The organism is Pseudomonas asplenii (genome assembly GCF_001293465.1).
In the GTDB taxonomy this organism is placed as follows: Bacteria; Pseudomonadota; Gammaproteobacteria; order Pseudomonadales; family Pseudomonadaceae; genus Aquipseudomonas; species Aquipseudomonas fuscovaginae_B.
In genome coordinates this window covers 1-57,671 of the sequence record NZ_JSYZ01000016.1, presented here as the reverse complement: position 1 = coordinate 57,671, position 57,671 = coordinate 1, and the positions used below count along the sequence as shown (strand labels likewise).

Annotated in this window: 52 protein-coding genes; 31 read left to right on the top strand and 21 right to left on the bottom strand. The window is 63.8% G+C overall.

The features are described 5' to 3' along the window. The first annotated feature begins 16 nt into the window (after nt 1-16). A complete protein-coding gene (locus PF66_RS20380; protein ID WP_054063668.1) occupies nt 17-484 on the top strand; it encodes a helix-turn-helix domain-containing protein in 468 nt (155 codons plus the stop codon). After that, entirely contained in the window at nt 481-1,056 is a 576-nt protein-coding gene (locus PF66_RS20375) for a PIN domain-containing protein (protein WP_054063667.1), read from the top strand. Before PF66_RS20380 ends, PF66_RS20375 begins: the two co-directional genes overlap by 4 nt. A 22-nt stretch (nt 1,057-1,078) precedes the next feature. Here PF66_RS20375 and PF66_RS20370 read toward each other — a convergent pair whose 3' ends face one another. Further along, nucleotides 1,079-1,537 (bottom strand): metallophosphoesterase family protein, encoded by a 459-nt coding sequence (locus PF66_RS20370; protein WP_054060866.1) that lies wholly within the window; start codon nt 1,535-1,537, stop codon nt 1,079-1,081. Nucleotides 1,538-1,724: 187 nt separating this feature from the next. Between PF66_RS20370 and PF66_RS20365 the strand changes: the two genes are divergently transcribed. From PF66_RS20365 to PF66_RS20335, 7 genes are all read left to right on the top strand, one after another. Further along, nucleotides 1,725-2,126, top strand: a complete 402-nt coding sequence (locus PF66_RS20365) for a hypothetical protein (RefSeq protein WP_152973064.1) — start codon at nt 1,725-1,727, stop codon at nt 2,124-2,126. 366 nt (nt 2,127-2,492) lie between these two features. Further along, nucleotides 2,493-3,791: an NAD(P)/FAD-dependent oxidoreductase gene (locus tag PF66_RS20360; RefSeq protein ID WP_054060868.1), complete on the top strand. Its 1,299-nt coding sequence runs from the start codon at nt 2,493-2,495 to the stop codon at nt 3,789-3,791. A 49-nt stretch (nt 3,792-3,840) separates the two neighbouring features. Continuing rightward, a complete protein-coding gene (locus tag PF66_RS20355) occupies nt 3,841-4,206 on the top strand; it encodes a cupin domain-containing protein (protein WP_054060869.1) in 366 nt (121 codons plus the stop codon). 51 nt (nt 4,207-4,257) lie between these two features. After that, nucleotides 4,258-4,917: a helix-turn-helix transcriptional regulator gene (locus PF66_RS20350; protein WP_054063666.1), complete on the top strand. Its 660-nt coding sequence runs from the start codon at nt 4,258-4,260 to the stop codon at nt 4,915-4,917. 85 nt (nt 4,918-5,002) lie between these two features. Then, complete coding sequence (locus tag PF66_RS20345) at nt 5,003-5,827, top strand: molybdenum cofactor biosynthesis F family protein (protein ID WP_054063665.1); 825 nt, start codon at nt 5,003-5,005, stop codon at nt 5,825-5,827. After that, a complete protein-coding gene (locus PF66_RS20340; RefSeq protein ID WP_054063664.1) occupies nt 5,820-6,620 on the top strand; it encodes an SDR family NAD(P)-dependent oxidoreductase in 801 nt (266 codons plus the stop codon). Before PF66_RS20345 ends, PF66_RS20340 begins: the two co-directional genes overlap by 8 nt. Continuing rightward, nucleotides 6,613-7,368 (top strand): SDR family oxidoreductase, encoded by a 756-nt coding sequence (locus PF66_RS20335; RefSeq protein ID WP_054057540.1) that lies wholly within the window; start codon nt 6,613-6,615, stop codon nt 7,366-7,368. The genes PF66_RS20340 and PF66_RS20335 overlap by 8 nt, the downstream gene beginning before the upstream one ends. A 58-nt stretch (nt 7,369-7,426) precedes the next feature. Here PF66_RS20335 and feaR read toward each other — a convergent pair whose 3' ends face one another. From feaR to PF66_RS20320, 3 genes are all read right to left on the bottom strand, one after another. Continuing rightward, entirely contained in the window at nt 7,427-8,389 is a 963-nt protein-coding gene (feaR, locus tag PF66_RS20330; protein WP_054057517.1) for a transcriptional regulator FeaR, read from the bottom strand. A gap of 122 nt (nt 8,390-8,511) precedes the next feature. After that, on the bottom strand, nt 8,512-9,093 hold the full coding sequence (locus PF66_RS20325) for a DUF3156 family protein (RefSeq protein ID WP_054063663.1): 582 nt from the start codon (nt 9,091-9,093) through the stop codon (nt 8,512-8,514). Then, nucleotides 9,074-10,573 carry an APC family permease gene (locus PF66_RS20320; RefSeq protein WP_054057519.1) on the bottom strand — a complete coding sequence of 500 codons (1,500 nt, stop codon included), beginning with the start codon at nt 10,571-10,573 and terminating at the stop codon, nt 9,074-9,076. The genes PF66_RS20325 and PF66_RS20320 overlap by 20 nt, the downstream gene beginning before the upstream one ends. Before the next feature lie 301 nt (nt 10,574-10,874). Between PF66_RS20320 and PF66_RS20315 the strand changes: the two genes are divergently transcribed. The 11 genes from PF66_RS20315 to PF66_RS20265 all read left to right on the top strand — a co-directional run bounded on the left by PF66_RS20315 (nt 10,875) and on the right by PF66_RS20265 (nt 22,734). Next, nucleotides 10,875-12,203: a hypothetical protein gene (locus PF66_RS20315; protein WP_054057520.1), complete on the top strand. Its 1,329-nt coding sequence runs from the start codon at nt 10,875-10,877 to the stop codon at nt 12,201-12,203. A gap of 139 nt (nt 12,204-12,342) precedes the next feature. Next, the gene (locus tag PF66_RS20310; RefSeq protein WP_054063662.1) at nt 12,343-13,830 is read left to right on the top strand and encodes an aldehyde dehydrogenase family protein; all 1,488 of its coding nucleotides are present in this window, start codon (nt 12,343-12,345) and stop codon (nt 13,828-13,830) included. A 224-nt stretch (nt 13,831-14,054) separates the two neighbouring features. Beyond that, entirely contained in the window at nt 14,055-15,125 is a 1,071-nt protein-coding gene (locus PF66_RS20305) for a catalase family peroxidase (protein ID WP_054063661.1), read from the top strand. 2 nt (nt 15,126-15,127) lie between these two features. Then, a complete protein-coding gene (locus PF66_RS20300) occupies nt 15,128-15,673 on the top strand; it encodes a cytochrome b (RefSeq protein WP_054063660.1) in 546 nt (181 codons plus the stop codon). 176 nt (nt 15,674-15,849) lie between these two features. Continuing rightward, complete coding sequence (locus PF66_RS20295) at nt 15,850-16,089, top strand: helix-turn-helix domain-containing protein (protein WP_054057524.1); 240 nt, start codon at nt 15,850-15,852, stop codon at nt 16,087-16,089. Between the two features lie 196 nt (nt 16,090-16,285). Continuing rightward, the gene (locus PF66_RS20290; protein WP_054063659.1) at nt 16,286-17,602 is read left to right on the top strand and encodes a lysine N(6)-hydroxylase/L-ornithine N(5)-oxygenase family protein; all 1,317 of its coding nucleotides are present in this window, start codon (nt 16,286-16,288) and stop codon (nt 17,600-17,602) included. Nucleotides 17,603-17,633: 31 nt separating this feature from the next. Next, complete coding sequence (locus PF66_RS20285; protein WP_054063658.1) at nt 17,634-18,836, top strand: MFS transporter; 1,203 nt, start codon at nt 17,634-17,636, stop codon at nt 18,834-18,836. A gap of 34 nt (nt 18,837-18,870) precedes the next feature. Next, a complete protein-coding gene (locus tag PF66_RS20280) occupies nt 18,871-19,650 on the top strand; it encodes a phytanoyl-CoA dioxygenase family protein (protein WP_054057527.1) in 780 nt (259 codons plus the stop codon). A 19-nt stretch (nt 19,651-19,669) separates the two neighbouring features. Further along, complete coding sequence (locus PF66_RS20275; protein WP_054057528.1) at nt 19,670-19,999, top strand: cupin domain-containing protein; 330 nt, start codon at nt 19,670-19,672, stop codon at nt 19,997-19,999. A 1-nt stretch (nt 20,000) separates the two neighbouring features. Then, the gene (locus PF66_RS20270) at nt 20,001-21,581 is read left to right on the top strand and encodes a class I tRNA ligase family protein (RefSeq protein ID WP_081005906.1); all 1,581 of its coding nucleotides are present in this window, start codon (nt 20,001-20,003) and stop codon (nt 21,579-21,581) included. A gap of 16 nt (nt 21,582-21,597) precedes the next feature. Then, a complete protein-coding gene (locus PF66_RS20265; RefSeq protein ID WP_054063657.1) occupies nt 21,598-22,734 on the top strand; it encodes a PLP-dependent aminotransferase family protein in 1,137 nt (378 codons plus the stop codon). Here PF66_RS20265 and PF66_RS20260 read toward each other — a convergent pair. After that, the gene (locus PF66_RS20260; RefSeq protein WP_054063656.1) at nt 22,700-24,145 is read right to left on the bottom strand and encodes a PLP-dependent aminotransferase family protein; all 1,446 of its coding nucleotides are present in this window, start codon (nt 24,143-24,145) and stop codon (nt 22,700-22,702) included. The two genes, PF66_RS20265 and PF66_RS20260, sit on opposite strands and share 35 nt — an antisense overlap. Nucleotides 24,146-24,328: 183 nt before the next feature. Here PF66_RS20260 and PF66_RS20255 point away from each other — a divergent pair, with 183 nt between their 5' ends. Both PF66_RS20255 and PF66_RS20250 read left to right on the top strand, forming a co-directional pair. After that, a complete protein-coding gene (locus PF66_RS20255; protein ID WP_152973063.1) occupies nt 24,329-24,937 on the top strand; it encodes a DUF7673 family protein in 609 nt (202 codons plus the stop codon). A gap of 78 nt (nt 24,938-25,015) precedes the next feature. After that, a complete protein-coding gene (locus PF66_RS20250; protein WP_054063655.1) occupies nt 25,016-29,791 on the top strand; it encodes a hypothetical protein in 4,776 nt (1,591 codons plus the stop codon). Nucleotides 29,792-29,903: 112 nt separating this feature from the next. On the opposite strand, the gene PF66_RS20245 is transcribed toward PF66_RS20250, so the two are convergent. The 13 genes from PF66_RS20245 to PF66_RS20185 form a co-directional block, all read right to left on the bottom strand. Continuing rightward, nucleotides 29,904-30,686 carry a cyclase family protein gene (locus tag PF66_RS20245; protein ID WP_054063654.1) on the bottom strand — a complete coding sequence of 261 codons (783 nt, stop codon included), beginning with the start codon at nt 30,684-30,686 and terminating at the stop codon, nt 29,904-29,906. Next, nucleotides 30,683-31,669 carry an NAD-dependent epimerase/dehydratase family protein gene (locus PF66_RS20240; RefSeq protein ID WP_054063653.1) on the bottom strand — a complete coding sequence of 329 codons (987 nt, stop codon included), beginning with the start codon at nt 31,667-31,669 and terminating at the stop codon, nt 30,683-30,685. The genes PF66_RS20245 and PF66_RS20240 overlap by 4 nt, the downstream gene beginning before the upstream one ends. Then, a complete protein-coding gene (locus PF66_RS20235; RefSeq protein WP_054063652.1) occupies nt 31,660-32,652 on the bottom strand; it encodes a fumarylacetoacetate hydrolase family protein in 993 nt (330 codons plus the stop codon). Before PF66_RS20235 ends, PF66_RS20240 begins: the two co-directional genes overlap by 10 nt. After that, on the bottom strand, nt 32,649-33,221 hold the full coding sequence (locus PF66_RS20230; protein WP_054057536.1) for a cupin domain-containing protein: 573 nt from the start codon (nt 33,219-33,221) through the stop codon (nt 32,649-32,651). The genes PF66_RS20235 and PF66_RS20230 overlap by 4 nt, the downstream gene beginning before the upstream one ends. Before the next feature lie 11 nt (nt 33,222-33,232). Beyond that, nucleotides 33,233-34,006 (bottom strand): SDR family NAD(P)-dependent oxidoreductase, encoded by a 774-nt coding sequence (locus tag PF66_RS20225; protein ID WP_054063651.1) that lies wholly within the window; start codon nt 34,004-34,006, stop codon nt 33,233-33,235. Then, nucleotides 34,003-35,193 carry an MFS transporter gene (locus tag PF66_RS20220; RefSeq protein WP_054063650.1) on the bottom strand — a complete coding sequence of 397 codons (1,191 nt, stop codon included), beginning with the start codon at nt 35,191-35,193 and terminating at the stop codon, nt 34,003-34,005. Before PF66_RS20220 ends, PF66_RS20225 begins: the two co-directional genes overlap by 4 nt. Further along, nucleotides 35,183-37,681 carry an efflux RND transporter permease subunit gene (locus PF66_RS20215; protein WP_054063649.1) on the bottom strand — a complete coding sequence of 833 codons (2,499 nt, stop codon included), beginning with the start codon at nt 37,679-37,681 and terminating at the stop codon, nt 35,183-35,185. Before PF66_RS20215 ends, PF66_RS20220 begins: the two co-directional genes overlap by 11 nt. 3 nt (nt 37,682-37,684) lie before the next feature. After that, on the bottom strand, nt 37,685-38,746 hold the full coding sequence (locus tag PF66_RS20210; protein ID WP_054063648.1) for a WD40/YVTN/BNR-like repeat-containing protein: 1,062 nt from the start codon (nt 38,744-38,746) through the stop codon (nt 37,685-37,687). A 55-nt stretch (nt 38,747-38,801) separates the two neighbouring features. After that, entirely contained in the window at nt 38,802-40,169 is a 1,368-nt protein-coding gene (locus tag PF66_RS20205; RefSeq protein ID WP_054061250.1) for a DUF1329 domain-containing protein, read from the bottom strand. Nucleotides 40,170-40,183: 14 nt separating this feature from the next. Then, on the bottom strand, nt 40,184-41,854 hold the full coding sequence (locus PF66_RS20200) for a DUF1302 domain-containing protein (protein WP_054061249.1): 1,671 nt from the start codon (nt 41,852-41,854) through the stop codon (nt 40,184-40,186). Nucleotides 41,855-41,941: 87 nt separating this feature from the next. Next, on the bottom strand, nt 41,942-43,066 hold the full coding sequence (locus PF66_RS20195; RefSeq protein ID WP_054063647.1) for an FAD-dependent oxidoreductase: 1,125 nt from the start codon (nt 43,064-43,066) through the stop codon (nt 41,942-41,944). 139 nt (nt 43,067-43,205) lie between these two features. After that, nucleotides 43,206-43,553 (bottom strand): Rieske (2Fe-2S) protein, encoded by a 348-nt coding sequence (locus PF66_RS20190; RefSeq protein ID WP_054063646.1) that lies wholly within the window; start codon nt 43,551-43,553, stop codon nt 43,206-43,208. 3 nt (nt 43,554-43,556) lie between these two features. Beyond that, nucleotides 43,557-44,498, bottom strand: a complete 942-nt coding sequence (locus tag PF66_RS20185) for a VOC family protein (protein ID WP_054063645.1) — start codon at nt 44,496-44,498, stop codon at nt 43,557-43,559. 277 nt (nt 44,499-44,775) lie between these two features. Between PF66_RS20185 and PF66_RS20180 the strand changes: the two genes are divergently transcribed. Both PF66_RS20180 and PF66_RS20175 read left to right on the top strand, forming a co-directional pair. After that, nucleotides 44,776-45,714 carry a LysR family transcriptional regulator gene (locus tag PF66_RS20180; RefSeq protein WP_054063644.1) on the top strand — a complete coding sequence of 313 codons (939 nt, stop codon included), beginning with the start codon at nt 44,776-44,778 and terminating at the stop codon, nt 45,712-45,714. Between the two features lie 183 nt (nt 45,715-45,897). Continuing rightward, nucleotides 45,898-47,055: an alpha/beta hydrolase family protein gene (locus tag PF66_RS20175; protein WP_054061244.1), complete on the top strand. Its 1,158-nt coding sequence runs from the start codon at nt 45,898-45,900 to the stop codon at nt 47,053-47,055. Here PF66_RS20175 and PF66_RS20170 read toward each other — a convergent pair. Further along, nucleotides 47,043-47,255: a hypothetical protein gene (locus PF66_RS20170; RefSeq protein ID WP_054063643.1), complete on the bottom strand. Its 213-nt coding sequence runs from the start codon at nt 47,253-47,255 to the stop codon at nt 47,043-47,045. The genes PF66_RS20175 and PF66_RS20170 overlap by 13 nt on opposite strands. A gap of 259 nt (nt 47,256-47,514) precedes the next feature. Here PF66_RS20170 and PF66_RS20165 point away from each other — a divergent pair, with 259 nt between their 5' ends. After that, complete coding sequence (locus PF66_RS20165) at nt 47,515-48,858, top strand: metal-dependent hydrolase family protein (RefSeq protein WP_054063642.1); 1,344 nt, start codon at nt 47,515-47,517, stop codon at nt 48,856-48,858. A 2-nt stretch (nt 48,859-48,860) separates the two neighbouring features. After that, a complete protein-coding gene (locus tag PF66_RS20160; protein WP_054063641.1) occupies nt 48,861-49,304 on the top strand; it encodes a GlcG/HbpS family heme-binding protein in 444 nt (147 codons plus the stop codon). On the opposite strand, the gene PF66_RS20155 is transcribed toward PF66_RS20160, so the two are convergent. Then, nucleotides 49,295-50,224, bottom strand: coding sequence for a LysR family transcriptional regulator (locus tag PF66_RS20155; RefSeq protein WP_054063640.1), 930 nt, complete (start codon nt 50,222-50,224; stop codon nt 49,295-49,297). The genes PF66_RS20160 and PF66_RS20155 overlap by 10 nt on opposite strands. A gap of 368 nt (nt 50,225-50,592) precedes the next feature. Between PF66_RS20155 and PF66_RS20150 the strand changes: the two genes are divergently transcribed. The 5 genes from PF66_RS20150 (at nt 50,593) to PF66_RS32170 (ending at nt 56,588) form a co-directional block, all read left to right on the top strand. Further along, nucleotides 50,593-51,783: an efflux RND transporter periplasmic adaptor subunit gene (locus PF66_RS20150; RefSeq protein WP_081009893.1), complete on the top strand. Its 1,191-nt coding sequence runs from the start codon at nt 50,593-50,595 to the stop codon at nt 51,781-51,783. Further along, nucleotides 51,780-53,768, top strand: coding sequence for an ABC transporter permease (locus tag PF66_RS20145; protein ID WP_054063639.1), 1,989 nt, complete (start codon nt 51,780-51,782; stop codon nt 53,766-53,768). The genes PF66_RS20150 and PF66_RS20145 overlap by 4 nt, the downstream gene beginning before the upstream one ends. Nucleotides 53,769-53,845: 77 nt before the next feature. Beyond that, nucleotides 53,846-54,700 (top strand): TauD/TfdA family dioxygenase, encoded by an 855-nt coding sequence (locus PF66_RS20140; protein WP_054063638.1) that lies wholly within the window; start codon nt 53,846-53,848, stop codon nt 54,698-54,700. A 9-nt stretch (nt 54,701-54,709) separates the two neighbouring features. Then, on the top strand, nt 54,710-55,726 hold the full coding sequence (locus PF66_RS20135) for a CmcI family methyltransferase (protein ID WP_081009892.1): 1,017 nt from the start codon (nt 54,710-54,712) through the stop codon (nt 55,724-55,726). A gap of 91 nt (nt 55,727-55,817) precedes the next feature. Then, on the top strand, nt 55,818-56,588 hold the full coding sequence (locus tag PF66_RS32170) for a cupin-like domain-containing protein (RefSeq protein WP_160320663.1): 771 nt from the start codon (nt 55,818-55,820) through the stop codon (nt 56,586-56,588). A 113-nt stretch (nt 56,589-56,701) separates the two neighbouring features. Here the strand turns inward: PF66_RS32170 and PF66_RS20125 are convergent. After that, nucleotides 56,702-57,671, bottom strand: a 970-nt coding sequence (locus PF66_RS20125) for an alpha/beta fold hydrolase (RefSeq protein WP_152973062.1), incomplete at its 5' end; no start/stop codon positions are given.

Here is a 57,671-nt window from a genome sequence, read left to right as displayed (position 1 = left end):
GATTTTGGAGACACCCATGACTACCGCAGACCTGAGCACCACGATGCTTCCTGATGAAAGGCAGATCGCTGCTGCCGTAGAGTCACGCCGCCAGCTCGCCGCGTTCCTATCGACCCAGCTGGATACCCAGCGCATCGAAATACTGGATGACAAGCAGCAGCCACACACCCTCCAGCTACCGGTCTCGGCCCTGCGTCTACTGGACGAGATCCTGAGTGAACTGGCGATGGGAAATGCCGTGAAGGTCGTTCCGATCCATGCGGAACTGACGACCCAGGAAGGCGCGGACTTGCTGAATGTCTCGCGGCCGCATCTGGTCAAGCTGCTGGATGAGCATGTCATTCCTCACACCAGGGTCGGCCGCCATCGCCGGGTGAAATTTGCCGATCTCATGGACTACAAGCAACGCAGAACCGCAGAGAGCCGCCAGGCAATGGATGAACTGGCGGCACAAGCCCAGGAACTGAAGATGGGGTATGAATGAGGCAATCAGCGTTTACCGCGGTGTATGACGCCAATGTCCTCTACCCGGCGCCATTGCGTGACCTACTCATGCACCTGGCGCTGACGGGTATGTACAGGGCTCGCTGGACAGCCCGGATTCATGAGGAATGGAAACGCAACCTTCTGCTCAATCGCCAGGACCTTGGCCAGACCCAGCTTGATCGAACATCCATGGCAATGGACAAGGCCATACCCGATGCGCTAGTGACTGGATACGAGCCTCTATGTGAAGGCCTCGTCCTCCCCGACCCGGATGATCGGCATGTCCTGGCAGCGGCCATCAGATGCAACGCCTCGGTCATCGTGACCTTCAATCTCAGGGACTTCCCGTCAGCCGTGCTCCAGCCGTTTGATATCGAGGCCGTGCATCCGGACGACTTCATCGCAGATCTCCTCGACCTTGACCGGGCCGCCGTACTCGAAGCCGTCCAGGCACAACGTGCGTCCCTGAAGAATCCCCCTTATACCGCGCAAAGGCTCCTGGAACGACTACGGGCCCAAGGTCTTGCCCAAAGCGTCAAGCTGCTTTCGGAGTACGAGCGACTGATCTGACCAGCAGGCTGCCCTCGCAAACTCACTCCAGCAACGACACCAACCGAGACTCGATCGACGCCCCCTGCACGTCCAGCAGCGCCAGCGTCACCGGCAGCTTGAAACGTCGCGGCCCGGCACTGCCCGGGTTCAGGTACAGGCATTCGCCGCGCCATTCGATCAGCGGCTTGTGCGAGTGGCCGGTGATCACGACCCTGATCGTCTCATCCAACAGGGCCGGCACATCGGCAAGGTCATGAACCAGCAAGGTCGGCCAGCCGTCCAGGTCCAGGCGCAGAACGTCAGGCAGATGCCCGGCCCAGGGCAGGTTCTGGTCGTTGTTGCCCCGCACGACGAACAGCGGCGCGATGGCGGACAGTCGTTCGAGCACCTCGGGTTTGCCGATGTCACCGGCGTGAATGATCCGCTCACAGCCCTGCAAGGCGGCAATGGCCTCGGGACGCAGCAGCCCATGGGTATCGGAAATCACGCCCACTTTCATATCAGCTCCCTACCCACGCCATTCGTCGTCCTTTTCCCAGATTATTCAAACTTAGCCTTCCTCGCCTTCTTCCAAACATCAGGGACGACACGATTGCCCCCACCCCCGTCGGCCAGGCCGCCTGCGCGAGAGGAATGACGACACGGGACGCCGGAAACACGATCCATTCTTGCACGAGGAAAATCCGATGAAATCATCCATCGCAAGACTTCTGACAGCAGCCGGCCTGGTCTGCGCCTTCAGCACGGCAGTCCTCGCCGCCGGTACCACCGGCACGGGAACGAACGGCACCATGGGCAACACCGGCAACGGTGCCTCCTCATCGACGCCGGGCTCGACCGGGTCAGGTTCAGCCCTGCCGCCAGGCTCCTATCCGGGCAGTTCGCAAAGCGGCAACGGCGGTAATGCCAGTGGCAGCAGCACCAACCCGGGCTCCGGCAACACCAGCGGTGGCGAAGGCGACGGCGGTGCGGGCAACGGCGGCAGCGGCGGGACCGGTTCTGGTTCCGGGGGCGCCTCTGGCGGAGCATCCGGTGGCGCGTCTGGCGGTGGTGCCGGTGGCGGCGCGGGCGGCGGTTCAGGGGGTTAAGGTCGTATCGCCCCTGTGCCGGGTGGCCGGTTGAAACACCGGTCACCCCTGACCCCGCAAAGAAGCGCCTCAGGTGCGCGCCATTGTCCGTCCCACCCCTTCCCCGCCTGTGTTTCGAAACACGCCCCGGCCACAGCACTTGCCCAAAGCCCTCCTTCAGCCATCATGTCTTGAGTTGACCCTCCATTTCCACCTGAGCGTGGGGCGGTCCCGGGACGGCCTTGCCCGCCCTGGCGCGCTGAATCAAAAAAACCGGCACAGAGAATCAAGACATCCGCCGCGCCAGGGCTCTTAATGGACGTCATCGACGACAGAGTCTCCCGGACTCCCTGCCTTGAGCTTTCCTTCACTTTTTCAGGCTGCGCCATGATCACTATCGAAACGCCCACCTACTACACGGCCACCAAGAAATACAACCTCAGTTTCCCAACCCTGGAACAGGATGTGGAAGCCGACGTTGTCGTTATCGGCGGCGGTTTCTCCGGCATCAACACGGCCCTGGAGCTCGCCGAAAAAGGCATCACCAACATCGTCGTGCTGGAAGCGCGCTACCTGGGCTTTGGCGGCACCGGGCGCAACGGTGGGCAGATCATGGCCGGGATCGGTCACGACCTGGAAAAGATCAAGAAAGACGTGGGCGAAGACGGCCTGCGGCGGATCTTCGAGATCAGCGACCTGGGCGCCGACATCATCAAGAACCGCATCGCCAAGTACGATATCGATGCCGACTTCTGCCACGGCTACGGCTACATGGGTTTCAATGCCCGCCAGGAAAAGACCCTGCGCGCCTGGGAGAAGGACTTCAAGTCGATCAACAGCCAGCACGAGATCCGCTTCCTGGCGGGCTCCGAGGTCAAGCAGATCATCGGCTCCGATGCCTACAGCAGCGCCCTGCTGCACATGGGCGGCGGTCACGTGCATTCGCTGAACCTGCTGCTCGGCGAGGCCAAGGCGCTGGTCGGCCATGGCGCGCGGATTTTCGAGAACAGCCCGGCCCTGGAAGTGCGCTACGGCGAGCAGATCACCGTGCGCACCGGACGCGGCTCGGTCAAGGCCAGCAAGCTGCTGTGGGCCTGCGACAGCTTCCTCAACAAGCTGGAACCGGAACTGCATCGCTCGACCATCAACACCTACGCCTTCCAGATGATGACCGAGCCGCTGTCGGAGGAACTGATCAACCGCATCAGCCCGATCCGCGGCGCCTACAGCGACATTCGCCCGGTGATCGACTACTACCGCGTCACCAACGAGAACCGCCTGCTGTTCGGCGCAGCCACCCCGCTGGTCGAGCATATCCCGCGCGACCTCAAGGCCTGGAACCGCAACCTGATGCTGAAGATCTTCCCCTACCTCAAGGACGTGAAGATCGACCTGGCCTGGGGCGGCCCGATGGCCTGCAGCCCGAACCTGTTCCCGCAGATCGGCACATTGCCGGGCCGGCGCAACGCCTTCTACGTCCAGGGCTACTCCGGTTTCGGCGTGACCCCGAGCCACATCATCTGCAAGGTGCTGGCCGAGGGCATGAGCGAAGGCTCGGCGCGCTACGACCTGGTCAGCTCGATCCCGCGCCCGACCATCATCGGCAAGGACGTGATTCGTCCACTGCTGCTGACCGGCGGCAAGTCCTGGCACCAACTCTCGGGCTACTGGAACGGGCGCCGCTGATGGCCAAGGCGCCCTTCCCTTTCATTTCCACTCATCAGGAGCAACTGCCATGACCCTTACCACCGTGAAGAAAGATGTCCAACTGTCCGAGCTCGATGCCTGGGGCACCGTCGCCGACCTCGGCTCGCAGATCCTCGAAGGCGAAGTGCGCGCCTTCGGCAAGATGACCTTCGGCGCCCCGACCGACCCGGTCAGCAGCGCCTACTTCGGCACCACCCAGGGCAAGTTCCGCATGGTCTATCCGTTCGCCGAACAGGCCACCGTGGTGACCGGCGAAGTGATCCTGACCGACGAGAACAGCGGCCAGAGCACCCGCTACAAGGCCGGTGACAGCTGGTTCGTGACCAAGGGCACCCCGGTGCTCTGGGAAGTGGTCAGCGAAAGCTTCGTCAAGCACTACTTCGCAGTCGCCTGACCAACCCGGCTGCCGGCCCCACCGGCAGCCCACCGACGAGGCCGGGCGCGCATGCACAGCATTCCCCTCCAGGAAATCGCCCAGCATTGCCTGGGCGCCTTCACGCAACTGGTCCCGGCCAGCCGCGCCGCCTTCTACCGCGTCGACCGCGACCTGCAGGCCCGTGATTTCCGCCTGCTGGGCATGACAGGCGAGATGCACCGCGACTACCTCGACCACTACCGTCAGTTCGATCCCCTGCAACCGCGCAACTGCCTGTCCAGCGGGCTGGCCGTGGTGCCTATCGGGCTGGCCATGACGCGCCAACCCAGACGCGACAACCAGCGCTATGCCGACTTTCTGCGGCGCCACGGTATCGTCGACGTGGTGGAGATCCTCGCCCATCGCGCCGGCCACCCCCAGGCCGCGATCTCGCTGCTGCGTACGGCCGACCTGGGGCCCTTCGACACCGAACAACTGGCTCGACTCCAGGCCCTGCAATCACTGCTGCAACTGGCGGTCGCCAACCTGCAGCCCTGCGAGGACCCGCTGCTCGACCTGACCCCCAGGGAGCGCCAGATCGCCCACCTGCTGCGCCAGGGCGCCAGCAACAAGCAACTGGCCCAGGAGCTGGAGGTCAGCCTGGCGACCATCAAGACCCACCTGATCAACCTGTTTCGAAAGACCGGTGCCAGCAGCCGCACCGAACTGGTGGTCCACCTCTTTTTCTAGCCCACCTCAACCATCCGGTTGATAGGCGGGCAAAGCCGCCAGCGGCATGATCCGGCAGGTCCATCCAAGCAACCGGAGCTTCATCATGACCGCAAACAATAAAGACTGGATCACCGTTGGCGCCCTGGCCGACGGCTTCGCCCCGCAAGCCTTCATCCTGCCGAATCTGGCCGACCTGCAAGGCAGGGCCTTCACCCTGCACTTCGCCAATGGCTGGCAGATCGAGCACCGCTTCGAGCGCGAAACCCTGTCCTGGAACGCCGCCGACGGTCACTCCAGCGGCACCGCGAACTATCGGGCAACCTCCGTACGCCCCGGCCTGTACCTGGTGGATTTCATCAAGCACGAAAGCGGCCAGGCCTGGTCGATCAGCCTGGTGCTCGACACCGACAACGCCGCCTTCACCGCCGTGATCGGCCGCATGCCGAGCGCCGAGCAGACGCGCGAAGGACTCTACAGCCGCGCCCTGGCCGGCAAGGACCTGACCACGGTCGAGGCCGAGTTCCTGCATGGCAGCCTCGACCGCCCCTGGCAAGAGGGCCACTGCCCCCACGCCCCGACCAACGAACTGAGCGGCCTGCGCAACCATTACCGCTACAGCCCGAGCGAAGTCTACGAACACATCTATCTCAACGACCGGTTCTACACCTGGCAGTGCCTGGAAGGCGTGGAAAAAGGCCTGTGCGATACCGATCGCTGCCATTACTACAAGATCGCCGATCAACTCTACCTGTTCGTCTGGCGCGAAAAGATCGTCCCGACCCTCGGCCTGGTCTTGATCGACCTGCAACAGCACCGCAGCGACGGCAAGATCTTCGGTTATGCCGGCGCCTCCTTCGACGAGCTGTCGAACTTCCCGGTCAGTTCCTACTGCCAGGTCCTGAACCGCACGGAGTACCCCGATGCCTGAACCACGGACCCTCGTCATCACCGGTGCCGGAACCGGCATCGGCGCGGCCTGTGCCCGGCTGTACGCCGCGCAGGGCGACAACCTGGTGCTGATCGGCCGGCGGCGCGAACCGCTGGAACAGGTCGCCAGGCAAACCGGTGGCCTGGTGCTGGTCGGCGATGCCGCCTGCCCGGATGCCTGGGACGACTTCATCGCCCGCATCCGCCAGCGCTATGCCCGCCTCGATGTGCTGCTGGCCTGTGCCGGCGGCCACGGCCTGGGCAGCGCCACCGAGACCACCCCGGAAGGCTGGCAGGCGGCGCTGCGCAGCAACCTCGACAGCGCCTTCTACAGCGCCCGGGCCTGCCTGCCCCTGCTACAGGAAACGGCTGGCAACATCGTCCTGATCGGCTCGATCGCCTCCCTGGCGGCGGGCCCGGAGGTGTGTGGCTACACCACGGCCAAACATGCCCTGCTCGGCCTCAACCGCTCGCTGGCCAGGGACTATGGGCCCCACGGCGTGCGGGTGAACGCCGTATGCCCGGGCTGGGTGCGTACGCCCATGGCCGACGAGGAAATGCAGCCGCTGATGGACCGGCACGGCGAAACCCTGCAGCAGGCCTATGCCCGGGTCTGCGCCGACGTACCGCTGCGCCGCCCGGCCAGTGCCGAGGAAATCGCCAGGGTCTGCCGTTTCCTCGCGTCCGACGACGCCTCGATCATCACCGGGGCGACGCTGGTCGCCGACGGCGGGTCGAGCATCGTCGACGTGCCGACCCTGGCTTTTGCCCACAAGGAGCCCGCCCATGCCTGAAGACCTGGATTTCAGCGGCCGCCATGTGCTGGTCACCGGCGGGGCCCAGGGCATCGGCCGGGCGATCGTCGAAGCCTTCGCCCTGCGTGGCGCCCACGTGGTGATCGCCGACCTGCGCCTGCCTCAGGCCCGGGAACTGGCCGACGAGTGGCAGGCCAGGGGCTGTCGGGTCGAAGCCTTGTACGTTGACCTGGCGAATGCCAGCGCAGTGTTCGAGCTGGTCGCAAAACTGGAGCAGTTGGACATCCTGGTGCACAACGCCGGGTACTTCCCGCTGACGCCGTTCGCCGAAATCACGCCGGCGATGCTCGAACGCACCCTGGCGGTCAACCTCTCGGCGCTGTTCTGGCTGACCCAGGCGGCGCTGCCGCTGTTCCGGCGCCAGGGCCGTGGCTGCGTACTGGTCACCTCCTCGGTCACCGGCCCGCGGGTGGCCTATCCGGGGCTGAGCCACTACGCGGCGTCCAAGGCCGGCGTCAATGGCTTCATCCGTAATGCGGCGCTGGAACTGGCTGCCGACAATGTCCGGGTCAACGGGGTCGAACCGGGCATGATCGCCACGCCGGCCATGGACAACCTGGGCGATGCACAACAGAGCGCGGCGATCGCCAGCCGGGTGCCGCTGGGGCGGCTGGGCCAGGCGGCGGACATTGCCGCGGCCATGCTGTTCCTGGCCTCGGACCTGGCGGGCTACATCACCGGGCAGACGCTGGTGGTCGATGGCGGGGCGACCTTGCCGGAGGTGTGATCAGGCGCTTGCAGAAACAGGAAAGGGGCCAACTGGCCCCTTTTTCATGCCCGCCCAGTCACGCCGCGCCCAACGCCTGCTGCAGATGGCTGGAACGGAAATCCTTGGGCGACAGCTCGAACTGCTTCTTGAACGAACGGCTGAAGTGCGCCGAATCGGTGAACCCCCACTTGTAGGCGATCGAGGTGATCGACTCACTGCGCAGCAACGGGTTGGTCAGGTCATCGGCACTGCGCTTGAGCCGCGCCCGCTGGATGTAGCGGCAGACGCTGTCGTCCTGTTCCTCGAACAGGCGGTACAGGTGCCGTACCGAAATGTTCAGGCGGTTGGCCAGGCCTGCGGGACTCAGGCCGGGCTGGCTCAGGGACTCGTCGATAACCTTCTGCACATAGCTGCGCAGGCTGCTGCCCTGCAGTGGCGTGGCCTCCTCCCCCGGGTCCTGGTCTTCCTCGAACGCCGAACCGAGCAACGACACGAAGGCCGACTGCAGGGCCTCGCCCTCAGCGGCCACGCCGGCGCCCACCGAGGTGTCCTTGCACAACTGGTCGACCAGCACGTGCAACATTCGTCCGCAGGCCTTGCTCGAGGAAATCTTGCCGAAGGTCCGCGACTGGCCGCCGAGCTGTCGGCACACCTCGTGGCGGGACAACGACAGCGAAACATGTTCGATCAGGCCGAACGGGCTGATCTCGATCGCCCCTGCCGAATCCATCAGCAGCAGGTCACCGGGCGCCAGGCGGATGCTCTGGCCGTACTGGGTGATCTGGCAATAGCCGCCACGCTGGCTGACCAGGAAGCAATCCTGCTCGTTGTCATGATCGGCATTGGGCCGATCACGCCTGATCAGCCCGGCATTGGTGCGCAAGGTCGCCAGCGGCAGCCCCCCTCGGGAAAACTCGGACACCTCGCCGATGAACAGCGCACGGTGGCAGGCCAGCTCCGTGTCGAAATGACCACAGGCGGCACGCAGGTCGCGGTTCCAGGTTTCCAGACCGTCTGGCACGGATTGATGGATGCTCATGGGGCTCTCCACAGTGGCTTCTTGTTTTTGTTGCGCAATAGTTAACATGTTATCTATATAGGCGCAACAAGTACGTGAGTGCCCCCTGTACAAGCACTAAAGGTGCCAGGTCGGTCTTTTTCTCACAGCGTTCGCAACAACCGTTGCAACCCGGCCAGGGCCGCGAACAGGCTGGCGCGCTGCTCGCGGCTCAGGGCGATGTACCGGCGAAAGGCCGGCATCCGGTTGACCACCTCGCTGCCGCCCATGTGTTCCAGGCGTACGCACCACTGCCCCTGCGCCAGGTCGATGCGCAGGCGCTTGAAGTCCAGCGGCATCAGCGCCTGGTACAGGGCACTGCCCGGCTGCAACCCGGCCTCGAGTGCGACCAGCAGCGAATGCTCGCCGGAGCGCTGCCGGCAGCGAACAGCCGTGCGCCGAATCGCCCCGCCATGGTGCAGGTCGAAACGGGCCGTGCCCTCACTCAAGGCGGGTACCCTGAGCACGAACTCGGTCATGACCAGGTGCATGAACAACTGCGACTCGGTGCGCTCGACCACTTCCAGTTGCAAGCCATCATCCAGCGTGATCTGCGCCGAGCTCGGCCCGCTCTGCGCGAAACCGGCCACCGCCAGATTGCGGCGCAGGTGCTCCAGGGTGACTCCCGGCCGGTAGCCGGTCGGCGCACGATTGGCGCCGAACAGCTCAGACAGCTTTTGCAGCATGGTCGGCGTAGCCGTTGTGCGGGTGCCCCGGTTCATGGGCGAACTCCTTGGCCAGCACGTCTTCGACCGACGCCGGCTTGAATGGATTGACGCGCTGTACCACCAGCGTCCAGAACAGCGCATAGGCCGCGGTACCCGCGAGCATCACGCCGAACGGGATGTAGATGTCCGCCGGGTTCATGCCCGGTGGCGTGATGAACCACATGCCCAGCAGGATCCCGGCGCTGGAGACGATCTGCGGCAGCGGGAACAGCGGCGAACGATAGGCCCGCGGCAGGTCGGGACGGCGGATGCGCAGGATCACCACCGACAGCGTCACCAGCAGGTAGGCGAAGCTCCAGGCACACACCGCGGCCAGCACCAGGTGCATGATGTTGTCGGTATTGCCGCCCAGGTACAGCGCGTGCAGGCAGGGAATCAGCATCGCCACCAGGATGCACAGCAGTGGCGTCTTGAAGCGCGGGTGCAGGTAGGTGAAGACCTTGGGCAAGGCACCGTCGACCGCCATGCCGTAGAGAATCCGTGGCACCCCGGCCATCAGCGTATTGATCGTCGCCGCGCCGGCGAACAGGAAGCCCAGCCCCAGCCACAGCGGGCCGACATGCCCCATCACCTGCTCGGCGAAACGTGGAATCGCCATCGGCGTATCCAGCAGGTGCACCCCGGCGGTGGCATCGAGCAGCACGTTTTCCACCTGGCGCTTCATGGCCGCGCCATAGATGAACATGCAGGTGGCGACGCCGAGCAAGCCGAGGATCATCGCCCGGGGCATGACCCTGGCCGAATTGCGCAGGTCCGGTGCCAGCGGCGTGACGAATTCGCAGCCGACGAACATGAACATCGCCATGCCCACCAGCGACAGCACCGTGACCGGGTCGGTGCCCACCAGCGATGCGCCGAACCAGCCGTCGAGCTGGACCGCCGGTGCGGCGATCAGGCCCAGCACACCGAACACCATCAGGGTGGTCCACATGCCGAAGGTCAGGATGATCTCGGCCTTGCCGAACACGCTGACGCCGAAGGCATTGAGAACACCGAAGACGATGACGAAGCCCACCCCCAGCAACCAGGAGCCGCCGGCCGACTCGGCCAGGGTGTTGAGGTGCTCGAAATTCACCAGCGCCATGACCCCGGACAGGATGGTTTCCGCGGTGCCGGCGAAGACATGGACGATCAGGTAGGCCGACAGGGTCCCGGTGATGGCGAAGAAACGGCCCATGCCGCAGTTGATGTAGTCGTAGACCGAACCGGTGGTCGGCAGCACCGAGGCGGCCTCGGCGAAGGTGGTCGCCTGGGCCAGCATCATCACCACGGCGATCAGGATCGCCACCGCGAAGGTACTGCCGCCAATGCCGAAGCCCATGGTCGCGGTGAGAATGACCGGGCTGGCCATGATCAGGCCGATGGTGCTGGCTAGCGCGGTGGGAAAACCGACCGTGCCACGTTTGAGGTGCTCGGTGAGTCTGTCGTTGATCGACATGGTGCAGATCCTCGAAGCGGATTGTTATTTTATGGATTTCGCGAACCGTTCGAGGAGTCGGCGATTACTCCTCCCTGCCTGTCCCTGAGCAAACGGCGCCGTGTACCCAGGCACTTTGCGCCCCGCCCACCGCGACCGTCTTGCCCCTGTCTGCCGGCGGTTTTGTTGCTGCCTGCCAGGGCTCGACGCCTGGCTGACAGGATCAATTATCTGGCACGCAGGTGAAAGACTTTGCCGTTCCCGGTCGTCCTAATGCGCACTCGTTCTACTGAGCTGTCCAACACGACCGGGGAAAACAATAATGGAGCAAACACTGAAAACGCGGGCGCTGTCCAAGGCCATCGGCCTGGGTATGACGCTGCTGTTCGTCAACTCGTCGGCCGGGGCCTTCGAGCTGTATGCCGATGGCGACACCAAGGTCACCGGCAACTTCCTGGCAGTCTACGGGATGTTCAACAGCCGCAAGAACTACGACGGTACCACCGGCGGTTCCAGCTGGCGTGAAGGGTTCATCAAGTACGGCCTGAGCATTGACCAGACCCTGGGCAACCTGGGCAGCGCCTATGGCACGGCCAACCTGGTCAGCTCCGCGACCTGGGGCGACGGCGACGCGGCCGGCCTGAGTGATGGCACCGAGCGCACGACGAAATTCGACGAGGCCTTCGCCGGCTGGCGCTCGGGCGACCTGTTCCCGGTGCTCGGCAAGGACGGCGTGGATGTGTCGTTCGGGCGCCAGATCATCACCCTCGGTGACGGTTTCATCATCAACGATGACGGCCTGAACTTCGGCAAGGGCCCGGCCGACGGCAAACTCAACCGCGGCGGCGCCTACTACCTGGCGGCGCGCCATGCGTTCGACCAGACGGCCGTCCTGCGCCTGGGCGGCAAGGACGGTGTGCATGGCAGCGTGATGTGGTTCAAGTCCGACAACCGCGCCCAAGCCAACACCGAGATGGCGGCCGGCACCCTGGAATACACCGCCGCTCCCGGCACCCTGGGGTTGACCTACCTCCATGGCATCAGTGTCGACGATCGTTATGCCAGCGCCTTCCAGAAGGAACGCGAAGGCATGGACATCTACAGCCTGCGCGGCGCCGGCAACGCCGGCATCGAACACGCGCACTTCGCCTTCGAATACGCCTGGCAGGACAAGGATGTCCGTACGGAAAAAGCCTGGTACACCGAAGCCGGCTACACCTTCGCCGACCTGCCCTGGTCGCCGGACCTGACCTACCGCTACAGCCGCTACTCCAGGAACTGGGACTCGATGTTCAACGGCCTCAGCCGGGGCTACGGCACCTGGTTCCAGGGCGAGGTGACCGGCAACTATGCCGGACCGTTCAACAGCAACACGGCGATCCAACATGTGGCGCTCAAGGTCAAGCCGGTGGAGCCGGTGACCGTCGGCGTGCTGTTCTTCGACTACAAGACCCTGCACAAGCAGGATGCCCTGAACCTGGACGGCCGCGAGCTGGACCTGTATGCCGAATGGGCGGTGAATGAACACCTGATCGTCACCCCGCTGCTGGGCCTGTACAAGCCGGACAAGGACGCCAGCAACGGCGGCAACCAGGTCGGTGGCAACGGCACCAACGTCTACAGCCAGGTCACTGTCGCCGTACCGTTCTGATCCCCCTTCCGGGAGCGGCTTGCACCGCTGCCCAGGCGCCCGGCAGCCACAGTCAAGCGGCCGGGCAGCCACAGTCAAGCCAACCCGGCGCTCCTTGAATACCCTCGGGCTTTTCCGCTGCCTCCCTCAGGAAAACCCCATGAGCGATATCGCGCTGCTGCCCCAAGTCGAAGCCTTTCTGCGTCGAAGCCCTGCCCTGTTCATCGACGGTGTTGCCGTCCCGAGCCACTCCAGCCGCACGCTGGAGGTGATCAACCCGGCCACCGACCAGGTGATTGCCCGGGTGGCCGATGCCGACCAGGCCGACATCGATGCCGCCGTGGACTCGGCCCGCCGCGGTTTCCGGCAGTGGTCGCAGACCGCCCCCGCGGTGCGCGGCCACGTGCTGCTGAAACTGGCCGACCTGCTGGAGCGCCACCGCGAGGAACTGGCCCAGATCGAAACCCTGCAGTCGGGCAAGATCATCCAGGTGGCGCGCGCCTTCGAAGTGGACCAGGCGGCCCACTTCCTGCGCTACTACGCGGGCTGGGCCAGCAAGATCAGCGGCCAGACCATCACCCCGTCGCTGCCCTCCTTCGCCGGCGAGCGCTACAGCGCCTTCACCCTGCGTGAGCCGGTCGGCGTGGTGGTGGGCATCGTGCCGTGGAATTTCTCGACCATGATCGCCATCTGGAAACTCGCCTCGGCACTGGTGACCGGTTGCAGCATCATCATCAAGCCCAGCGAGTTCACCCCGCTGACCATCCTGCGCATCGCCGAACTGGCGATCGAAGCCGGCCTGCCGGCGGGCGCGCTGAACGTGCTGAGCGGTGGCGGGCCGGTCGGCAAGGGCCTGATCGAACACCCCGGCACCGACAAGGTGTCGTTCACCGGCTCGGTACCGACCGGCATCGCGGTGGGCCAGACTGCCATGGGCGCCAACCTGACCCGCGCCACCCTGGAACTGGGCGGCAAGAACTCGGCCGGTTTCCTGCGCGACGTCGACCTGGACAAGGCGGTCGACGGCATCATCGAGGCCGGTTTCCTGCATTCCGGGCAGATCTGCGCCGCCGCCGAGCGCTTCTTCGTCCACCGCTCGCAGATCGAGCCGATCATGGACAAGCTGTCCCAGCGCCTGAGCCGGCTGAACATCGGCTCGCCCCTGGATGAGCGCACCGAGTTCGGCCCGGTCACCAACCGCCAGCACCTGCTCAAGCTCGAAGGGTTCTTCGCCAGGGCCCGGGCCGAAAACAACCACATCATCCACGGCGGCAAGCTGATCGAGCGGCCCGGCTGCTATGTCGAGCCGACCGTGATCCTCGCCAACAGCGTCAACGACACCCTGCTCAACGAGGAAACCTTCGGCCCGATCGCCACCTTCCTCCCCTATGACACCGAGCAAGAGCTGCTGGAGCTGATGAACAACACGCCCTACGGCCTCAGCGCCAGCCTCTGGACCCAGGACCTGGGCAAGGCCCTGCGCATGATACCGGCCATCAACGCCGGCACGGTGTGGGTGAACATGCACACCCTGCTCGACCCGGCGGTGCCGTTTGGCGGCAGCAAGGCTTCCGGCATCGGGCGCGAATTCGGCGATGCCTTCATCGAGGACTACACCGAGCTCAAGTCGGTGATGATTCGTTACTGAGGCACGGGGCGCGCGGCTTTGGAATGAACGTCAGGGGGCTCCCGAAACCGCGGAGCACCCTGGCATGTTCATGAAAACCTTCACGAAAATGTTAACTCTTGCGAGGCCCCGATCACGTAACAGCTCTATATCATCGTTCCCTGGAACGCTGGAACCGGCCCTGGATCGAACCCTTTATCCAGGCCGGCTCCGGTACATCCGCCCCAAGAGCAATGGAACGAGCGATGTCAAAACTGCAGATCAACTCGAAACGCACCTGGCTGGCGTCCGTCGCGATCATCGGAATTGCCGCGACGCTGACCGCCGCGTTCGCCTGGACCGCCGGCTGGATCGGCACACGCCCGACCAGCAAGGGCCTGGTCGGAACACCGCCCTCCTTTCCTCCCGGATTTCGCCGCGCCCATGGCAAGGGCATGTGCTTTGCCGGGACGTTCAGCAGCAGCCGGGAAGCGCACACCCTGTCGACAGCGCGGGCGTTCAGCCAATCGCCAGTGCCCGTCATCGGCCGCTTCTCGATCGGTGCGGGCAACCCGCACGCCGCCGACAATTCGACCGGCACGGTCAGCATGGCGCTGCTGCTGACCACCGACGACCAGCAGCAATGGCGCATGGCGCTGAACAACCAGCCGTACTTCGCCACACGCGACGCCGAAGGGTTCAGCGCCCTGCTCAAGGCGACCGCCGCCGACCCGGCGACCGGCCAGCCAAACCCGCAGCGCCTGGCGGCGTTTCTGAAACAGTACCCGGAGGCGGAGAAATTCCTCGCCTGGCGAGCAAAGGCCCCGGCGCCCGGCAGTTTTGCAGGGGTGGAATTCTTCGGCATCAATGCCTTCGAGCTGGTCGACGCCCAGGGGCAACGGCAGGCGGTTCGCTGGTCGATGCGTTCACGCCTGCCCTTCCAGCCGCTGCCCAACGAGCAGAAACCCTCGGCAGCCCATGACTTCCTGTTCGACGACCTGCGCCAGAAGCTGGCGCAGCAGCCGCTCTACTGGGACCTGGTGCTGCAACTGGCAGAGCCTGGCGACCCGGTCGACGATCCCTCCCAGCCCTGGCCGGCGCAGCGCAGGCAAGTCGTGGCCGGCACCCTGGAAGTCACCCAGGTCACCGACCAGGCCACGGGCGCCTGCCGCGACGTCAACTATGACCCGTCGATCGTGCCGGCAGGCATCGAGCCCTCGAATGACCCCGTGCTCAGTGCCCGCTCAGGCGCCTATTCGCACTCGTTCAACCTGCGGCTGGGCGAGATCGGTCATGGCCAGGCCAGCGAAGCCATCGGCAAGCAGGAGGAAAAGTGAACATGACCGGGCACAATCACGCTTTCAACCGCCTTGCGCGCTGGCTGCACTGGCTGATGGCCTGCATGGTCCTCGCCATGCTGTTCATTGGTGTGGGCATGACCACGTCCCTGACCTATCGGATCTGGCTGATCGACCTGCACCGGCCGCTCGGCATCGCCATCCTGGTCCTGGCCGTCATTCGCCTGGCCAACCGCTGGCGTCATCCGCCACCGCCCCTGCCGGCCAGCCTGCCCCGTTGGCAACAGCGGGCGGCGCTCGCCTCGCATGCCCTGCTGTATGCGCTGATGCTCGGGCTGCCGCTGCTGGGCTGGGCGCTGCTGTCCGCCGGTGGCTACCCGATCGTGCTGATCGAAGGGTTCAACCTGCCCGCGATCATCCCGGCCAACCCTGTTTCCTATGCCTGGCTGCGCGATGCCCACGGCTGGCTGGCCTGGTTGCTGTACTTCGTCGTGATCGGGCATCTCTCGGCGGCCCTGGTACATGCCTGGATCTACCGGGATGGAGTGTTCTCCAGCATGGCCAGGGGTGCGGGGAACTCCGACTGACGGGAGTGGTTTCACCTGGCTGAAGCCGGCGCGGTCGAGGGCTGTCCCTGGATTTCCCCCGCCAGGGCGATCCGCGCCCCGCATGGGCACCAGTATTGATACCATGATCGGCCTAGGCCTCAGGTCGAAGCCCCGCGCCGGCAGACCTGACTCACATACCTGCCCGCGAGACTCCCATGACGGATGAACCCCTGCGCCGCTCGGTCGAAGGCGCTTCCCCAGCCCGCCTGCGCTTCGCCCAGAAATTCAAGCAGGCTCGCCGGGCCGCCGGCTTGACGCAGGCCGACGTGATGAACCGCTCCGGCGTGCAGCGCAGCACCCTCTCGGACATCGAGCAAGGCAAGCACAACGTCACCATCGACATGATGGACCGCCTGGCGAACGCGGTCGGCTATCCCCTGGCCGAGCTGCTCTAACCCCCTCTCATCCACCCAGAATGAAAAGTGCACGGCGCCGCTTGCAACGCCAAAATGTCGGATATATCCTACATTCGCGTTGGCTGATACCCCACGGCCAACCGCAACGTACAGGAGCGTCATGCCAATCGGCAGGCCCGTCAGGACAGGACGGCCGGATGCATTCACCATTGATTCGCAGGGCGGCGAGCAATAAATGAAAACATACGACCTCATCGGTATCGGCATCGGTCCCTTCAACCTCAGTCTCGCCGCATTGGCGGAACCGACCGGCCTGGACACCCTGTTCCTGGACAAGCGGGACGCCTTTGCGTGGCACCCCGGGATGCTCGTATCCAATGGCCAGCTGCAGGTTTCACCGCTCAAGGACTGCGTCACCCTGGCCGCGCCGACCAGCCGCTATTCCTTCCTCAACTACCTCGCCGAGCATCGCCGGCTCTACAGCTTCATCAACAAGGGCGGTGCCTGCACTTCCCGCAAGGAATTTGCCGACTACTACGGCTGGGTCGCCCGGCAGCTCTCCAACCTGAGGTTCGCCCAGGAAGTGCTGGATGTCGTCGAATGCAATGACGGCTACACGGTCGTCACCGCCGAGCAGAGCTACCACGCCAGGGCCGTCGCCATCGGTGTCGGGATCAGCCCGCGCGTGCCCGAATGCGCTCGCCCCTGGCTGGGTGACGCCATCTATCACGTGGCGGACTTCCTTCATCGCGAAGCCTTGCGCCCCGGCGAGCAGGTGCTGGTGGTCGGCGGCGGTCAGAGCGGCGCCGAAACCGTCGAGCAACTGCTGGGCACACCAGCGCTGGGTGGTTTCACCTGGGTCACGTCGCGCTCGAACCTGTTCGCCATGGACGACAACGCGTTCGTCAACGAGGCCTTCTGCCCCGCCTACAACCAGCGTTTCCAGAACCTGCCCATGGCCCAGCGCAGCCACGCGGTGCAGCAGGAACGGCTGACCAGCGACGGCATCTCGGCAGACCTGTGCAACCGGCTGTACGAGCAGCTCTACGAACGCCGTGTCGGCCAGGAGCCACGCCCTCCCATCGATATCCTGCAAGCCGCCGTGCTCGATGGGCTCGAACCGGATGGCCGGCGCTGGCGCGCGCGGCTCAGGTCACTGAGCAGCGGGAGCCAGCGCACCCTCGTGGTCGACCGGGTCATTCTCGCCACCGGCTTCCAACCCTGCCCGCAACCCTATGTCGATGCGCTGCTGGCCAAGGCCCGGCGCGATAGCGGGCTGCCACTGATCGACGCCAACTACTGCGTGCAATTCGCCACGCCGATGCCGGGGCCTGTTTATTTGCAGAATCGCAGCCTCGTCCAGCACGGCCTGCAGTCGGTGAACCTGTCGATGGTGGCCTACCGCAACAGCCGCATCCTCAACGACCTGCTCGGTTACGAATACTTCCAGGCCGAACCGGACACGCCGATGTTCAGCCATCTCGATGCACTGCCCGAAGCGCCAGCCCGTCACCTGGAGCCCCGACACGCCCTCAGCCTCGTGCAGTACTGAGTTGCCGCCCACACCGCCAGAGCACCGCGCCATGCCCGAATCCACCGAGCCATTGCCCGACCGGCTGCCGTCAGCCGCCTTCCTGCCGTTCCTGATCGCGGGCGTGATCATCGCCGGGGCCTACGGTTCGAGCTTCCTGCTGCCGGAATACCTGCAATCGCTGGGGTTCGACAACGCCACGGTCGGCCGGGTGATCTCCACCGGGATGATCACCACCATCCTGTGCTGCTGCCTGGCCGGCTGGACGGCGCAGCGCATCGGGGTGATGGGCAGCATCACCGTCGCCTGCGCCGCCATGGCCCTGGCGATGCTCGCCTTCGCCTGCGTGCCGCTGCTGCCGGGCGCGGCGTATCCGGGCGGGCTGTTGCTGGGCGTGGGCTGGTCGGTGTTCTACATCCTGGCGCCCTTGCAGATCATCCATCACCTGCGCCCTGCCGCCCGCCTGCAGTACTTCACGATCATGTCCGGGGCCCAGATGGCCGGGCTCGGCCTGACCACGCCGCTGGGCCATCTGGTGGTCAAGGCCAGTGCCAGCTACAGCCTGTTCTACGTGCTGCTGGGTATCGCCTGCCTGGTGTCGGCCGTGTGCGTCGTGCTGGCGGGCCGGGCCATGACCGACCTGCCGAAAGCCGCGACCCGGCAGGTCTCGCTGCGCATCGTCGACCTCAAGGCCCTGCTCGGCAGCCGGGCCGCCCTGCCGATCGCGATGATCGTGCTGGGCGCCTGCATCTTCTCCGGCCTGTCCACCTACCAGGCCAGCTACGCGCAGATCCGCCAGCTCAAGGCGGACAACTTCTTCATCACCTTCACCCTCACCAGCGTGCTGCTGCGCTTCTCGGTGGCCCGCTCGATCGGCCGCCTGCCGTTGCAACGCCTGGCGATCGGCCTGTTCCTGTTCACCAGCGTGTCGCTCGGGCTGTTCCTGCTCAACGACGGCAGCACGCTGATCTACCTGCTGGCAACGGTGGTCTTCGCCATCGGCTATGGCCTGAGCTACTCCACGCTCAACAGCCTGGCGGTCAACGAGGCGGAAGCCAACGGGCTGTCGCCGGCGGTCACCTCGCAGGTCTTCACCCTGGGTTACTTCATCGGGCTGTTCGGGTTCCCTTCGATCGGCGGCGCGATCATGAGCCGTTGGGGTGTCGATTGGGTCCTGGCGTGCCTGCTGGTGGCCGCGCTGGCCAACCTGGTCCTGATGGCGAGCACCCGCGCCAGCAAGATGCTGGCGGTTTGAAAACTGGTCAATCACACGTAAAGGAGTAGCGTTGATGTTGTCTGAAGCTCAAAAAAACCAGTGGCACGAAGAAGGCTATATCAGGCTGGAAGGGTTTTTCCCGCCCGAGGACGTGGCGCGGCTTTGCGAATTCACCAACGAAGTCAGCCGCTGGGACATCAGCGACGATCGCTGGATGATGTGGTTCGAGAAGACCGACAAGGGCGAGCGCATCACCTCCAAGGTCGAGAACTTCATCGAGTTCCACCCAGGCCTGCAGCAGGTGCTGCTGCAGGACGAGCGCATCACCCGCACCGTCGAACACCTGCTCGATGAAAAGACCCGCCGCCTCAAGGAACTGCTGATCTTCAAGTACCCGGACAGCGGTGGTTTCCGCCCGCACCAGGACATCTACCACATCCCGCACAAGCTCAAGGAGCGGATGGTCCATGCCGTGGTCGCGGTCGCCATCGACGACGCCGATGCCAGCAACGGCGGCCTGTTCTTCAGCCCCGGCCAGCATAAACAGGGTGTGTTTCCCATGGACGAAGGCGGCGTGATCCTGCCGGAAGTCGCCAAGCAGTTCAGCTGGGAAGAAACCCCCTGGCGCGCCGGCGACATCTTCATCTTCGATGACTATGCCCCGCACTACTCGCTGCCGAACAAGAGCGATCGCTCCCGCCGCACCCTGTACCTGGTGTATCAGCGCGCCTCGACGGGCGGCCCGACCCGTGACGAATACAACGCCATGAAACGCGCCTACAACCCGCCGGAGGGCCGTGTTTCCGATCTCGACAACCTCAAGCCGTCCAACGGCATCTTCTACCGCGACTGAGTGACTGGATGAGGCCGCCATGCATGTAAAGCCGATTGAGCCGCAGATGATGCGCCCGGAGTACGGCGTACTGGTCTGCCGCCTGCTGGATCACCTGCCCGCCACCCTGAGCCCGGCGTTCGGCATGTCGATCGTCGAGGTCGAGCCCGGTGGCGCGGTCGACCTGCACTCGCATCACGAACATGAGGTGTGGGTGCTGATGGAAGGTGAAGGCATCTTCCAGGAGCAGGAACGGCAGATGCCGGTGGCCGGTTCCATGCTCTTCTACATGAAGCCGCATATCGCGCACTCCATTCGCAATACACATTCACAACAGCCGCTGAAATTCCTGGCCGTCTGGTGGGATTAACATGACCGACACACAAAAAACCTATTTCGTCTGTCCCGCTCCGCCCTGCCCCAACGGCAAGCTGCACCTGGGGCACATCGCCGGCGTCTATCTGCTGACCGATATCTACGTGCGCTTCCAGCGCCTGGCCGGACATCGCGCCTTCCACATCACCGGCTCCGACGAACACGGCACCTACACCCTGGTCAAGGCGCAGAAGCTGCAACGACCGGTCGATGAAGTGGCCCGGATGCACAACCACGAGATCCTCGCCTGCCTGAACGCGCTGGGCATCGAACCCGACGAGTTCGTGCGCACCAGCAGCGCCGATCACATCGAGAACAGCCTGGGCATCTATCGGGCGCTCAAGGACAACGGTTTCATCACCATCAAGGACGGCGTGCAACTGTACTGCGAGCACTGCGCGGAGTTCGCCGCCGACTCGCTGGCCAGCGGTACCTGCCCGGACTGTTCGGCTCCGACCGACAGCAACCTGTGCGAGCACTGCGGCCTGGCCGTACCCCATGCGCGCCTGCAGCAGCCGCGGCACGCGCCCTGCTCGGGGCCGCTGACGCTGAAGCCGATCCGCCAGGCGCACCTGGATATCGAGAAACTGGCGCCGACCCTGCAACGGGCGATCGCCGACAGCCAATGGCCGCAAACCATCAAGGACCTCGAACTGACCTGGCTGCGCGAGGCCCTGCGTACCCTGCCGATGTCCCGTCACTTCGAGCGTGGCGTGGTTCTCGGCGACGGCGAGGAGGTGGCCGGACAAACCCTGCTGACCTGGTTCGAAGGCCTGTGGTGCTTCGACACCGGCATCCGCCGGCTGTGCGCACGCGAAGGCACCGACTACCGGCAGGTCATGGCCAGCCCGGACACCCGGGTGGTGTTCTTCATGGGCCAGGACAACCGCTTCTACTACACCGTCGGCGTCACCGCGAGCCTGCTGGGCCGGGGCTTCCCTGCGCCCTACAACCAGAGCATCCAGGATTTCTCGACCCTCGAAGGTGCGAAGTTCTCCACCAGCCGCGATCACGTGATCTGGGCCGATGAAGTGGCCAGGGTGATCGACCCGAACATTCTGCGCCTGTACCTGGCGAGCATCGCCAAACCCTTCGGCAACCAGGACAACGAGTTCGAACTCGAGGGCCTGATGGCCACTGCGCGCAAGCTGCACGTCTGGGAAGCGTCCCTGCGGGCCCATGCCGATGACGCCCGGGAGGTGGTCGACGAACCCCTGCCGCCGTCCCTGGCCGAACAGCTCGGGCGCTACACCGCCGCGATGGACGGGCTGGCCTTCTGGGAGGCACTGCGGGCAATCGACGAGTTCCTCGCCAACGCCGATATCACCCTCGCCTCACCCCGCTGGCAGGCCGGCCAGGTATCGGCCCTGCTGGGCATGCTCGCGCCCTTCATCCCGGACTGGAGCCAGCGCTACGCCACGCTGTACTTCGGCCCGGACTGGACGCCGGCAACCGGCAAGCTGTCGTTGCCGGCGCTACCGCTGCCGCAAGCGGCGTTCCCGATGATCGAGGCGCAGATCCCCGACCACTACGTCCGCGCCTACCAGCAGCGTTTCCGCGCCGCCGCCACCGCCTGAGGCCGAGGAGAAAGCCATGCATTCGTCACGCAGTCAACGCGCCAGCCACTTCGGCGCGTTCGATTACTCAGCGACCAAAGAGGTCATCAACTTCGCCATCGGCATGCCCGATCCGCAGACCTTCGCCGGTGTCCCACTGCCGGCCTCGCCACTGCCGGAGACCGGCGTCGGCCTCGGCGACCTGCTGCAGTACACCGACTCCCTGGGGCTTCCCGAACTGCGCCAGGCCGTTGCCCGGCGCCATGGGGTGGCCATGGAGCAGGTCCAGGTGACGGCCGGGGCCTCCCAGGCCCTGACCCTGCTGGCCGACCTGCTGATCGATCCGGGCGATATCGTCCTGACCGAAGACCCCAGCTATCTGGGGGCCCTGCGGATCTTTTCGGTGGCCGGGGCGAAGATCATCCAGTTGGGTATGGACCGTGATGGGGTCAACCTCGATGAGCTGGCCCACGCCTTGACGACCGCCAGCGGCAAGGTGGCGCTGTATTACACCTCGCCGGTCTTCCACAACCCGACGGGCTGCTGCTTCTCCATCGAACGCATGCAGGCCGTGGCCCGGTTGCTCAGCCGTCACCAGGTCCCGCTGGTCCAGGACCTGGTCTACGCCGAACTGCCGTATCAGCCCCTGCGCCCGGAGGTCCTGCCGGCCGGCCAGGGGGTGATCAACGTGCACAGTTGCTCGAAGATCGCCGGGGCGGGATTGCGGGTCGGCTGGGTGCTGGCAGATCCCGAGGTCATCCGCAGCCTGGCGCAACTCAAGCTCGATGGCGGGGTCAGCCCGCTGGTCAGCAACCTGGTGTTGAGCCTGCTGCGCAACGAGGCGTTCGAGGCGCACATCGAAGACCTGCGTGAACACTACCGGACCCGGCGCGACCTGATGGCCGACCTGCTGAAGTCCTGCACGTTCTGCGTGCAGGACTACCTGGTACCCACCGGCGGTTTCTCGTTCTGGGTCAGGATTGCCGACGATGTCGAGCCGGCAGCCCTGATCGACAAGGCCCGGGCGCTGGGCAACGTGCGCCTGTCCCACGGTGTGCACAATGGTCCGCAGTCGCAGCGCCATGTGCGCCTGTGCTTCAGCTACCTGTCACCCGCGCAGATCCGCCAGGGCCTGCACCTCATCGAGGAAGCCTACCGCTCCCTGCGGCCCTGATCACCTCGCCTGGATGCCGATCGCGCTCGGCGGCCAGGCGCTGGAAAAACGCCAGGGCGCGCGGATCGCCGGCGTAGGCGACATTGATCCGGATCCAGTCGCTGTGCTGGCCGTCCAGGTAGTAGGCATCGCCGCTGGACAGCATCACGTCACAGGCGGCGGCAAGGGTATTGAGCCGGGCAAAGCTGAACGGCGGGCAGCGCGCCCAGACGAACATCCCGCCCACCGGCTCGGCGAAGGTTTCCCAGCCATGGTCCTCCAGGCGCTTGAGGGTCTGGGCCATTGCCTTGTCCAGGCGCTCGCGCAGCCGTTGCACCAGTTTGCGATAGGCGCCATTGCCCAGCAGCGTGGCCACCACGCTCTCGACAAACCGCGAGGTGCCCATGCTCGTCACCGACTTGAGCTGGGCCAGGTGCCGAACCCGCTGCGCACTGGACACCAGGTAACCGACCCGCAACGAGCCGCTGAGGGTCTTGGAAAAACTGGCGACATAGATCACCCGGTTCTGGGAGTCCAGGCTGGCCAGACGTGTTCCGGAACCGTTGTGCAGGTCGGCGTAGGTATCGTCCTCGACGATCTGGAAGTCGTGGATTTCCGCCAGTTGCAACAGCCGATGGGCGATCGCCGGACGCAGCGAGGTGCCCGTGGGGTTGTGGTACATGCTGTTGATGAACAGGCACCGCGGCCGATGGCATTGCAGCAGGGCTTCGAGCTGGCGGATATCCGGCCCGTCCTGCTCGCGCGGCACGCTCAGCAGGCGGATGCCGCTGGCTTGCAGCAGATGGAACAGATTCGGGTAGCCGGGGGATTCGACCACCACGCAGTCCCCCGGCTTGAGCAGGCTCCTGACCAGCAGGTCCATGGCGTGGCTGACCCCCTGGGTGGTGAGGATCTGCTCGTGGCCGACCCGAACGTCCATGCGTTCGAGGCGCTTGTGGATCTGCTGGCGCAGCAGCGGCAGCCCCAGCGGCGTACCGTAGCTGAACAGGCTGTCGGGGTCAGTCCGGGTCACCTGGCGAATGGCAAAGCCGATGGCCTGAGGCTCGCGCCAGTCTTCGGGCATCCAGCCGCAGCACAGGTTCAGCCGGTTGCTGCAGAACTGGGTCAGCGGCTGCCAATGCGCATCGTTGATCGTCTGCTCGTCGGGCGCGCCGGCACTCTCGGTGGCGGCCTGTTCGGTCAGGAAAAAACCCTTGCCCTGGCGCGACTCGAGGATGCCCATCGATACCAGCCGGTCATAGGCCTCGATGACCCGCGAATGGCTGACCTGCTTCTCCCGGGCCAGTTGACGGATCGACGGCAGGCGCGTGCCCGGCCGCATCCGCTGGGCCTCGACCCACTGGCAGATGCCATTGACCAGTTGCTGCGTCAGGGAAAGGTCATCGTCCTTGCTCACCGTGAAGTCTTTCACTGGAACATCCACTGTTCGGTCTTATCAGGGGAACAGTTAACCATAAAAGGGCTGGAACTGTTACTTGTTGTGTCACCAGACAACGCCGATAGTGGGTGCCGCCACAGCGTACAGAGCGCTTGCACAAGAACGGGAAACAGGGAGCCACCCCCGCGTGGAATGCCGGATATCGCAGAGGTTTCGATGCTTGAAGTGAGCGCAGAACAGTTGGGCAGAACACCCGTGACCGTCGGTACGATAGCCGCCGGCAGGCACTTCGGGGAACAGCTGGAGGCACTGGACCGCCTGTTCACGGTGGGCCACGGCCTGACCCTCGAAGCGTCCCGTTGTGCCGTATTCCTGCTGGGCTGGTTCTACCCTGGCGAGGTGGGCGGCATCGACCTGTCGCTGGTCGCCTGGAAAGTCTCGCCCGCCGTTGCCGCCGACATGGCGCTGGTCTTTCAACTGATGGTGCAACTGCAGCAGCGTGGTGTCGGCGTGTCCCAGCTCGGCCTGGAGGACAGGGCCCGCGCCCTGCTGGCCGCCTGGTTCCCCGAAGTGCTCGGCCTTGCTCCGCGGCCTCCGGCCGGCACAGAACTGAAGGCCTTCCGCCGCCGGCACGACCTGACCCCGCAGGCCTGCGCCGAACTGGTCAGGGTACCGACCGCCCTCTACAAGGAGTGGGAGCAGGATTGCCACCCGATCCCCCTGACGCTGTGGATCGAGCTGCGCACGCTGATGGGCGAGCGCCGCCTGCGCTCGACACCGCGCGGGGTGGCGATGGAACGGGCGATGCCGGGACGCTTCGCCTGACGCGGTACCCCGCTACCGCCCAGGGCTTGCCGGGTTGTCATCAACTGGCCGCTTTCCCTGATCAAGGATCGTGGCCCCATGACCTCGCTGGAGACTTCGCTTCAACAGTACCGCAACACGGCACGCACGCTGTTCGCCGCCCGACCGACCCTGTCCTCGGTCATCCAGTCTCTGGTCCAGGCGGCACTGGACCAGCATGCGCCCGGGCTCGACGTCCAGGGGCAAAGGGTCCCCGGCGACAGCCTGTGGCTGGGCGAACTGGGCCCGGCATCCACCTATCGATACCGAACGTTGGCCGATGTGCTGTTGCGCCGCTTCAGCGAGGGCCGCAGCCCAGCTTATGACGATCCCGATACGAAGCTGGTGAGCCGTACGCCAGGCTCGCAGGTCGACACGTCCATCACCACGGTCGACCTGAAGCGCCTGGGCGCGACCCTCGACCGTTACGGCGATGCCCTGCTCGAAGTGTTCAAGACACGCCTGGTCGCCTTCTGGAATGAACCGGTGCCCGACTGGGCGGGCAAGGTGCCGGGATCGGATGCCTGGGTACCGGGCTGGGACCGCCACTCGCCGCAGGTCCCCAGCCGATGCGCGGCCCTGTCGAACCTGCTGTTCGTGTCGATGTACGGTGCCGGCCAACTGCCCGACAGCCTGGCGTTCCAGGCTAGCCAGTTGCTGCCCAAGGCGCTGGTCACTGAAGAGCAGGCCATGCGTGACAGCCTGCTGGGAAACAATGCCCTGAAGGCCTATCTGCTGCATGTCAGCGAGCCACGGGAGCGAGCCGGCATCACGCCGGTCGCGGTGGTGTTCGCCCGCCAGCAGCCCGCGCAGACCTTCGTGTACCTGCTGCTGCGTCCGGGCCACGACGTGCGGCGCCTGCAAAACCTCAATGAGCTCTGGCCGCTATTGCGCGGGCAACTGCCGGATTCCGGCAGGCTCGAACTGATCGCCTCGCAGCTCAATGTCTTCGACAACCTGGCCGGGGCGCTGCTGGAGAACCAGTTGCGGATGCTGGAGTGCTTGCCGAGGGGCCTGGCGGACGAGGCTGGCGAATCCTGGCCGAAGCGTGTCGAGCGGGTGCTCGACCCCGGGAACTGGTTCGCCACACCCGCACCCGAGCCGCTCTCCCCTCTGCAACGACAGGTACGCGAGGCGGCGCCCCTGTGGCTGCTGAACGCATCGGCGACGGAGCGGCGCGACTACGCCGAACTGCTGTCGACACTGGTCACGGCACTGAAGAAATCAGCCTCGCACAACCTGTTCGATGACGTCTCGTCCCTCTCCGACTACAGCCGGCAAATGCTCGCGCAGACCATGGCGCGACGGCACCCGCGGATGCCGCAGATCCGCATGCAGGACATCCAGCTCACGCTGGAGAAGTATCGACGAAAACCGGTACCACCGGACGTGCTGGGCGAGTTCGAGGAGGTCCGGCTGACGCTGCCCGAACTGGCCCTGGAAAACCTCGAAGACTTTCGTTTCGGTGCGACGCAGATGCGTATCGAGCTCGCCGACCATGCCGCCCTGCCGGACTGGATGACCGCCGACTATCTGGTGGAGCTGGTCACCGACGTGGATATCGGCGCCCGCTACCCGGCCCACCTGCGGCATCGGTTGCTGGACGACACACGCTATGCCTCGCTGCGCCAGCAGCGTTTCTTTCGCCAGATCCATGCGCAACTGCCGCTGGTGGCCCTGGAACTCAAGCTGCGGGGCGAACAGGGGCTGACCGAACAGGGATACCGGACGGTCAGGGCCATGCTGGGCTTCGACGCCCATGAACGGCAACTGGACGGTCGCCCCATCGTGCTCCGCCCCCTGGCGTTCAAGACCGCTCCCGAGGCCAGTGCGGACCAGGTCGGGGGCATGTTTCTGATCGAACCGCGGGATATCACCCAGGGGCCGCACCTGCTCTATCGACCGCTGTTCGACCCGCCCCTGAGCGAGTACGCCAGCCGGCAGGCGCTGTTCGAGGCGATCCTGCAAGCCGGCGCCCTGCAGGACAGCGTGCTGGCCTGGCTCCCTGCCAGTCGGGTGGCGGTGTATGCACAAGGCGGTTTCCGTGAACCGCACATCGAGTCGCTCTTGCCCGGTGACGAGACCGCACCGTTGCCATCGCCTCCGGCACCGGCCACCCTGGACAGCGAGGAAGTCACCAGGGACTATGTCCATCACCTGTTTCAGGCCTGTATCGGTGCCGTGATCCAACAGGCCGACCTGCAGTTGCTGTCGAACGCGGAAAAGCGCTGGGCACGCCTGAAGGACAGCGGCTGGCAACTGTTCAGTTCGTGGCTGATGTTCGCCAGCGGCCCGTTGACCCAGGCCGGCTGGCTGATCCTGCTTTACCGTGGCGTTCGCCAGGATCTTGCCGCGCTGCAGGGTGACGAGGAGCAATCCCGGGCCCAGGCCTGGGCCGATATGTTGAGCAACCTGGCGGTGGTGCTGTTGCACGAGGTGACAGCGGACCAGCCGCAGCCGTTCGGGCCGCCGCCGCTGTCGCAAAAGCGCGAGCCGCCACCGATCGAGGGAGAGGTCTCGCTGGATCGCATCACCCTGCCAGCGGCGGTCGATGAGCTGCCGCAATGGCCGTTCGACGGGTCCTGGTCGAGCCCGCGCGGGACCTTGTCGGCGGCCTCTGGCCAGGTGCTGGAGAAATTCGCCGTCAAGGTGTTCGACACGCCACCACGACTCGACAGCCTCGGCAGCGTCTCGAAAAGCGGCCCTAGCCAGGGGCTGGTGCATCTCGACAACGCGGACAACAAGGGCTGGCATGTGCTGCTCGACACCACCCTCTATCAGGTCGCGTGGTGCGAAGACGGCGCCCGCCTGGTTGACGCCTCGGGCACCTCGGGGCCGTTTCTGGAGCGTGATGGACAGGGACGCTGGCAACTGGATCTGCGCTTGCGCCTGCGTGGCGGCAGCGGCCGGGAAACCGTGCAGGCACGCCTGCAACGCAAGCTGCTCGACAGGGCCAGCGTGCTGCATGGGCAAGCGACCCAGGCGTCGAACCGGGTCAGTACCCTGCTCCACGAGGCCGAAACCCTCAACAGGCGCCTGGAGGCCATGAGCGAAGGCCGCGACGCGAAGCACTTCACCAACCGGCAACGCAGCGACAAGCGCCGTGAATACCTGGGCAAGCTGGTCGAGTTGCAGGCCGCGCTCGAAGAGAAGCTTCGCCTGATCAGGGCATTCAACGACAATCGCCAGGTGGTGCCGCAGCCGCAGGCACTGGCCTCGACCCTGGTCGACAACGTGCGCACCTGCCGCACGCTGATGAATGTCTCCCTGGCGGTGGGACGCGAGGACAGCCTGACGGCCCTGCAGATTGGCGAAATGCTTGCCGGCGACACGGCGACCCACTACGGCCAGGTCATCGCCAACTTGAAGAACAATGCCGACCTCACCGACCGGCAGATCGCCTGGAGTACCCGCGAATATGCCGCGCTCGACGAATTGCGCGCACTGCCGGAAATCGGGCCGGCAGAAGCCGCCGTCCTGGAGCGGGAAGTGGTACAGCCCTTCACCCCACTGGACTGGCAGGCGGTGCAACTGCCGACCCTGCTGGCGTTGGCCATAGATGAACTGCCGTCGCAGATCACCCAGCAACTGGACGACCAGGTCTTCGCCGCGATCAAGCAGAGCGCCGAACAGACCAAGTACGTGACCAACACCATCAACCGCCTGACGGCCGAAGACTCCCGCCAGGATCGTATCGACGCCTTGCAGACGGCGATCGGACGCTACGACGAAACCCTCGACCTGCTGCAATTCCTGCGGGGCCGCATGCCCGAGCAGCAACTGCGCGAGTACGCCACTCGCCTGTCGACATTACTGGGACAGCTACGGGAGCGGGCACTGACCAGCCTTTCCGGGCTGTGGGACGACACCACACCGGCGCCGGGGGCAACGGCGCCCAGGCCGGGGCCGTCGGCCGGCAACGGCAGGAAGAAGTTCATCCGCACCCGCAACCGGGAGGTATTCGTCGGCCGGGTGCGCGCAAAAACGCCCGAGCAGGAGGATGAAATCGTCGAGATCACCGACCCGAACGGGCGGCTGGTGTCGGCCTTCAAGGAGAACCGGGAGGATGCCCAGAACAGCTTCTGGGAGGAAGTGAAGGCAAAACCGGCGCCCGCCCCGGCTCCCGGACGCGGCAAGGTCGGGCTACCTCGCCTCATGACCCAGGGCCGTGCCGCACGGGAGAGCGTGCAGGCCTTGATCCGCCAGGTGATGGCGTTGACCGGAACCAGCAAGGAGCCCCAGAGCCTGCAGGAACTGCTGGAACACAAGGCGCAGAAACTGACGACCCTGGCAGACGATATCCAGGAGGTGCTGACCGAGGGCGGCGCCAAGCCGGACCAGGTTAAAACCGCCGAAGACCTGCGCGACGGCCTGCGCCAGGACGCCGCGCTGTTGGTCAGTGAGGGGCGCACGGCGCGCATCGCCGCGATCAAGAAAAACCTGCCGCAACTGACGCGCCTGCAATATCTCAAGGAACAGGACCAGGTCGACATTCACCGGGCCGGAGGGCGGCAGATGCTGCGCCGGGATGACTTCCTGCAGGAGTACGTGATCAGCAACAAGGACGGCCGGCCGCTGTGGTACGCGCACTTTCATTACCCAACGGCCACGACTGTGGACAGCGAGTTCGCCAGTGCGCACTTGAAGACGCTGGCGCAACGCCGACTGGGTGCCCGTTCCCAGGCGGCGGCCCGGGAACAGGCAGCCACGAGGATTCAGGCCGGACAAGGTGGCAGAGCGCAGCTGACGCTGGAGATTCATCGGGGACAGATTCTGAACAGGAGCCTGGCGCAGACGTTGTTCTTTAATGCGACCGAGCCGGATAAGGTGGGTTGAGTGTTGCGGTGGGTGCGGGGTCGAGAGCGGTTCTGACACACGAAATGGCCTTCTGGAAAATGCGTCTGTAGCCTTCAATAGTTTCCCAGCAGCGAGATCGGACATCGATCCGCTACTGGAAGATTGCCACGGCCCGAACAAACCCCGCAGACGCATGGCGGATCTTGTACGGGAAGCAACTGACCAGAAAGCCAAACGCCGGGAGTTGATCCAGGTTGGCCAGTTTTTCCATCTGGCCGTAGCCGATGTCGCGACCAGCTTTGTGCCCTTCCCAGATGATCGAGGCATCCCCCGTCGCACTGAAGCGTTCGCGGGTGTACTTGAACGGCGCGTCCCAGCTCCAGGCGTCAGTGCCGACCACCCTCACCCCTCGCTCCAGCAGGTACAGCGTGGCCTCGCGGCCCATGCCCACACCCGCGTCGAGATAGCCTGGCTGACCGAACAGGCTGCCCGCACGGGTGTTCACCAGCACGATGTCCAGCGGCTGCAATGGATGACCGATGCGTAGCAGTTCCTCTTCGACCTGCGCCGCCGTGACCACGTGACCATCCGGCAGATGACGAAAATCCAGCTTCACCCCCGGTTGCAGACACCACTCCAGCGGCAGTTCATCAATGCCGAAGGCCGGCTTGCCGCCGTCGGTGGTGGATGCGTAATGCCACGGCGCATCCATGTGCGTGCCACTGTGGGTGGTGATCTGCAGGCGCTCCGCCGCCCAGGACTCATCACCCGGCAGGTCTTCCTTGCGCAGGCCAGGAAACATCGCCGCCATTTCCGGCCAGCCCTGTTGGTGGTCCATGTAATCAATCCTGGGCAGCAGCGGTGGCGGATCGGTATAGGGGTTGTTGTCCAGAGTCACGGACAGGTCCAGCAGACGACGTTTGTGCAGGCTCATGCGGAAATTCCTTTACGGGTGGTCGCGCGGCGGCTGCGGCGCACGGGCAGATCGAGGGCGTTGTTCAACAGGCCGGTTACCGAGCCGTCGTGGCTGAAACCCAACGCGCGGGCCAGCGAGGTGCGCAGCGGCGGATAATGGCCAAACAGTGCTTCCAGTTGCGGGTCGGGGGCGAAGGCGATGTGCTCGCCGTTGGCCTCGCCAAAACTGGCCGCCAGGCCAGCCAGCACCTGGGCAATGGAAAGATGCAGCACCGGCAGTTGCCAGACACGCTGGCGGCCGGGGTTCTCCAGCTCAGCGGCATGTATCAGGTTGTCCACGCAGCAGCGGGCCGACATCCACCAGGCGCACGCCTGGGGTGAGACCGGGCAGGTATAGGCCTCCCCTGCCGCGTAGGCGTGCAGCAGGTCGCTCATGAATGCCGAGCGCAAACCGTTCGGCTCACGGGGACGGGCGACGATACCGGGCAGGCGCAGTGCACGGCCGTCCACTTCGCCGCGCCGGGCCAGGTCCTGCAAGGCAATTTCCACCATGCGTTTGTGCGCGGCATAGGACAGTTGCGGCGAGGCCGGGTGATGTTCATCCATGCGTGCAGGCAACTCGCCGCCGTATACCGCCACACTGCTGGCGTACACCAGCACGGGCGGACAAACCGCATTGCGCAACTGGTTCATCAGTTCCAGGCTGGCCTGCAGGTTCACTTGGTAACCCAGCTCGTACTGCGCCTCGGCCGCCCCTCCCGGCACACTGATCAGGTGGAAAACCACATCGACACCATCGGCCAATGCCCGACGCAACAAGGCAGGGTCGGTAACACTGCCCTGATGCCGGCGCAGGCGTTCGTCTTCGGAAAACGCCTCCAACTGCTGATCCAGCAGCAACAACGCCTCGATACGCCGGCCGCGCAACCCACCCCTTTCCCGCAGACGATGGACCAACTGGCGACCGACGAAACCATTGGCCCCCGTGACCATCACACGCATGGCCAGCCCCCCTGCACGACACGCTGGTCAATCGCCCCGAACAGCACCTCGCCCGCGGCCCCAAGCGCCTCCATCCGGACACGGTCGCCAAAACGCATGAAGCCCGTACGCGGCGCGCCGTGAGCAAGGGTTTCGATGGCGCGGCGCTCGGCGATGCAGGCCGACCCCACGGCACGGTCCGCGTTGGAAACGGTGCCGGAACCGATCAGCGTGCCGGCGCTCAGGCGTCGTGTCAGCGCGGCGTGGGCAATCAGGTCGTGAAAACCGAAGTGCATGGCGCCCCCGTGGGGGTGGCCGAACCACTCGCCGTTCCACTCCACGTTCAGGGGCAGGTGCACACGGCCGTCGCGCCAGGCATCGCCCAACTCATCCGGGGTGACCGCCACCGGCGCAAAGCTGCTGGCCGGCTTGGCCTGGAGAAAGCCAAACCCCGTCTTCATCTCCCGCGGTGCCAAGGCGCGCAGGCTGACATCGTTCAGTTGCAGCACCAAACGCACATGTTGCAGGGCGTGTTCAGCCGGACAGCCCATCGGCACGTCACCGACCAATACGGCGAACTCGCCTTCGAAGTCGATGCCATGGGCCTCGCTGGGCAACGGAATGTCCACGCACGGTCCGAGGAAATCGTCGCTGGCCCCCTGATAAATCAGCGGCGTGTGCTCGACACCCTCGATGGGTTCCAGGTTGAAGGCCTTCTGCATCAACTCGCCGTGACTGAGAAAACAGGAGCCGTCGAGCCACTGGCTGGCGCGCGGCAATGGCGCGGCAAGCTGCTGCAGGTCGAGTGCAAAGGCCTGCTCCACCTCATGGGCGTTGAGCCGCTGGTAAAGGTGCTGCAAGTCGGCCTCGACCAGCGCCCAATGCTCCAGCGCCGCCTGCAGCGTCGCAACGATGCCACTGGCCTCGACCGCCTGTCCCAGGTCACGGGCGACAACCAGCAGACGGCCATCGCGGCTACCGTCGTTGAGGGTGGCGAGCTTCATGGCAGCAACTCCTTCAGGCCCTCGGCGTAACGGCCATCGAGCAGGATGAAGACCATCCGCGCCATCTGTTCGCTGCGATTGCTCCAGGCATGATTGGTACCGCGCTGCACCACGATGTCGCCACGCTTGAGGTGCACCTCGTCGCCATCCAGCACCAGCCAGACCTCGCCTTCGGTGACGATGCCGTAATCCAGGGTCTGGGTACGGTGCATCAATTTGTGCTTCGAATCGCTCTTGCCTGTGCCGGCATGGGCTTCACCGATTTCGGCGAAGACAGCAGCCGCGTCCTCGGCGCTGACCTGGTTCTGCACGCTGTCCGGCGGAATGTCCACCACACGGATCACACTCCCGAGCGGGCCGGGACTCAGTTGCAGCGGCTGCGCCGTCGGATCGTCACCGTTATCCAGCAACGCCGGGCTGCCGAGGCTGTTCCAGACCTCATAGAACAGGGTCCCGGGCACCGCCTTGAGCGGGAAGTTGTTCGGCGTCGGGCCACAACTGGCGACAACCGCCTGCCCCTGGGCATCGTGGCCGGTGACCACACGTTTGAATGCTGGAAGAGATTGCATGCTGTCTCCTTTCAATTGCCGTCGCCGATGGTCGTGCCACCGTCGACAATAAGATTCTGTCCGCTGATGAAGGCGCCTCCCGGCGCCGCCAACAGCAATGCCAGGGCCGCCACCTCTTCAGGGCGGCCGCCCCGGCGCAGCGGGGTCAGGGCCAGGCGTCGTTGCAGGACATCCGGGTTGTCGGTGAGTGGTCGGGCGAATTCGGTGTGAATGACGCCCGGGCTGATGGCGTTGACCCGAATGTTCGAGGGCCCCCATTCCACCGCCAGGTTGCGCGCCAGTTGCGCAAGGCCTGCCTTGGAGAGTCCGTAGAGACCCAAGCCTTTGTTGCCGCGCACACCGGCAATGCTGGCCATCAGTACCACGCTGCCGCCGCCCCCTTCGGCCATGGCCGGTAGCAACGCACTGGTCAGCCAGACAGCACTGCGCAGGTTGACGGTGAAGGTGAGCTCCCACTCGGCAGCGCTGGCGGTCGCCAGCGGCCCCATGTGGGGGGCGACACCGGCGTTGCACACCAGGGCATCGAGGCGCCCGAAATGGTCCAGGCAACGATGTGCCAGTACTTTCACCTGCTCGGCGTCACGCAGGTCGGCCACCAGGGTGATGGCCTCGATTCCCTCCTGCTTCAACTGCACCCGAGCCTGCGCACAGTCCTGGGCGCTTTCGCTGCTGATGGCAATACGTGCGCCGGCCCGACCGTACTCGCGGGCGATCGCCAAGCCGATACCACGGGTGGCGCCGGTAATGAGTGCGGTCTTGCCCGCCAGGGAGAACAGCTCGCTCATTGGACACCTGCCATCGCCGCCGGCCGATGACGACGCAGCCACCACAGGCACAACGGTGCCAGGATCAGTTGGCCGATTGCGATCAACCACAGCACGTTCGGCAGTTGCGCCGTCACACCGTCGGTCAGGGCCAGCACCAGCAGTGGGCTGGCAAACTCACCGGCGAAAATCGAAGCCGTGAAGCCGCCCGTGGCACGACCACGCTGATCGAAGCCAACTTGTTGCATCACCTGCGTAATCAGCGTCGGCAGTAGCAGGCCGACACCCAGGCCATTGATCAGCACCGCCAGTACCACGGGGGCATGGCTGCTCGAGAAGGCCATCAGCGCGCCGCCCAAGCCCGCCGTAGCGAACCCCAGGGCCAGCAGCTTCGCCGCCGGCAGGCGACCCAACCGGCGAAAAGCCAGTGCACCGACCAGCACGCCCAGTTGATTGGCGCCCATGGTCAAGCCAACTTGTTGCGGTGCGTCGACGTGCAGGAGTTGCAGCAGGTAACCCACCTGCACCGGCACGATGAACAGGCTGACACCGGCCAGGCCCGTGAGCAGGTACAACGGCGCCAAGGCCGCCCACGCAAAGCGTGTCACGCAGGTCGAGTCAGGTTGGATACGATGGGCCCGAGGCTCCCAGAGCAGCGCGGCCATCAACGGCAGGCACAACAGGCCCACGGCGTAGAGCGTGAACGGCGTACGCCAGCCACTTTCACCCAGCGCCCCCCCTACCCCCATGAACACCGCAGCCGACAGCGAGGTCACCACCATCTGCAAGGCGAACAGCCGCTCCCGGCGCTGCCCCTCGAAGTAATCGCCCATCAGCGTGGTGCAGCAGGTCATGATGCCGGCCTCGGCCAAGCCAATACCGGCACGGCTGGCCACGATCAGGCCCAGTGAGTCCAGCCACAGCGGCACTATTCCGCAGAGGCTGTACAGCAACATGCTGGCCAACAGCAGCGGGCGGCGGCCAATACGGTCCGCCAGCACGCCAGCCAGCGGCGCCAGCAAGGCGATCACCAGGGCTGGCAGCGTGAGGGCCACCGGTACCAGCACAGCAGCACCGGGCGTCTCGGCGAAATGCGCCTGCATGCGTGGCAGCACCGGTGCAATCAGCACCGCGCCCAGCACGGGCAGGCAACTGCCGAACAGCAACAACAAGGCTTGCGCGTTACCCGCAGTGCGTTCAGCGCCCATGACTCACCTCCTCAAGCGTGCGCAGGCGGGTGCCGTGACGAACCGGGTCGACGCGCTGCTCGTGCAGCCGGGCCCTCTGCTCCTGAACCGGCAACACCGGCTCCACCTGCGTCCGGGGTTGCTGACGCGGCAACAGGAAGTAGGCCAGTGCCGGCAGCAGGATCAACGCCCCCACCATGTTCCAGATGAACATGAAGGCCAGCAGCACGCCCATGTCGGCCTGGAACTTGATCGGCGAGAAGATCCAGGTTCCCACGCCAATGGCCAGGGTGACGCCGGTGAGCATCACCACCTTGCCGGTGAACAGCAGAGCCCGGTAATAAGCCTCGGACAGGCTCGCGCCCTGGCGCAACTGGGCCAGCACGATGCTCATCACGTAGAGTGCATAATCCACGCCGATACCCACGCCCAGGGCGATTACCGGCAGCGTCGCCACCTTCACGCCCATGCCCAGCGCCACCATCAGCGCCTCGCAAAGAATCGAGGTCAGCACCAGCGGCAGTACCGCGCAGAGCACCGCCCGCCAAGAGCGGAAGGTCACCAGGCAAAGCAGGATCACCGCGCCATAGACCCACCAGAGCATGTCGCGGTTGGCCTGCTTCACCACCTGGTTGGTCGCCGCCTCGATGCCGGCGCTGCCAGCCGCCATCAGAAAGGTCGCCTGCTCGCTGTCGTTGGCCTTGGCAAAGGCCTGCACGCTGTCGACGACCCGCGCCAGGGTGTCGGCCTTGTGGTCGGTCAGGTAGGCGTAGAGCGTGAGCAGGCTGCAATCATCGTTGTACAGCCCACGCGGGGCGTTGGCGGTGACCATGTTCAAGGTCGCCTGGTTGTTCACCAACTCGTACCACTTCGGGTTGCCTTCGGACAGGCCGACCAGCACCCGGCGATTGAGCAGCGCCAGCGAGTTGGTCGAGTCCACCCCCGGCAGGCCACGCAACTGCCAGTCCAGGTCATCCACCCGTTTCAGGGTGTCATAGGCCGAGCAGCCGCCAGGGGCCGTGCGCACCATCACGGCGAAGACGTCGCTGCTGGCGCCGTAATGCCGGGCCATGAAGGCGTTGTCCCGGTTGTAACGCGAATCCGCCCGCAGTTCGGGGGCACCGGCGTCGAGATCCCCCACCTTCAGGTGCAGGCTCACGGCGTATCCGCCGGCGGCCATCAGCGCGGCCAGGGCGATGCAGGCTGCAGCCCAGCGGCGACGGGTGAACAGGTCCAGAAAGCGCCACAGCGCCTGCCTGCCCGCCCCGCTCGCCTCGGCCTCTTCGGCCCGCAGGCTGCGACGTGCCGCGCGGGCACTGACGCCCACGTAGGACAGCAGCACCGGCAACAGGATCAGGTTGGTGAAGATCAGCACCGCCACCCCCAGGCTCGCGATAACCGCCAGGTCCTGGATCACCTGAATCCGGATGATCATCAGCACGGCAAACCCCACCGCATCGCACAACAACGCGGTGAGCCCGGCCAGGAACAGCCGGCGGAAGGTGAAGCGCGCCGCCACCAGGCGATGCATGCCGCGGCCGATGTCCTGCATGATGCCGTTCATCTTCTGCGCGCCGTGGCTCATGCCGATGGCAAACACCAGGAACGGCACCAGCACCGAGTACGGGTCGAGTTCGTAGCCCAGCAGTGGCAGCAGGCCGAGCTGCCAGATCACCGCCACCAGCGAGCAGATCACCACCAGCGCGGTGCTGCGCACGCAGCGGGTGTACCAGTAGAGCACCGCGGCAGTGATCGCGATGGCGGCGGCAAAGAACAGCAGGATCTGCTTCAGGCCGTCGATGAGGTCGCCCACCACCTTGGCGAAGCCGGTGATGTGAATTTCCACGCCCTGTCCTTCAAAGCGCTCACGCAGCGCCTCGAGCTCATGGGCGAAAGCGGTGTAGTCCAGCGCCTGGCCGTCCGGCGTTTTGTCCAGCAGCGGCACGTAGAGGATGCTCGAACGCTGATCAAAGGCCACCAGTTGGCCGATCTCGTTGGAGCGTTCCACGTTACGCTTGAGTGCCTGCAGGCTCGCTTCACCGCCATCATAGCCGTCGGGGATCACCGGGCCACCTTCCAGGCCCTCCTCGGTCACGCCGGTCCAGCGGGTGGACGGTGTCCACAGCGACTTCATCGCCGCGCGGTCCACGCCCGGTAGCAGGTACACCGCGTCGTTGAGCTGCTGCAGGCTGCGCAGGTAGTCCTTGTCATAGAGCGTGCCGCGCGGGTTGGCCACGGCAATGCGCACCGCGTTACCCAGGCCGGCCAGTTCCTGGCGATGCTCCAGGTAGTTGTGAATGAACGGGTGGTCACCCGGAATCATCTTCTCGAAACTGGCGTTGAGGGTCAGGCGCGAAGCCTGCCAGCCCAGTAGCAGAGTCGCGGCCAGGCACAGCAGCAGAACCAGCGCACGATGGTTGAACAAGGCACGTTCCAGCAGCGAACCGGAGGTGCTGTCGAAATCATCGAGACGGCCGCTGGACGGCGCAGGAGAGTTCGTGGCGTGCATGGCTCAGTCCGTCGTGGTGGAGTGGGAGGAAGGCGTCAGGCGGCGGGCACCGGCCATGCCAACGGCGACAACGGCCCCATCGGCGGCCAGGGTCGCGGCGCTCAGCGGCAGCCCCTCGGACACCGGCAAGGGCTGCGCGGTGAAGTGATCGAGATCACTGCGCAGTAATATTCCCGCCTGGCTGGCGAGCAGCAGTTGGTCGCCGGCCACGCGAATGCCGTTGAGCGAAGCGGGAACGGGATTGGCCAGGGCCTGGAAGCTGGCGCCCGCGTCATCGGAGGCAAACAGCGAACCGCGCAGCCCACCGACCAGCAGCCGACCGTTGGGCAGCACGCTGGCTGCGAAGTAGCTGCCGTCGTAAGGCCCCTCAAGGGCCTCGAAATGGGCACCACCGTCACGCGAACGCAGCAGCAGGCCCTGCTCGCCGGCGATGTACAGGTCGGCGCCCTGGCGCGCCAGGGCATAGAGATGCAGCCCGCGCGGATTCGGTAACCGGTCCATGCTCGACTGCCAGCTGTGCCCGCCGTCGGCGGTACTCAGGGCCAGTCCATAGGCGCCCACGACCAGGCCGTGCCGTGCGTCGGCAAAACTCAGGGCCAGCAACGGCTTGTCGGCACCGTCGGCCAGCAGCCGTTGTGCGGCGCCGACGCGGTTGGCGTCGCCGGAAGCCTCGGCGGCCTGCAGCTCCAGGGCGGCGGCGCGCTGCCCATCAAGCTGCAAGGCCCAGTGCTCACCGCCATCTTGCGTGTACAGCACTACCCCGGCGTGACCGACCGCCCAGCCGTGGTGTTCATCCACGAACTGCACGGCGGTCAGGCTGACGCTCACCGGTACCTGCGTGGCCTGGCGCCAGGTCGTGCCGTTGTCATCGCAGAGCAGCACCACACCGCGCTCGCCCACCGCCACCAGGCGCTGGCCGGCCCGGGCCACATCCAGCAGCACCGCGCGCAGTGCCTGGGGACCTTGCAGCGCGGGCTGCGCCAGGATATTCACACTGTTCCCGGCAAAAGCCGGGGGCAGCCCGCAACAGGCCGCGAGCAGCCAGCCGTAGAGGATCTTCTTCATCGCACGCAACCTTTATTCTTGTAGTCGGTACAGCCGCAGCAGGAGGTGCCCCCCCTCAGCGCACACCCTCGCCCGCCATGGCGTCGGCGGTGAACACCGAGTCCTTGTAGGGCGGCACGATGCGGTACTGCTCGTTCTTGCCGGCGAACAGGTCGCCCGCAAACCAGGCACCCGAGAGCAGGTCGTAGAAGCCGTTGGTGAGGGTCACGACGCCGGGCAGGTCAGGCAGCACCACGGGCGAAGTCCAGACCACCTTGGCCAACTGGTTGCGCGCGTCGTAACGCTCACCCAGTACGGCAGCCCAGGTGTCCTCGTCGAGGTAGTAGGTGCTCCTGGGCATCACATGGCGCTGGCCACTCTTCAACGTCGCCTCCACCACCCAGACGCGATGCAGCTCCCAGCGAATGACTTGGGGACTCAGGTGATGCGGGTCGAGCAGTGCTTCGGCGTTGGCCGCTGTGAAGACCTTGTTGGCGTTGTAGGGGATGTACATTTCCTTCTTGCCTACCAGCTTCCAGTCGAAGCGGTCGAGACGGCCGTTGAACACGTACAGCTCGTCGAAACTCATGACCCCGGCGGTGGCAGGTGTGGGGGTGTCGCAGCAGGCATTGGGCAGGCGGCGCACCCGGCGCTGGCCCGGCAGATAGGTCCACACCGCGGCCTTGTCGGCGTTGAGGTTTTCAAGGCCGGTGATGGCTTCGCCAGCCCGCAGCGGCGGGCCGTCGTTGGTCATGCGGATGGACCAGAACACGCCCTTCTCGCCACTGCCGCCAGGCAGGTACCAGGGCATCTGCAAATCGGAGCGCGAGTCGTTGGTCAGCACGTGCTTGCCGTCGGCGGTGGTCAGGTACTGATTGAAGCTGGCGTGCCAGGAGGCACCCCGCCAGCGCAGCAGGTGGTTCCACATGGCTTCCACGCCATTGGCCGGAATCGGGAACGGAATACCCCCGGACGCGCCTTCCGGCATCGGGCCTGCCGGGCCATCGACCAGCTTGCCTTGGGTCGCGTTGGCAAAGGTGGCGTCGTACACCGATTGCGGCGCGGCGGCGCTGCGATGGGTGGGGTAGACCTGCAACCGGTAGCTGTCCGGGTACTTCTTCAGCATCGCCTGGATGCCCGGGGTCAGCTTGTCGGCGTACTGCGCCATGTTCTGCGCGGTGATGGTCAGTTGTGGCTGCTCGCTGGCGAACGGATCGCCACGCTTGCCGCCGTCCTTGTAGGCCGGGTCGACCTGGGTGTAGCCACCGGTCCAGGCCGGAATACTGCCGTCGGCATTACCGGCCCGCTCGCCACCGAGCGGTGTCAGGGTGGTCCTGAGCTTGCCCGCCTCTTCGGCAGAGACGGCGGCCAGGGCGCCGTGGGCAAACAGCAGGGAAGCACTCAGGGCAGTGAGCAGGCAAACGACTTTCTTGTTGTGTTTCATCGGGTAATCCTCGGTCAGAAGGTACGGCTGACGGTGAAGGCGATGAAGTCGCGGTCTTTGAGCGACTGTTCGAAGGTGTAGTGGCTGTTGGCGTCGAGGAAGGTGTTCTGCGGGCCGTAGTAATGCGTGTAGGTCAGGCCCAGGTTCCAGGTGTTGAGGTAGTTGCCCTTCAGGCCAATGTTCAGGTCCCCACCGTGGTCGCTGCCAAAGCCGGTTCCCAACGCCATGGAGGCGCCATGGGTGTAGCTGGCACCGACCGGCACGGACAGGTCGAGGCCGGGCAGGATCTGCCGGTACATCGGCTCGAAAACCAGGCGCAGGCTGGTGGCGTCGCGGTCGGCGTTGGGGTCGACAGCATCGGCGTTCTGGCTGATGCTCATCACCCGGTTCCAGGCGATCTCACCGAGGAAGCTCGATTCGGGAGCGATGAAGTTCGGCTCCAGGCTCGCCAGCCAGGAGAAGTTGGCGTGCAGCGTGCGGCCTGTGGCGTAGAGCGGGTCGTCGCTGTTGTTGATCGCCTCACCGACGAGCAAGGCATGCTGGTTGGTCGAGGCCAACGGCTGGTTCCAGCGGGTGGACAGCTCACCGGCGATGTTGAAGTTGCTCAGGGTCGTGGAGAAGCTCGCCCCCAAGGCCTCGATGCCTTCGGGGTAGACCCAGTAGAATTCGCCGGCCTTGCCGGTGACCGGGTTCAGATTGGCGAAATCGGGGCGCACGTTGAGCTGCGGCGACTTGTCGTGGAAACGGATGGCATAGACACCCCAGTCCACGGTTTCGGTGCGCCAGCGCAGTTGCACCCCGCCCTGCCCCGAGTCCTTGGCCTTCTTGTCCTGGCCACGGTAGAACGCCAGCGGCTGACCGCCCGGCATGACCGCGCTGCCCACGTACATGCGCTCGCCGCCGTCGCCGAAGAAATCATCGTTGGAGAAATAGCTGCCGGCCGCCGGCAGGCGGTTGGCCTCCCACTCGAACTGGTAGTAGGCGCCCAGGGAAACGTCGGGGGTCAGTTGCAGTTGACCGGACATCTGCCTGACCGGCCGGATCAGTTCCTTGAACTGGGTATTGGGCACCGACAGGCCCTTGACCACATCCACCGGCGCCATGCCGCCGGCAATGCCGTTCATGCCGTAGAACAGGCTCTCGCCCCATTGCATGGCGTATTGGCCCAGCCTTCCGGACACGGGTCTGTCGCCAATCTCGGTCTTGCCGAAGATAAAGGCGTCGAGCAGCTCGCCCTTGCGCCCGTGCAGGGTACGGGTGTCGTCGGTGAACGTGTCGTGGCCGACCGAATAACTGTTGGCCCGGCTGGGGTCACTGTTGTCGGTGCCCTGGTTGTAGACATCGTCATACCAGGCCGCACCGCTGACCCGCGCACCGACGTTGCCATAGGTGATATCGAACTCCGACAGCAAATCCAGGCGGTTGGAGATCAGGCCCTTGTCAAAGTTGCGATCGCCATCGTCCAGGTTCAGGGCGGTCTGCCCTTCGGTGAGCTGGCTGCTGGCGTGCTGGGTGCGCCAGGCGGCGCTGTACTTGAGGGTATTGTCCCAGCGCACCCGCAGGTCGGGGTTGCCGGTGTCGATTTCAAAAGCCTGGGCCTGGCCTGCAGCCAGTGCAAGCAGCGCCAGGGTCATGGGTTTGAGCGGCGGCAGCGGCCGCACGGTTGCACCTTTGCGAGTCAACATCGGGGCTTCCTCTTTCTTGTTCTTGTACGTCGGTGTTGGCGTAAGGTCCGGCGCGCCAGCAAGGCAGGGAACACCGGCTACGGGCATTCAGATGGGTCGTGCGGTGACCTCCAGCATCTGCTTGACCAGGCCGATGCGGTCGAAGGACGGGTCACGCTGGACCTCCTTCTCGCCCGCGAGCAGGGACATGTCGCTGATGAACTTGCAACGCTCGAAACGGCGTGCCATGAAACGCTGCAACTGCTCGTCCAGGCCGCCACCGGCCGTGATTTCCTCGGCCAGCACCACGGCATCCTCGATGGCCATGCCGGCGCCCTGTCCCAAGTGCGGCGTGGTGGCATGGGCGGCATCGCCAATCAGCAGGACACGCCCGCGATACCAGGGCTCGTCGACGAACACGGCTTCCAGCGGTTTGTAGACGACCTCGGCACTGTCGCGGACCTGCTCGCGCAACTCGCCAATCAGCCCACCGAAACCGGCCAGGCGCTGGCGCAGGCCATCGGCCAGGCTGGCGGGCTCCATCCAGGGGTTGCCCGGTTCGTGGGAGGTGGTGAACAGGTACATCAGGTCGTCGGCCAGGGGCACCAGGCCGGCGTTGCCCGCAGGCCCCTGATAGTTGGCCAGATGGTCGATGCCGGCGGCCCGGGGAAAGTTGTAGCGCCATACCGACTGCCCGGTGAAATGCGGCCGGTAGCGGTCGCCGAACAGCAGCCCACGTACCTTCGAGAACAGCCCGTCGGCACCGACCATCAGCGCATAGCGGCCCTGGCTGCCGTCGCTGAACAGCACGTCCACGCCACTGGCTTCCTGCTCGAAGCTCTCCACCGAGGTGCCCAGGCGCACCCGGGTGCCGAGTTCGATGGCGGTTTCGCTCAACACCTTGTGCAGAGCACGGCGGGAGATGCCGACGTTGGCCGGGTACTGCGGGCCGGCCAGGCGCTGTCCGGGAATACGCGCCAACTGCTGGCCCTGGGTGGTGTAAATGGCCACGTCCTCGAAGGCGTAGGCCGCATCAAGGTAGGCGTCGAGCAGGCCCAGGCGGTGCATTTCGCGCACGACGTTGCTCTGCTGGATGATGCCGACGCCGTAGACGGTCCACTCGGTTTTCAGTTCGACCAGGTCGACCGCAATGCCCTTGCGGCGCAGGGCAATGGCAGCGCACAGCCCGCCAATTCCGCCGCCCACGATCAGCACGTTGTTCACAGTATTCATGGCATGTCTCACGTCTTGTTCTTGTTGTCCGCCCCGTCATGCGTGGCGGCCGTTTCCTGTGCCTGGGCACAGCTTCCCGGCAGCGCCGGGTTTTGACCAATCGAGTCCTGGGATGCGACCTATCGCGCGGCGCGATAGGTCAGCGTTCCAACTGAGCCAGCGGCAATAGCAGCCAGCCGTCCACCTCACGGTGCTCCAACGCGTGCAGCACATCGCCGCGGCAAGGGCCGTGGACACAGGTGCCGTCGTCCGGCCGAAAGCGCGCCCCGTGGGCGTAACAGATCACCCACTGGCCATCGGCACTGAGAAAGCGGTCCTTGCGGTACTCCAGGGGCACCAGCAGGTGCGGACAGAGGTTGCGGTAGACCCGCACCTGTCCCTGATACCGCAGGGCAAACAGGCTGTCGGCGCCCCGGCCCTGCGGGTCGAAGCCACGGGCCTGGCCATCGCCCAGCGCCTCGAGCGGGCACAGTGCTACGCAGCCCACGACCTAGTCCTTCCTGGGCGGCGGGCCACCGGGTGCCCACTTCTCCCGGGAGGTAAACAGGAACAGTTGCGAGTTGTCCGCCGACATCGGCGCCTGGCGCGCGCCCCAGTCGTCGTCATGCTTGTCCATGTCGGCGTCGTACTCGATGTGGCAGCCCAGCGGGCTGTTGAAGTACCAGAACCAGTTGGAGCCCAGCAGGTGCCGGCCCGGGCCCCAGAAGCTGGTCCAGCCCTTTTGCTGAAAACGGGTGCCGGCCAGCAGCACTTCGGTGCCGCTTCCCATGTGGAAGGTGAAATGCTCGCAGCCCTGCATGTGCGGCGGAGTCTGGATCATGAACAGGCAGTGATGGTCGTCCATGCCCGCCGTGCGCATGAAAGGACCGACTCCCACGAAACTGTCGGTGGTGACGAAGCCCAGGCGGTCGCGATAGAACGCTTCACCCTTGGCAGCGTCGGGTACGAAATACACCACGTGGGACAAGGTGCGCGGCTGCGCCGGCATGTCCGGGGTAATGCCCAACTGGTTGAGGGGACGTTGCGGCGCGCTGCCAGGCGCATTGGTGAGGTCGGCCGGCGCGTCGAAGGCCCGGCGGCACGAGACCTGGAAGGCGATGGCAAAGCCCAGGTCATCGACGGTATGCAGCACGCCGTGAGCATCGCGGCGCAGTTCGCGGTCACGCCCCAGTTCATCGGCGATGGCCTCCAGCTCCTGCGCCGAGGCCACGCCATAAACCGTCTCGCGCAATGACGGGGTCGGGCCCAGGGCCGGCGGCAGGCTCGGGTCGTCCCCGCGGCGGATGATGATCGCGGTGCCGTCCAGGGCCTCGAAACGCCCACCGTCGGCCTCCAGATCGGTGGCCGTCAGGCCGTAGTCACGCAGGCAATCGGCACAGGCCTGGATATCGTCGACGCCGAACACCAGCGCGTCGAGTCCAAGAATGTTCATGGCTACCACTCCGTTGAAATTATTATGGGGCGCCAGGCAGGTCGCCCGGTAAGGGGTCTGGCGACGGCAGGTCGCTCGACTGGAGCGCAGGTTGAAGGCTGTCGGGGCTAGCTGACCAATCGCGTGTCAGGATGCGAGGCATCGGCAATTGCGATACCTGTACGCCAGCCCATGGCGTGGGCTGTTGGCTCATTCGGGCAGCGAATGGGTCTTGACGTGCGGGTCAGGGAGCCGGAAGGTATCGCGAAAATAACTACAAGAACCGTGAGCCATCGCCATGCGCTTTCACCACCTGGATCTGAACCTGCTGGTGGCCCTGGATGTCCTGCTCGAGGAGCAGAACATCACCCGAGCTGCCGAACGCCTGCACATGACCCAATCGGCCACCAGCGGTGTGCTGGGGCGTTTGCGGACCTTCTTCGAGGACGAACTGCTGGTGCAGGTCGGCCGCAAGATGCAGCCCACGCCGTATGCGCTGGAGCTGGCCAAACCGGTGCGCGAGGTGCTGTTGACCATCCGCTCCTCGATCACCGCCAAGCCGGTGTTCGAACCGGCCAGCAGCAAGCGGCACTTTCGCCTGGTGACCTCGGACTACCTGATCAGCGTGCTGTTCGCCCAGGTCATCCAGAACATCCACCGTGAGGCGCCGCACATCACCTTCGAAATGGTCAGCCCTGGCGACAACAGTGCCGAATTGCTGATGCGCGGCGAGGTCGACATGATGATCGTGCCCGAGCGCTACCTCATCGAGGGCCACCCGGCGCAACTGCTGTTCGAGGAAGACCATGTCTGCGTCGTCTGGCGGGACAACCCCGAGGTCGGTGACCAACTGACCCTGGAGCAGTACATGGAAATGGGGCATATCTCGGTGGGTTTTGGCCGCAACCGGCACCTGAGCATCGAGGACTGGTTCATGAGCCAGTACGGTTTCAACCGCCGCCTGGAAGTGATCACCAACGATTTCAACACCCTGCCGCAGTTGCTGGTGGGCACTCAACGCATCGCCACCATGCACCGCCGACTGGCCGAACTCTACGCGGGCTACCTGCCGCTGCGCATCCTGCCACCACCGGTGAAAATCCCGGTGATGCGCGAATTCATGCTGTGGCACCGCAGCATGGACGGCGACTCCATGCACCGCTGGCTACGTGAGCGCATCGGCGACTTCATCCAGCGCGCCGACCAGCACCCGGCGCCCCTTCGCGTCACCGCCTGAGCCCCACTCATCGCCTCGGCCGTCACTACGGCGGCGGGGCATCGCGTTTGGCGATACCTCGCATCCCGACTCACGATTGGCCCCCGCCTGCCCGGCCTGCGTACCTTGATCGTGGAACCGCGCCCTGCGTGCCTGCCGCAGTTCAACGGCGCCGGACTCAACGACCGCAGAAGGACAATAAGAATGTTCCGTTACTTCCCCACCAACTACGTCTGGAATCTCTCGGTGGACCTGGCCATCGAGATGGGTGCCCGCCTGGGTGAGATCGAGGCAATGTGCGCCCCGCTGCAGGAGGCCGCCAAGCAGCCCGACGCCGCCGGCACCCAGGCTTTTCGCGAAACCTGGGCAAAGATGGCCGACAAGCTTTGCTCCCTGGCCGAGGAAGACGAAACCGCCGGCCGCCGCCTCTCCGCTGGCGAGAAGTACAACCGCGCCGCCACCTACTACCTCACCTGCGAACGCCTTCAAGCCCACGGCGCGCCGGGACGCGCCGAGCTGTACCAGCGCTTCCTGGAGACCTTCGCCCGTGGCATCGACCTGTCCAGGGAAAATTGCGAACGGGTGGAAATCCCTTATGAAGGCCAGTGCCTCTCAGGCCTGTTCGTACGCGCCGAGGGCGTGAGCGGCCCTGCGCCGCTGCTGGTTCAGGTCAATGGCCTGGACTCGACCAAGGAGATGAAATACCGCGTTGGCCTGCCCGCCTGGCTGGCCAGGCGCGGCGTATCGTCGTTGATCATCGACCAGCCCGGTACCGGCGAAGCGCTGCGTCTGCACGGTCTGACGGCCCGTTACGACAGCGAGCACTGGGCCAGCCGCGTGGTGGACTGGCTGGAGACCCGCCCCGAGGTCGATCCCAAGCGTATCGGCCTGGAGGGCGTGTCGCTGGGCGGCTACTACTGCCCGCGCGCCGTGGCCTTCGAGCCGCGCTTTGCCTGTGGCGTGGTCTGGGGCGCCAACCATGACTGGCGCGATGTGCAGAAGCGCCGCCTGGAGAAGGAAGGCAACTTCCCGGTGCCGCACTACTGGGCACACGTGCGCTGGGTCTGGGGGGCGAATGACATGGACGAGTTCATGCGCATCGCCGAACACGTACACCTCGACGGCGTGCTGGACCGTATCCGCGTGCCGTTCCTGGTCACTCACGGCGAGAAGGACTCGCAGATCCCGCTCAAATGGGCACATCGCACCTACGAGCAATTGGTGAACAGCCCGAAACGCGAACTGAAGATCTTCACCGAGCGCGAAGGTGGCGTGCAGCACTCCAGCTTCGACAACAGCATCAACGCCGGCCACTACATCGCCGACTGGGTGGCCGAGACCCTGGGCGGTCATACCGCCTGACAGGTTGCACGCAAGGGGACCTGCGCAAGGTTCGTGCAGGTCGCCCCGCTGCGCCTTTGTTGATCGGCAACAAGTCCGGTGGTGTGCACGTAGAGCAGCTCATCGTCGAACGGCTCATGCAGCCGGGCATGGTCCTGCTCGACCAGGGCGCGCTGGCGCTCGGTTTCCAGGTTCAGCAACAGATCGCGAATCGCCTTCATGGGATTGTCCTTGATAGTGGATTGGCGGGCGCATCCTCACCCCGCCTGGCCCTGCGGAAAAATCGCCATTGGCCATGCCAGGCATCGCCACTGCCGATACCCGCCCTTGACGGGCCTTTGCCACGGGCGCCCCCAACCAATACACGGCTCTGCGCCAGGTATCGATGGCATCGATGGCTGGCCATCGACAGCATCTGATGGTGCTGGGTCGCACCGCCAGCCTAGCCTGCCGGCCAACAACAAGACGAGGAGACCACCCATGGGCACCCTGCACCTGCACTGCTCCACCCTGTTCGACGGCACCGGCCTGCACACCCGCCGGCAACAGACGCTGATCATCGAAGGCGGCGTGATCCGCCATGTCGGGCCAACGTCGGAGGCGCCCCGCCCGCAACCCGGTGACCGCGAAGAACATGGCCACTTCGTCATGCCGGGACTGGTGGATGTGCACACCCACCTGGCATTCGGTAACGCCCAGAGCGAGGAAGACATCGACATCTGGACCAGCGACGAATTTCGCGCCTTGCGCGGGCTGTTCTTCGCCCAGCACGTGCTGGCCGCCGGCGTGACCTCGATGGTCTGCCCCGGCGACAGCGGTCAGCTCAGCATCGCCGTGCGCAACACCGTCAACGCCGGGTTGTTCGAGGGCCCGCGTATCGCCGCCAGCAGCCGGGTGATCACCAACCGGCAGAGCCTCAACGACTGGTTTCCCAGCCGGGTCGGCGCCCCGGAGTATTTCACCGCCGCTTTGGTCACCAGCCGCACCGAAGCCATCGCACAGATCCGCAAGCAGGCCAAGGATGGGGTGGACCTGATCAAGATCGCCATGGACGGTACCCATCGGCGCCCCAACGGTGAAATCATCGCCGCCTTCACCGCCGATGAAACCCGCGAAATGGTCGATGAGGCCCACCGCCTGGGGTGCCGTGTCGCCACCCACGCCTACGGCCGAGAAGCGGTCATGTACGCGGCCAAGGCCGGTGTCGACCTGGTCTTTCACGCTTTCTACATGGACGACGCCTGCATCGAGGCGCTGCTGGAGGCTGGCAGCGTGCTGGCACCGACCCTGACCTTCCCGCAGAACACCGTGGACTTCTGCCAGCCTCACGACCCCGCCATCACCACCGGCTATGCCGGCTACTGCGCGCGCACGTTGGAGCTGGGTACGCCGGTGCTCAAGCGCGCCAAGGCCGCCGGCATTCCCTTCGCCTGCGGCAGTGACAGTGGTTTTGCCGTCACGCCCTACGGTGAATGGCACGCGCGCGAGCTGGAGCTGCTGGTGCGGCGCCTGGACTTCACCCCGGCCGAAGCGCTGTTTGCCGCCACCCACGTCGGTGCGCGCCTGATGCCCAAGGGCGAGTCCCTCGGTACCCTGCAGGTGGGCAAGCAGGGCGACCTGCTGATCCTGGATGGCTCGCCCCTGGAGGACATTCGTATCCTGCAGGATCGCCAGCGCCTGCAGGCCGTCTACAAGGCCGGCGAGCCGGTACGCCTGCAACGCACCGCCTACAACCCCAAGCAGGTGTCGGACTTCAACTCGCTGAAATGGACCGACCTTTACACCCGCGATCGCGTGGCCGAACTCGGTAAATGGAGCCTGTGAATATGATCGTCCTTGATTTCGAACGGGCCGCGCGCCTGGCTGCCTCGACCCTGCGTCATGCCCGCGCGCTGGGCGTGCGTCCGCTGGCTGTCGCCATCCTCGACGCTGCGGGCCATCCCCTGGCCGTGCTGCGTGATGAACAGGCGAGCTTTCTGCGCCCACAGATCGCCACCGGCAAGGCCCGCGGCTGCCTGGGCCTGGGCTTCGGCGGGCGGGAGCTGGCGCGCCGCGCCCAGGCCATGCCGGCGTTCTTCGATGCCATCAACAGCCTGACCGGCGGCGACGTCATCCCCGTGGCCGGCGGCCTGCTGTTGCGCGATGACGATGGGCAACTGCTGGGCGCCATGGGTGTCAGCGGAGATACCTCGGACAACGATGAGCGTTGCGCGCTGCTGGCAATCGAGGAGCTTGGCCTGGTTGGTGACACCGGCGATCTTCAGTCCTGAGCGAGCGCCGCGGCCTGCTCCGTCAGCACCTGACGGAGCCAGGTCAGCGCCGGGTCATTGGCCTGCTGTGGGTGCCATTGCAAGACCTGTTGAGCCCCTGGAAAAGCGATCGGCGACGGCCAGACCCGCAACGGATAGCGCCGTGCCAGCGCCTCGGCCTGGCGGCGAAACAACGTCGAGATACGCGGCGTGCCGACGACGAACTCGGCCATCAGGGCAAAGCTCTGCACCGCTACCACAACCCGCCGTTCGATGCCCATGTCGCGCAGGTACTGGGTGTCCAGCGAGAGGTTCTGGCCATCGGTGAACTCGCGCACCACGTGGCCGGCCGCGCAGTAGTCCGCCAGGTCCAGGCCCGCCTGATAAAGCGGTTCGTGCGCGCAGACGATGCAGCAGAGTTCGTCCTGGAGCAGGGAGGTGTGTGGATAGCGGGTGTTGAGGCGCCGCTGCGGCACGATCACCAGGTCGCTGCGGCGATAATCCAGTGCCTCGGCCACCACATCACCGTCCCGCGGCAGTGGCAAATCGCGAACCACCAGCGATGCATCGGGCGCCAGGCGGGCCAATGTGCGGCTGACCGCCGGTACCAGGGTAGCGGACACATAGTCCGAGGCCACCAGCACGAAGCGTCGGTCGCAGCGGGCCGGCTCGAAGGCCAGGGACATTTCCACCACTTCGCCCGTCAGGCTCAGCAGCTCGCGCACCTTGGGTGTCAGTTGGCGGGCCAGGGCACTGGGCTCAAGGCCACGCCCGAGCGGCACCAGCAGCGGGTCCTGAAAGTGCTCGCGCAAACGCCCCAGCGCCGCACTCGTCGCCGATTGGCCAAGGTTGAGACGCTGTGCCGCCCGGCTGACACTGCGCTCTTCGAGCAGCACATCCAGGGCGACCAGCAGGTTGAGATCCAGACGTCGGTAGCGCATGGAGGGAGTTATACCTGTGTGCCAGGTCTGGAGGGGGCGTGTTTTGCGTTACCTGGTATCGGCGTTGGCGATAGCTGCCCTTACTCCTTCACCCTTGGATGCGGGTTGTCATAAGGCTGCTGCGTCAAAGCTCTTGAAGAGTCGATTGTGCACAACCTGCAAAATTACCACCGGAACTCGAAGCCGTTCAGATAGCACAGCACGGCGAAGACATCCTTTGCTCAGTAGCCCGCGCGGCACAAGCACGGGGTGGGTGATTTCAGTGGCACTTCTGAAACACCACACTAGTGCAAAAAGTCATTTCCTGCGTATACTGGGCCCGTAAGGAACGCCCTTAAAGTTGTCAATCGACATGGTAGTCTAGTGCAATGCCTTTTTTTAAATGCTTTCAACCCCATCTAGCACTACAACACAAGTTGGCAGTTTCATTTATAACCTTGGCCTTGACCGTTGCAGGAGCCACACTATGGCGACAATCTCAAGTTCAAGCGACTACTATCCCAACATTCGTATCAGTCAGCCTCTCTGACATAGAAACCAATGTCACCGCACTAGGCAATTTACAACCAAAAAAATATGTCGATGTAGGGGCCCAAGTTTCAGGGCAGATCATGCAACTGCATGTACAGCCGGGAGATATTGTAGCCAAGGGTGAACTCCTTGTTGAGATTGATCCGAGCGTTTTAACCGCAGCGGTGGATGCTGGCCGGGCCTCCCTCAAAGCCCTAAAAGCACGATTATTAGATCAAAGGGCACAGCACTGGCTTGCATCTCAGCGATTGGCACGGCTTCGCGTGCTCGCCCAGAACGGTGCCACGAGCCTGGATGACCTACAAAGTGCCGAGGCGACGCTAACCTCTACCGGCGCTCAAATTGAACAACTTCAAGCTGAGATTGTGCAAACTTCAGCAACATTGAAAGCTGATGAAGCGAGACTGAGTTATACAAAAATCTATGCACCGATGGCAGGCACTGTGATCTCTGTTGATGCGCGGGAAGGCCAGACATTGAATGCCAATTATCAGACTCCCGATATTTTGCGAATCGCCGATCTGACAAAAATGACGGTCTGGACTGAAGTATCAGAAGCCGACATTGATAAGATCAAGCCTGGCATGCCCGCGCAATTTACAACCCTTTCTGATGATCAACGGCACTGGCAGGGCAAGGTGCGCCAGTTGCTACCTGCTCCGCCGGCTTCCATGGATATTGGCGCAAGCAAAGGCAAGATGCCAGCGAATAGCAAGGTGGTCGTATACACGGTACTGTTCGATGTTGATAACGCCGATACCGCGCTCTTGCCGCAAATGACCGCCCAAGTTGTCTTCACTCGCCAACTGGCAAAGAACACCTTGACCGTTCCTATTTCTGCATTGTCACTCACGGGGACTGGCCAGGATCAATACACTGCCCGCGTTCAGCAAGCTGATGGCAGCGTTGACGTTCGCCATGTTCGCATCGGCGTTCGCAATCGAGACACGGCCCAGGTGCTGGAGGGGCTGACACCTGGCGACGTCGTGCTGCAGAATGAAAATAACAAGACAGGCCCTAACGGATGACGGCCTTCAAAGCAGCAATGATCGATAACAGTGTCCCACTGATTGAACTGCGTGGTGTGCATAAAACGTACGCGTCGCCTACAAGCATCGCCGGGGAATCTTCCGTCAGCTCGGACGTCTTACGCGGCATTAATCTGAACATCTACGCCGGAGAGTTCGTCGCGATCGTTGGCGCGTCAGGATCGGGCAAATCAACGCTGATGAACATCATCGGCATGCTCGACAGCGCGAGCACCGGCACTTACCGCTTGAACGGAGAACTCACCGCTGACCTCGATAGCGACAAGACAGCCGCACTGCGCAGAAATACCTTTGGCTTCGTCTTTCAAAACTACCAATTGCTGTCGACGGAAACCGCCAGGGAAAATGTCGAACTCCCGGGACTCTACGCCGGACTGACCGCCACCGAACGTCGCACCCGCGCCATTGAACTGCTGCGACGATTGGGAATGGCTGAACGTATAGAACACAAACCCAGTCAATTGTCAGGCGGCCAACAACAGCGCGTGGCTATCGCCCGGGCACTCATAAATGGCGGGCACATCATACTGGCAGACGAGCCCACCGGAGCGCTCGATAGCAGCAGCGGCAGCGAAGTCCTCGGCATGCTCCACGAACTGTCAGAAAAGGGCCATACCATCATATTGGTAACCCACGATCCCAATGTCGCGGCTCAAGCTCAGCGAATTGTCGAGATCCATGACGGACAGATCGTGGGGGACACTACCCAATCACGCCCGGCCCTCGCGCCATCTTCCGCTGAATCCGTGACCAAGCACCGCGTCGAGCACGATTATCAACACGCTCATATTTTTTTCGAACTCGCTAGAACTGCTTGGCGATCTTTGCATTTGAACCGCATCAGGGCCGGTTTGACGCTACTTGGAATCATCATAGGCGTCGCCTCGGTCATCATCATGCTAGCCGTGGGCAGTGGTGCACAGAGGCAGGTCATGGCCCAGTTCGACACGCTCGGCGTCAGAACGATGTTTGTATATACCAAGCCGTCCAGCACGCGCTCGGGAAGCGCACCGTTGACGCTAGAAGACGCCGAGGCCATCAGGAGCCTACCCAATGTTCAGGCCGTCGCGCCCTATAGCCAGGAGAGCGTGATAGTACGGCGCGGCAATATCGACCATGAAACCTATGGCGGCGGTGCCACCTCTGATTGTCCCAGCGTTCTGAATTGGAGCGTGTCGGAGGGAAAGCTCTTCAACGAGCAGGATTATCGCGGAACCGACCAAGTTGCGATCATTGGCCAGACGGTCAAGAAAGCCCTGTTTGCCGACGGTTCTTCTGCGCTAGGACAAACGATCCTGATTGATCGCGTTCCGTTTCTTGTCATCGGTGTCTTCTCCGCCAAAGGTCCTAGTGGGGGCGTGGATCAAGACAACCGGGTGACAGTCCCCTACCGCGCTGCGACGGCCCGGCTGTTCGGCCACCCTTATCCCGCCTGGATAGCCGTGCAGTTGCAGCAGATCGACAAGGCAAGCGAAACCATAGAATCAATTCAAAACACACTGGCACGCCAGAGGCGCACAAGGGATATCCAAGTCTGGAACCCGATCGAAACGGTCCAAGCCCAAGAAAATTCATCCCAGTCCATGACACGTATGCTCGGCCTAGTGGCGGCCATCTCACTGATCGTGGGCGGCATTGGTGTAATGAACGTCATGCTCATGAACATTCGGGAACGCATTCGCGAAATTGGCATGAGAATGGCGACCGGAGCCCGCCAAATAGATATTCATGCGCAGTTTTTGATAGAGGCGATAATGGTCACGACAATAGGCGGCATTATCGGTGTCGTCTCGGGAGTCGGCACCGTTCAGGTCTTGGAGATAATCGACGTTCCCGTTGAACTTTCGCTACTCGCTTGTCTGGGCGCATTAACCTGTGCCGTCCTGACCGGGCTTGTATTTGGCTTCATTCCGGCACGCAAAGCTGCGCGCCTCAATCCCGCGCACGCCCTATCCACGCATTGAATAAATGTCTTGATGGCATGAGTACTTTGCAGGGTATACATTACCTTCGATACGATTGAAGACTGGACCGAGTAAAAATGGACTTATCTGATCTTTCCTGCGGCACCGCAAAACTATGCTCCAGCGGCAACTGTCGTGACCTCTTCAAACTTGACCGCAGCGCTATCGAAGACACCTTCAAAAGCGCCGGCCTTTTGCTTTTCCGAGGATTCGAAACGTCTCCACAGATTTTCGAATCCTTCGCCAGCCAGTTTTCAAGCCAAACCATTATCAGCCCCGGCGAAGCCAAATTGGGCAGTGCCGTCGGCAGCGGTATGCAAATGATCGCCCGTGACGGCGCAGAGCAGGACCTTCATCAGGAAAATGGTGCGATTGCGTCGCGCCCTGAGCTGTTATGGTTTTACTGCGCAACCCCGGCAGCCAGCCAAGGCCAAACCACCTATGCGGACGGTATCGCGATATGGCAAGCCCTGGCGGCAGAAACCCGCGAGCGCTTCCTTGCTCAAAAGATCAAGTACTCCGACTGCCTTCCCCGAGAAGCATGGTTGACAGCAGATGGGTTTCTCGATGCCCGCATGCATGTGGGGTCACTGAGACTCAAGGGTTCCAGCGTGCGCTTCGATGACGATGACACGCTGATTCGAGAGTACATATCGCCTGCGGTTGTCTCCCCTAAATGGTGCCAGCAAGCCGCTTTCGTCAACAGCCTGCGAGGGCCCTACAATCACACGGTAACCTTCGAAGATGGTACGGCGATTCCACAGTGCGTCCTCGATGAAATCGATGACGTTCACCGAGCGCTAGTGCAGGAAGTTCATTGGCAGGCAGGTGACATCATGCTGATTGACAATACCCGCTACGTGCACGGACGTCGCGCGTTTCAATGCTCAGCCAGAACACACTACACCTTCATGTCGCTTGCTAACTTCTAAGGCCACTCCATGCGCAGCTACGAAATGCATTCCCAGTGTCCCGTCGGTTTCGCCAAAACCTTTTGTGACGCGTGTTCTGTTGAAATAGCGATCTCTGCTAATCGTTACCATTGCCTGCAACATCATAAAGATCTATGCATGGCCTGCGCCCATGCTCTGCCAAACGGGCTTGCCAACCTCACATTATATCCAGGGATAAAGCCACTAGTGGGGGCTCAGCGAGAGCAGGTGATCTCTGAAATGCGCGAAGACTTGGAAAATAATCAGACGTTCTCGGCCGCAGCGACATTTTTTTCAAACTATGCGCGCGCTATCCTATCGGGACATATCGACCACCTTGGCCTTACTGAAGAGTCAACGTTGCAGGCCAAAGCCGCGTTGGAGAAGTTCATTCAACTGCGGGGCATGGGTCGATTTGTCGATTTCTTCGCACGAAAAGTCCTATCAGGAACCGTACTGAGCGGAGCAATGCAAGTTTTCTCCCAAGGCGTCAACGGTGCCAACCGCTGGAAAGGATTACCCTTGCTGAAAGGGGTATATGATTTCACCTTGTACCCACTGATGCTTGAGCACATAAAGCCGGCGACAATATTCGAATTCGGTAGCGAAGCGGGGGGCAGCGCTGTGTGGCTGGCAGACCTCATGAGAATGTTCAACCTGGACTGCCATGTCTATTCAGTGGACCTTGCTCCACCACTGACTCGCCACGACCAGGTGACCTTTATTCAAGGTGACGCCCACTCGCCGGAGAAAACCTTTCCTGCCGATTTTCTGCGTCAGGCGCCTCATCCCTGGCTGGTCATTGAGGACTCACATGTCAATATCGGCGGAATTCTTGCTCATTTTTCCGCACACATGCAGCCTGGGGACTATTTCATTATCGAGGATGAAAATGCCGAATCGGAAATTGGCCAGCACTTGTTGCTCAACCCAAATCAATATCGTGTAGACACTTTCTTCACCGATTACTTTGGCTACAACGCGACCTGCAGTCCCGATCAGATTCTGGCCTTCATGCCTGCATAGATGCGGGCGCCTCTCCGGACCTTTAGAATATAGCCATTTTCTTCCTATGAAAAATCTCGAGCCCGTAATCCCTCAAGACGCTCATACATCGATGCCCGCAAACATTGGTAGCGCCGTCGATATCCGTAAGCAGATAGTGAACACCGCTCTTCAACTTTCACCGCTGCAGTCGGTACCTCGATACTCCTTCACTTCAATCGACTTTGAGCGAACAGCCACAGGCGGCTTACCCTTCATCATCGAAGGAATCGTCAACATGTGGCCGATCAACATGTATCGTCCAGATGATCTGCACCATCACTTTGGTGAGCTTAGGGTCGTTCCACGGTACGGCGACTATGTTCCGCCCATATTGCCCGATGGTAGCGCACCCAATGACATGAGCCTCAAGGAATATCTTGATCTGATCAATCACAACGACTTCGCCGTTCCCCCTTACGTCGGAGATCACCCGTTGCCGATGGATGCTTTATGCCAATGGCCCGCCTATTTCGATAGCTGGCACACCCCTCGCGTATGGCTGGGGCCAGCGGGTACGGTGACCTGCCTACATTGTGACTATGAAGATAACTTGTTCGCCCAAATCTGGGGACGCAAGCGCTTCCTTCTTGCTTCACCGGCTACCGTCGACAATCTTTACGTCGAAGCGGTCGAACCCACCTTATGCGTTTCGTCCTTCGATCCAGATCAACCAGACTATGACAGATATCCGCTAGCCAGCACCGTAGACTTCGTTGAATGCATTCTGCACCCAGGAGATCTGTTCTATTTGCCTGCCGGTTGGTTCCATCATGTCAAGGCACTGGATTTCTCATTGTCCATAAATCGATGGACGCCAGACACACCTTTGGCCCTTGCATAAACCTTGAAAGGTATCTTGACAGGCATCTAAACACTGCGTCGCAGGCACAACGCTCCCGGCAGTAGATAATCCCCACCGGGGGCGTGTCATCATCGAACAGTCATTGCCCTCGACTAGACTCTCATCGCGGCAATCGTTTCAATTGATTGCCACTCGCCCTGCCCCAGCCGACTCGAAATATAGCGGCAGACCTCCTGAACGGCAGGAACCTTGACAATATCATCGTGCGAACAATCGAGCGTAATATTCCGAATTGGCATGGATGTAAAGCCAGACCATTGGTCGCTTTGCGTCATACCGGACGGCGCACTGCGGCCTGCGCTGAAATAGGTAAGCGTTCCTGGATAGCATCGCTCAATGGAGGTTTCCCCCAGCCATGTATTATTTATAGTGGTTTTAACGACTCGTCGAAATATCTCAACATCCAGCATCCCCAGCGGGTTGTTTTGGCGCTTCAAATATTCATGAAACGCCGACATGCTACCGATAGCTCGTTCAACGCCCGGGCCAAGCGGCTCATTTTCTGAAAGTATCGCATTGAACACCGTCCGCTCCGTGATTGAACTGTGGTTAAAGCCTTCGAACGGCACCCGAGCATCAAGCAAGATAACTTCGCCAATCTCATGCCCCAAACCTTTAAGTGCGCACGCCACCTCGAAGGCAATCCTGCCGCCGAAAGACCATCCCATCAAATGATAGGGGCCGGTCGGTTGAGTCTGCAGGATGCACTCGATATATTCCTCTACCATGACTGCCAGGGTTGCCGCTGGTGGTTCGTCGTTTTCGATTCCACGCGCCTGCAGACCATACATCGATACACCAGGCAGATACCTGATGAATTGAGAGTACGACCAACATAATCCGCGACCTGGATGCAAGCAGAACAGAGTAGGTGTCCCCTTTAGTACGCGCAGAGGCAACAGCATGGCGAGCGAAGAGGCTTGCGGCTCTGCCAGCCTCTCCGATAACTGGGCGACTGCCGGTGCCTCGAACAAGCTGCGAATGGCCAACTCCACGCCCAGCGACTCGCGCACGGCATTGACCAGACGCATGGCCAGCAGCGAGTGTCCACCCATTTCGAAG

Coding starts and splice junctions, on each gene's coding strand:
- PF66_RS20245 (WP_054063654.1), bottom strand. CDS start 30,686: ATGAGCCTGCACAAACGTCGTCTGCTGGACCTGTCCGTGACTCTGGAC.
- PF66_RS20200 (WP_054061249.1), bottom strand. CDS start 41,854: ATGTTGACTCGCAAAGGTGCAACCGTGCGGCCGCTGCCGCCGCTCAAA.
- PF66_RS20275 (WP_054057528.1), top strand. CDS start 19,670: ATGCATGTAAAGCCGATTGAGCCGCAGATGATGCGCCCGGAGTACGGC.
- PF66_RS20205 (WP_054061250.1), bottom strand. CDS start 40,169: ATGAAACACAACAAGAAAGTCGTTTGCCTGCTCACTGCCCTGAGTGCT.
- PF66_RS20265 (WP_054063657.1), top strand. CDS start 21,598: ATGCATTCGTCACGCAGTCAACGCGCCAGCCACTTCGGCGCGTTCGAT.
- PF66_RS20320 (WP_054057519.1), bottom strand. CDS start 10,573: ATGTCGATCAACGACAGACTCACCGAGCACCTCAAACGTGGCACGGTC.
- PF66_RS20270 (WP_081005906.1), top strand. CDS start 20,001: ATGACCGACACACAAAAAACCTATTTCGTCTGTCCCGCTCCGCCCTGC.
- PF66_RS20375 (WP_054063667.1), top strand. CDS start 481: ATGAGGCAATCAGCGTTTACCGCGGTGTATGACGCCAATGTCCTCTAC.
- PF66_RS20160 (WP_054063641.1), top strand. CDS start 48,861: ATGATCGTCCTTGATTTCGAACGGGCCGCGCGCCTGGCTGCCTCGACC.
- PF66_RS20165 (WP_054063642.1), top strand. CDS start 47,515: ATGGGCACCCTGCACCTGCACTGCTCCACCCTGTTCGACGGCACCGGC.
- PF66_RS20355 (WP_054060869.1), top strand. CDS start 3,841: ATGACCCTTACCACCGTGAAGAAAGATGTCCAACTGTCCGAGCTCGAT.
- PF66_RS20215 (WP_054063649.1), bottom strand. CDS start 37,681: ATGCACGCCACGAACTCTCCTGCGCCGTCCAGCGGCCGTCTCGATGAT.
- PF66_RS20135 (WP_081009892.1), top strand. CDS start 54,710: ATGCGCAGCTACGAAATGCATTCCCAGTGTCCCGTCGGTTTCGCCAAA.
- PF66_RS20315 (WP_054057520.1), top strand. CDS start 10,875: ATGGAGCAAACACTGAAAACGCGGGCGCTGTCCAAGGCCATCGGCCTG.
- PF66_RS20185 (WP_054063645.1), bottom strand. CDS start 44,498: ATGAACATTCTTGGACTCGACGCGCTGGTGTTCGGCGTCGACGATATC.
- PF66_RS20325 (WP_054063663.1), bottom strand. CDS start 9,093: ATGCTGCAAAAGCTGTCTGAGCTGTTCGGCGCCAATCGTGCGCCGACC.
- PF66_RS20225 (WP_054063651.1), bottom strand. CDS start 34,006: ATGAGCGAGCTGTTCTCCCTGGCGGGCAAGACCGCACTCATTACCGGC.
- PF66_RS20155 (WP_054063640.1), bottom strand. CDS start 50,224: ATGCGCTACCGACGTCTGGATCTCAACCTGCTGGTCGCCCTGGATGTG.
- PF66_RS20210 (WP_054063648.1), bottom strand. CDS start 38,746: ATGAAGAAGATCCTCTACGGCTGGCTGCTCGCGGCCTGTTGCGGGCTG.
- PF66_RS20235 (WP_054063652.1), bottom strand. CDS start 32,652: ATGAAGCTCGCCACCCTCAACGACGGTAGCCGCGATGGCCGTCTGCTG.
- PF66_RS20285 (WP_054063658.1), top strand. CDS start 17,634: ATGCCCGAATCCACCGAGCCATTGCCCGACCGGCTGCCGTCAGCCGCC.
- PF66_RS20150 (WP_081009893.1), top strand. CDS start 50,593: ATGCCTTTTTTTAAATGCTTTCAACCCCATCTAGCACTACAACACAAG.
- PF66_RS20280 (WP_054057527.1), top strand. CDS start 18,871: ATGTTGTCTGAAGCTCAAAAAAACCAGTGGCACGAAGAAGGCTATATC.
- PF66_RS20195 (WP_054063647.1), bottom strand. CDS start 43,066: ATGAATACTGTGAACAACGTGCTGATCGTGGGCGGCGGAATTGGCGGG.
- PF66_RS20350 (WP_054063666.1), top strand. CDS start 4,258: ATGCACAGCATTCCCCTCCAGGAAATCGCCCAGCATTGCCTGGGCGCC.
- PF66_RS20180 (WP_054063644.1), top strand. CDS start 44,776: ATGCGCTTTCACCACCTGGATCTGAACCTGCTGGTGGCCCTGGATGTC.
- PF66_RS20345 (WP_054063665.1), top strand. CDS start 5,003: ATGACCGCAAACAATAAAGACTGGATCACCGTTGGCGCCCTGGCCGAC.
- PF66_RS20240 (WP_054063653.1), bottom strand. CDS start 31,669: ATGCGTGTGATGGTCACGGGGGCCAATGGTTTCGTCGGTCGCCAGTTG.
- PF66_RS20370 (WP_054060866.1), bottom strand. CDS start 1,537: ATGAAAGTGGGCGTGATTTCCGATACCCATGGGCTGCTGCGTCCCGAG.
- PF66_RS20380 (WP_054063668.1), top strand. CDS start 17: ATGACTACCGCAGACCTGAGCACCACGATGCTTCCTGATGAAAGGCAG.
- PF66_RS20255 (WP_152973063.1), top strand. CDS start 24,329: ATGCTTGAAGTGAGCGCAGAACAGTTGGGCAGAACACCCGTGACCGTC.
- PF66_RS20295 (WP_054057524.1), top strand. CDS start 15,850: ATGACGGATGAACCCCTGCGCCGCTCGGTCGAAGGCGCTTCCCCAGCC.
- PF66_RS20340 (WP_054063664.1), top strand. CDS start 5,820: ATGCCTGAACCACGGACCCTCGTCATCACCGGTGCCGGAACCGGCATC.
- PF66_RS20170 (WP_054063643.1), bottom strand. CDS start 47,255: ATGAAGGCGATTCGCGATCTGTTGCTGAACCTGGAAACCGAGCGCCAG.
- PF66_RS20250 (WP_054063655.1), top strand. CDS start 25,016: ATGACCTCGCTGGAGACTTCGCTTCAACAGTACCGCAACACGGCACGC.
- PF66_RS20220 (WP_054063650.1), bottom strand. CDS start 35,193: ATGGGCGCTGAACGCACTGCGGGTAACGCGCAAGCCTTGTTGTTGCTG.
- PF66_RS20305 (WP_054063661.1), top strand. CDS start 14,055: ATGTCAAAACTGCAGATCAACTCGAAACGCACCTGGCTGGCGTCCGTC.
- PF66_RS20230 (WP_054057536.1), bottom strand. CDS start 33,221: ATGCAATCTCTTCCAGCATTCAAACGTGTGGTCACCGGCCACGATGCC.
- PF66_RS32170 (WP_160320663.1), top strand. CDS start 55,818: ATGCCCGCAAACATTGGTAGCGCCGTCGATATCCGTAAGCAGATAGTG.
- PF66_RS20145 (WP_054063639.1), top strand. CDS start 51,780: ATGACGGCCTTCAAAGCAGCAATGATCGATAACAGTGTCCCACTGATT.
- PF66_RS20310 (WP_054063662.1), top strand. CDS start 12,343: ATGAGCGATATCGCGCTGCTGCCCCAAGTCGAAGCCTTTCTGCGTCGA.
- PF66_RS20175 (WP_054061244.1), top strand. CDS start 45,898: ATGTTCCGTTACTTCCCCACCAACTACGTCTGGAATCTCTCGGTGGAC.
- feaR (WP_054057517.1), bottom strand. CDS start 8,389: ATGAGCATCCATCAATCCGTGCCAGACGGTCTGGAAACCTGGAACCGC.
- PF66_RS20140 (WP_054063638.1), top strand. CDS start 53,846: ATGGACTTATCTGATCTTTCCTGCGGCACCGCAAAACTATGCTCCAGC.
- PF66_RS20290 (WP_054063659.1), top strand. CDS start 16,286: ATGAAAACATACGACCTCATCGGTATCGGCATCGGTCCCTTCAACCTC.
- PF66_RS20365 (WP_152973064.1), top strand. CDS start 1,725: ATGAAATCATCCATCGCAAGACTTCTGACAGCAGCCGGCCTGGTCTGC.
- PF66_RS20300 (WP_054063660.1), top strand. CDS start 15,128: ATGACCGGGCACAATCACGCTTTCAACCGCCTTGCGCGCTGGCTGCAC.
- PF66_RS20335 (WP_054057540.1), top strand. CDS start 6,613: ATGCCTGAAGACCTGGATTTCAGCGGCCGCCATGTGCTGGTCACCGGC.
- PF66_RS20360 (WP_054060868.1), top strand. CDS start 2,493: ATGATCACTATCGAAACGCCCACCTACTACACGGCCACCAAGAAATAC.